This window comes from Kiloniella antarctica (assembly GCF_042682825.1).
GTDB classification, from domain to species: Bacteria; Pseudomonadota; Alphaproteobacteria; order Kiloniellales; family Kiloniellaceae; genus Kiloniella; species Kiloniella antarctica.
In genome coordinates this window covers 524,601-580,766 of sequence record NZ_JBHUII010000004.1, presented here as the reverse complement: position 1 = coordinate 580,766, position 56,166 = coordinate 524,601, and the positions used below count along the sequence as shown (strand labels likewise).

Below are 56,166 nucleotides of genomic sequence, written 5' to 3'. Positions count from 1 at the left end.
ACTGGCCTTGCCGGATCTGGTCGTGGTGCGGTTGGATCGCTCCAAGGCCCTGGAGGCGGTTACTAATATTCTGCTGGAGGAAGCTCACGCACCGCGGTGTGGTGGACAGGCGGTGATTGATCGTCTGTGCGAAATCGTGGTGATCCGGTTATTGCGCCATTTGATCGAAGCTGGAGATGCTGAAGTCGGTCTTTTAGCCGGGTTGGCGCATCCAAATTTGTCTCTGGCGATTGTCGCTATTCACGATAACCCGGCGCGTTCTTTTAGTTTGGAGGAATTGGCTGAGATTAGCGCGATGTCCCGGACACATTTTGCTAACTCATTTCGTAAGTCTGTCGGGGTCACGCCGGGTCAATATCTGTCCAATTGGCGTTTAACCTTGGCCCGAATGGAAATTTCCAAAGGGATTCCGTTGAAGACAATCGCCCGGCGGGTAGGATTTTCCAGCCCCGCTGCGTTGTCCCGAGCCTTTTCTCGGCACTATGGCGTTAGTCCGCGGGTTGAAATGGCGCAGAGATAGTGTCTTTGAAGTTTTGGGTTGCGCGTTCTAGTTTTTGAAAAAACTGGGCAATATGAATTCCATCAACCAAGGCGTGATGGGCCGTTAGGTTAACCGGAGCGCTCCAGATGCCCCCAAGTGTTGCTTGGTGAGCGTCTCTATCCGAATTTGTGTCGAATGAAAGGGAGCTCTGATGTGAACGTTCAGTGTTTTGGGTAAACTTGCCCCAGGCGAGACGAGGGACACAGTCATCTGGTCCTTTTAAGGGATGTTTCATTTCGGTAAAATCAAGCCACGGAAGACAGGACATAAAGATCCAGTGATCGGTGTCGATGGTCTTTTCCGTGAGCTTTGCTTGAGATTTTCCGGCGGTAATAGCGTGTTCACAATTTTTGTTAAACTCAGGCCATGAAGATACAAAATCGATTTCACAAAAGGCAAAACGGTCGTTTTCAATGGGGACTGTAACTGAGGGGTGAACCTGAGCGTGTTCGATTACACTTTGCTCTTCATGATGTTTGCCAAGGTGCTCAGCTAAATGTTCAGTATTATTTTTCCTAAATCGGGTCCGCAGCTCTGGTATGGTATTGATTGCGCTCATTATGCAATAGAGCATGGCATTGAAGGGTGCGACGTCATGGTGTTGTTTGGCTGAAATGATACCAGTGACATCGACGCGGGCACTGATACTGACGTGGGGAGAGGCAAAGTCCTTAAAAAGTGCATATTGGCTGTGCCGGGGCCAGTTTTCCAGATCTATGGTTTTTGAGGTTGGCGCGGATGTCATAATAAGCCTCGTGGAAATAACTTGAAATATATCCAAACTTTTTAATATACCTCAATGTCGATATTGACTGTTTCATGCTTCACGCGAGCATAACAAACACAAACGCAAAGATATAGTGTGGGGATGGATTAGATTAAGTAAGGCTATATCTTCAAATATATAGTGTTGGTCTTAAGCCTTTAAAGTATCAAAAAAAAGAGGGTGCAAAATGCACCCTCAAGTTTATCTTCTTCTAATCTATCTGGGAGACTGATTAGATCATTCCAAATGTGGGGTATGGAATTAGGGTCGTGTGGTCTAAGCGTGATTAACTTTGTGGAACGTTAGACGTCCCATAAAGCCTTTGATCGAACGCACCACAGTATGGAAAAAAGTGCTTACAATTTGGCCTGCATATTCAGAACGTAGGCGGTGCGCTTCGCGGATATGGAATTCAATATCTGCAGCAGCAAAATCAAAATCATCGGCAGTTACGAGTGGTTTCATTTGGCTAATCCTCAAGTTTGTTTGCCCTTGATGACCAATATAAGGACTTTTCGCCATATGATAATGTACTAAAAGTTATAATGATTATCGTTTTATTTTTGATAATGAGGGAGTGTAACTTAAAACAGCGTTGCCGCGGTTCATGTGGTCTATGTTTGAGTTGTTAAAAAAGTGAGGTATTTAGGGGCCTGGCGCTATACGAGCCAGTGTTGCGCGGGTTGTTCGTGAATGCTCACACCACCCCCGAGGAGGTGGTGTTCATTAGAGATGGTTTTTATTTGTAATCCTTGGAATCGGACTTCTGAAGAAAACCGGTGATGATTACTTCAGGAGGTTGTTACTTAAAATTATAGGTTGATACCGATTTTACCAAAATGTGTCCCACTGCCCTGATAATCGATTGCTTCGGCAAGATTAGAAAAATCAAAAATCTTGTGAATGACAGGCTTGGTTTTATGGACTTCCATAGCTTTGAGCATGCGGGCATGCATTGCCTTTGATCCGACTTCGACACCTTTGATATTAACAGCTTTGTACATGATTTCAGCGGTATCAACTGTGCCGTCACAAACGCCTTTGATTGCACCGATCTGGGCAATTGTACCGCCAGAACGAATACATTGCAGGGAGATGTTCAGGTGGCTACCGCCGACGACTTCGGCTATGTGATGGACGCCCGCGCCATCTGTGAGTTTTAGAACTTCATCGACCCAGTTCGGGTTTGTGGCGTAATTTATGGTGTGATGTGCTCCAAGTTTTTTTACGTCTTTAAGCTTCTCATCACTACTTGAAGTAACAATGACTTCACAGCCCATCATCAGCGCAAATTGCATGGCAAAGAGAGACACACCCCCGGTCCCTAAAATAAGAACGCTATTGCCGGGTTTGAGATCTGATTTTTCGACAATGGCATTCCAAGCGGTGAGACCTGCACAAGGAAGAGCGGCGGCCTCTTGATATGAAAGGTAATCAGGTATCTTGATGACACTTGTCTCATGAAACAAAACGTATTCCGCAGCAACACCATCTGCGCCGGGGCCACCGGGGGAGCCTTGAAGTTTGGCGGGGGTCATTTCACCGTCCTGCCAGTTCGGCACGATCAAGCTGCTGACACGATCCCCTAGGGCAAGTTCTGTGACGGCGTCTCCAATGGCAACAATTTCGCCAGCACCATCGGCAACGGGGACCCGACCATCTTCTTTGAGCTTCCAGCGGGTAATACCATTTACGACCAAGTGATCACGGTGATTGAGGGCGAGGGCCTTCATTTTCACCAGTACTTGGTTGGGGCCGCAGGTGGGGATATTTACTTCGACAAGGGATACAGCGTTTTGCTTGATCTGGTAGGTTTTCATTTCTCAGGTCCTTGGTTTGCGTGCCCATAATCTGGAGGGCGTTATCTTTTGTTGATGCTCTGTTCGATCCGTTGCTCTCTATTTAGCACCTTGCCTGAGAATAGATAATAGACGTAAAATCATTTTCTTAATTTCCTGAGGAGAAATAATGGTGGCGCAAATTGATAAAATATATCTCATGCAGCTCTTTGTGCAGATCGTCCATTTGGGAACATTTAGTGCCGCCGCGCAAAAGATGGGGGTGACCCCCTCCAAAGCATCCAAGGATATTCAACAGCTTGAGAAAACGCTGGGCAGTGTTCTCTTAAATCGCTCAACCCGCTCTATCGGGATTACCAGTGCGGGAGAGCTTTATTATGATACAGCGATCGAAGTTCTCGCTTCTTATGACGGTCTTATTGATAACCTGAATTACATCAAGAACCGTTTGACGGGCGAACTCCGGCTTACGGCGCCTGAACTTTGGGGAAACATTGTTTTGTCCCCTCTAATCTTTGAATTTAAAAAAATCTATCCAGATGTTTCGATCCGGGCGAACTATAGCAATGAGGTGATCGATCTCTTTCGTGAAAATACCCACATAGCCTTTCGCAGCACCACGCTGAGGAACGAGCCATACTTGTCGAAAAGAATTTGCAGTGACGATACGGTTCTGTGTGCCAGTCCGGAATATTTACAAAGGACAGCTATTCCAAAAAAATTGGATGACTTGAGCGAGCTGGACTTCATCACCTTCAGCCAGACGGTCAACACCTATAATAGTCTCGAGTTCATGATTAATGGCGTTGAGCAAAGAGTGACGGTAAACGGAAGCCTATCTTTTAACAGTAAGAAATCAATATACGATGCTGTGCTAAATCACCTTGGTGTCGCAAGTTTGCCATCATACTTGGTGAAACAGAATCTCTTAGAAGGACATCTGGTTCAGGTTTTGCCTGAATTTCATATTCAATCGCTGTATTTTTATGCCTTCTACATGCAGCGTAAAAAAGAGAGCATATTAATCACAACCTTTGTCGATTTTATACAAGAATCTATTCAAAAAAACGAAGGTTAGGCAGAATAATATTTTACCCCTCATCCCTTAGGATGATGTTCTTTGATTCTGTCATCAGGAATACTGGTCTCATTGATTTTAATAGATCCTGACGTTTCAGGTTATTTAAGTAAAGGTGAGTTGAATGGTATTTCCGGTTTCTGATATTCGTGCGCTGTTTCCAGCCCTGTCATTATCCGATAAAAGCCAAACACGGGTCTATCTGGACAACCCTGCCGGAACTCAGGTTCCAGCTTCTGTTGCTAAAGCTGTTACTGATTATATGCTGACAAACGCGAGCAATGGTGGTGGGCATTTTACAACCAGCGTAAACACGGATGCAATAACGCTAAAAGCGCATGAGGACGCAGCACTCTTTCTTGGTGCGCGTTCTGCCAAAGAAGTTGTCATAGGCCAAAGCATGACCTCTTTGACGTTCCATCTTTCCCGCAGCATTTGCCGTGATTTCCAGCCCGGTGATGAAATCGTTGTTTCCCGGGTTGAACACGAAGGTAACGTTGGGCCTTGGTTGGAGATTGCCAAGGACAAAGGTCTCACCATTTGCTGGGTGGCGTTTGATCGGGATAGCTGGTTGATTGAACCTGAAAATTTAAAAGCTGTTCTGAGCGACAAAACCAAACTTGTGTGCCTGAATTATGCGAGTAACATGACGGGGTCTATCAACGACATCAAAACCCTAACCCGGATTGCACAGGATGCCGGGGCGCAAGTCTTTGTGGATGCTGTTCAATTGGCGCCGCATCACCTCGTCGATGTACAGGCGCTGGGCTGTGATTTCCTCGCCTGCTCAGCCTACAAATTTTTTGGCCCGCATCTGGGGATTTTATGGGGGAAAGAAGAGACCCTGGCGAGTTTGCATGCTTACAAAGGGCGCTGCGTTACCAATGAACTCCCCGGGCGTTTCGAAGCGGGGACACCACAGTTCGAACTTCTCGCCGGACTATCTGCCACGGTGGATTATTTTGAAGGGCTGGGTCGTGGGACTTCTGCTTCTGAAAATCGCCGGGACCTGATCGCCGCTGCGTACAAAGCTTCGCGGGATTATGAAGAGCCGCTTACCAACACCTTAATTGGTGGCCTGCAACAAATACCCGGTATTTCAATCGTAGGAATTACCAATCCAAACCGCGTCCATCAACGCGTGCCAACGGTATCGATCCGGCACGACTATATCAATCCGACAGATATCGCCAAGTCGCTTTCTGATAAAGGGATTTATGTTTGGCACGGTCACAACTATGCATACGAACCAACCCGGTTTTTGGGCATTCCAGAAGATGAAGGCGTGGTTCGTATTGGCCTTGCGCACTATAACACAGAGGCCGAGGTCAATCGGGTTGTCGAGGCCATAGACACGGCTGTGGCCAAATAGCGAAGAAGTGCTTTTGGTCATTGAGCTTTGGGCATTGGTTTTTTGTCACGGGGTTTTGAATGTTGGTATCGACCAAGTGATTTTGCTAAGTTCGGTTTAGCAAAAACACAAGGTAACAGAACCCAATGAACGAGACTTCTTTTCCTGCATCGGCCAGCGTTGTCGAGAGTGACATCTGTGCGGGTATCGTTGACGCCATTGGGACAGAGACGTTTTTCAATAAAACGGGAAAGCTGCTCGAAGGCTATATGTCCTATGAGGGACTAAACATCGTTTTATACAGCGAAAACAATGCCCCGACCTGTTTGGAAATTTTCAAGAAGACGCTCGATTTGCAGGAGGGCCTGGAGAATTTTTTAAGCTACACCTATATCATTAATCCCGTTTACCGGGCCTTTTTGGGCAAGATTGCCTCTGGAACCTATCTGATTGGGGACCTGTTGCCTGCTGGATATCGCGAACTGATTGCCAATAGCGATTTAGATATATGGATTGATGACAAAGAAACCATCGGCTATCGCACGCCTGGCTGGCCGAAAAACCTAACCGAAGTTCTTGTCCTGATCTGGTTGCCGGACAACAAAATGATAGAGTTTAGTTTCCTGACTACGTTGTCAGGTGATCAAACTGAGAAATGCCACAACCAGCTAAGGCAAATATATCCGGTACTTTCCAGTGCGATTTTAAAACACTTTGAGTTTGCCGCTCAGGATTTCGATGTTTCTGAAGGCAAGCCAAGTCAGGAATACCGCTTTCAGGAATTTGGAAAGGATATTCTCACCCCTCGAGAACAGGATATAACCAAAATGATCCTGACGGGCCATTCGAGTAACTCAATCGGGTTAAATCTGGATATATCCCTGCCAACAGTAAAAACCCATCGTCGAAATATCTACGCCAAACTACAGATCTCATCCCAAGCGGAACTCTTTAATCTATTTGTCAGAAGCTTGATGGTAAACAAATAAGGTAATATGGTCCTATAAGAAACTTAATCTGTCTTGAGACGATTTAAAAGTCGGACTGATTTGTGGGATACCCAGTTTGTTACACGTTTATCGAAACTTAAAAAATGTTCGGATTTCAAGTGAGTATCAAAGGCCGAGGCATCGCAATAGAGCTCGTAAAGGAAGAATTTTTGTGAGCTCAGGGGATCTTGGCAGACATCAAAATAATGACAGCCGGGTTCCTTTTTTAAAGAGGTGTTGGCCTGGTCTTTTATGGCTTCGCTGAAACAGTCTTCAAAGCCTGCTATAATTTCAAAATCTACGAGAACGACAAACATTTTTAGTCCTTGTTTTCTGTGATGAAAGCCTTACCACTTCCATATCCTTTATTGAACTTTGCCAAGGCTTGATCCATTTGGTCTTGGCTTAAAATCACAGGGCCACCCGCCACTAGTGTGCGCCAATAGACATCACAAAGGGTTTCAACTTCCATAGCCATGGACAACGCTTGTTTTAGGTTGCCGCCCACAGCTATTTGACCATGGTTTGCCAGCAGGCAGGCTTTTCTATTCTCTAAAGCTTTCAAAGCTACGGTTGATAGCTCTTGTGTCGCAAATGTCTCATAAGAGGCACATCGAATAGTTGAACCGCCTGTGATCCCGATCATATAGTGAAATGGTGGAATATCTTTTTGCATGCATGCAATTGTCATCACTGCTTTGCCGTGGGTATGAACAATGGCATTTACCTCGGGACGGTTCGCAAAAATATCCTCATGAAAACGCCATTCACTGGATGGTTTTCGCAATCCGTTTGGACTTTCATAACTACCGTCAGGCCGTTTTAGAACAATATCTTCGGCTGTGATATCTTCGTATGCCATGCCAGAGGGCGTTATTAAAAAGCCATCTCTTACTCTCACGGCGGCATTACCAGATGTGCCTTGGTTAATTCCCATGGCGTTCATCTTAAGGACAGTTTGGATTAATTCTGTACGTTCATTGAATGCGCTCATTTCGCCCGCTCCTTTTCGATCTCATCACTTTTTTTAAGCTGGGAAACGGCTTTGAGAAAAAAATCTTCGGTACCAAAGTTTCCTGATTTTAACGCTAAGGCCAACGAAGGGGTTCCATCGCTGATCGTCCAGGGCACACCGGGATCAATTGGTGGACCAATTTCCATGGTTTTAACCCCCAAAGCGTCGATGACAGCCCCGGACGTTTCTCCACCTGCGACGACGAACCTTCGCGCACCGATCTTTTTTAATCCGTGTGCTATTTTACCTATGACGGCTTCAACGCGTGATCCAACCTCAACACGGCCGCGTTCTTTTTGAATGCGTGTAATAATTTCAGGATCTGCTGAAGAATAAAACATAATAGGATCATCGGCTTTCATTGCCTGCTCTGCCCACTCTAACGCTTGTTCTACGACAGGTTTTTTCTCCAGAATATCAAAAGCATCAAGACGGAAGTGAGGGATGCGGGACTTCGCGTATTCCACTTGCGCGCGGGTGGCTTCTGAACAGCTCCCGGATAAAATCACACTCGACCCAAGAGGGGGTGAAAATGAAGCCTTCTTTATAAAATTGGGCAACCACCCGGTTTTGCGGAAATTATCCGGAAGTCCTTGTGCGAGGGCGGATCCTCCTGTGATCAATGCCATTCCCTGACAGGCTTGCCCAATGGATTGGAGATGATTGTCATTGAGCGCATCAATAATATGAATTACGGGGACGGTTTTTTCTTGTGATTTAACTCTAATTTTCATGGCCTGCGAAATAGCTTCTGGACCTTTTTCAACATCCTCAAAAAAGATGTTGGTAATGTGCGATTTACTCTGTGCTGCAAGCACACGCTTTAGATTGGGATCGTTCATCGGTGTCAGAGGGTGATTTCGAAGAGATGATTCTGAAAGCAAACCTTCGTTCACAAACAAATAGCCACGATATACGGTGCGGCCATTTTCTGGAAAAGCAGGGCAGGCGATTGTGTCGGAGCATCCAAGTTTTTCCAGAAGAGCATCTGTTACAGGCCCAATGTTTCCTTCCTTGGTTGAATCAAACGTCGAGCAATACTTAAAGAAGATTTGTTTTGCTCCGGCTTTTTGTAACCAGTCGCAAGCAATCAACGACATTCTGATTGCATCATAGGAATTGGTGGTCCGTGATTTTAACGCGACAACAACAGCTTCTGCATCAGGTACAGGGGTGTTTTCGTCTGGCATGCCAACAATCTGTACGGTTTTCATTCCCGCCTGAACCAGGATCATGGCAAGGTCGGTGGCACCTGTTAAATCATCAGCAATGCAGCCAAGAACGATACTCATAATATTGTTTCCTGCTTTTAATTGGGACGTATGCGGTTAATCACTTCTTTGGCGACCGCTTTTGTGCCCATATCCCCTCCAAATTCCATGGGGCGAATGGTGTTTGCCTCAAAGCCGGCATATACGGCGTCTTCAATAATTTTTGCTGCATCTGCCAACGCTTGGATTCCCGATTTGTCGGCGAGGTAATCCAGCATCAAAGCACCGCTTAAAATGGCCGCAAGCGGATTAGCTTTGTCTTGTCCCATAATGTCTGGTGCACTACCGTGAGCGGGTTGGAAGAGACCGTGGTTGTCACCGATTTCTCCACAAGCGGCCATGCCCATACCGCCGACCAGACCCCCGGCTAGGTCAGAGAGAATATCGCCAAACATGTTTTCCATGACGAGGACATCGAAATCCCAAGGACGGCGAATAAAGTCGAGGGCCTGAGCATCGACATAGCTGTAGGATTTATCAATATCGGGAAAATTGATGCTACGTTCGTCAAAAATTTGGCGGAAAAAGGCCATAGATTTGAAAACATTGGCTTTATCTACGCAGGTAACTTTACCCTTACCCCTGCGATTTTTTCGCTTTTGTGCCAATTTAAAAGTAAAATCATGGAGCTTTTCCGTAGTGGGACGGGTAATTCGCATGATGTCCTGTACTTCGTCATTTGTCTCAATTGGGCAGCGATTATGAACCGCAGCGGAATAGAACAAGCCTTCGGTTGATTCTCGTAATATAACCATATCAATATCGCGCGCGCGGGGATCTGCCAGCCGTTGTGGTGCGTTCGGATAGGCACGTACAGGCCTTACCCCTGCATAAAGCTGAAAGCGGTCCCGAAGACGTAAGTGGGGAGAGATTTCTGTGCCATCTTGATAACGTACAGAGGGCAGTCCGATAGCGCCGAGGAAAATAGCATCTGCGGTACCAGCTGTTTCCTCGCCATTGGTTTCAATGTCTTTTCCGGTATCTTTGAAATAGCCCGCCCCCGCTGAGATATAATTATAGTTCAATGAAAAGCCGCCTACAGAATTTTGAGCAGCATCGACAATTGCCATAGTAGCCTCGGTCACATCAATACCAATGCCATCCCCTTTAATGACGGCTATTTGAAAAGATGATGTCTTCATAATCGATATCCTATTTTGTACTGTTTTCTTAAATTTCAAATGAAGGGGCAGAGCCAATAAATGGCTTTGTTTCCTGATGGGTTAAGGCATTAGACGTGTCGTTATTATGCTGATTTTGTCCTTAACTTGAATTGAACTTCGCACTCTGACTTCGCATCTCGTTCCTATTATCTATCAGGCGATCTATGTATTAGTCAATGTATACATTAAAAAATTTATTGACAAATAAATTAACGAATGTACCGTATTGAAAATTAATTACTGTTGTTAAAAATATGACGGCTCATATCCGTTACCAAGAAAGTAACAGTGTTGATTTCAAATCAAATCAGACGGTAAACGTACCGCACTCTGGGAGGTCAAAGATGTTTAAAAATATAGCCAAAATCACCACGGGAACTCTTACCGCTGTGACATTACTTGGCTCAGCCATGTTCATGGCATCAGATGCCAGCGCAGAAAAAGTTCTTCGCTTTAGTCACACCGATAACCCTGGTGGATCGCGGCAAGCTGCGGCCGAAGTTTTTGCTGAAAAAGTCGCAGAATATACCGAAGGTCGTTATAAAGTACGTGTTTATCCTGCGGGCCAAATTGCGAATGATCCTAAAGCCATCGAACAACTGCAATTAGGTGGTGTTGATTTTACGGTTTCAGCAACAGGCAGTTACGCGACACATATGCCGAGCTTAAATCTAACCGCAATGCCTTTCCTTGTGGATACTTATGAGCAGGGGTGGGATTTTTATGATAATTCAGCGTGGCTGCAAGGTGAGTTTTCGAAGCTTCCAGCAAAAGGCTTTCGTGTGTTGTCCACTTGGGAAGCTGGGTTTAGAAGCTTTACCACAAGCGATCCTCTGACATCTCCGAAAGATGCCGTTGGTAAGAAAATGCGTGTCTATCCGAACGATATGATCCGTTGGACCATGGAAGCGATTGGTTTTCAGACTGTTGTGATGCCGATTACTGATGTTTATCTTTCTATTCAGCAAGGTGTTGTAAACGGACAAGAAAACCCGGTAGATACAATTAAATCATTACGGTTTTACGAAGTTGCACCAAATGTGACCCTTACCCGTCACGTTTATAGTCCTCTGCCTCTAACAATTTCCGAGCAAACATGGCAGAGCTTTTCCGCTGAAGATCAAGCAGCTGTTATGAAAGCTGCAAAAGAATCATCTGATTTCAGTCGTAAGCTGGTACGTGATTCTGTAAATGGTCAAATTGATGAGATGAAAGCAGCCGGTGCATCCGTTAGTGTTCCTGTGATCGGCCCTTTCCGTGATTCAGTTCAATCTGTTTATGAAAAAGCTAAAGGCATTTATGGCGACGAAGTCGAAAAAGTTCTCGCCGATGCTGCTGCTATTCGTGAAAAACTCCCTGCAAAATAAAACCAAAATATGGAAGTACCTGTTCTGAGAGGAACAGGTACTTCTTTTTATTGAAACCGGGAGCAATTATCGTGGACTATCGAAGTCGATATCCGACCTTATTAAAATTTTTAAGCTTTCTAATCGACGCATTTCTTGTTGTGGGTGGCGTTAGCGTTTTACTGCTTATTTTCTCCAATGCTGTCTTGCGTGGCGCAGCCGGATTTGATTTGGCTTGGTCACTGGAAATCACGGCTTTTCTTTTGTTGTGGTTGACATTTTTGGGCTGTGCGGCAGCCACGGCACGTGGTGCGCATATGCGGGTAACAGAAATAGCGGAAAAGATAATACCGAAAAAAATGCAACCGTTCTTGGAGCTGATCATTAATAGCTTGATCGTCGTATTGCTCGTCAGTTTGATATATCATGGCTACAACATATCACTCCATACTTGGGCACAAAAAACGACGGTTCTCTATTGGCCAGTTGGATTGCTTTATGCCTCTTTACCCGCGGGCATGGCTTTAACCCTGATTTTTCACCTTCATAATTTCATGACTGATATCCGTGCGAGTCTGAGTGGTGTGGATGGTGGATCAACGAAATCTGACGATCATAGCTGGGAGGATTTCGAGTGATTTTACTCTTTATCTGTGCGGTATTTCTTATCACGATTATGCTAAGTGTTCCTTTGGTTTGGGCCATTTTGATCACAGCAGTTCTGCCTATTTTTGTCTTTGATTTAGGATATCCGCTTCAAGCTGTGTACCTCAACTTTATAGGGGGCGTCGAACCGAACCACTTTATCGCAATACCGCTGTTTATCTTTGCTGGCGAACTCATGGGGCGGGGTGGTGTTGGACAACGTATTATTGATTTCGCAAAAGAAGCTCTTGGATTTTTACCCGGTGGGCTGGGCTTTGTTGTTGTCGGGGCCTCCATGCTGTTTGGCGGAATTTCCGGGTCGGCGATTGCTGATTCTGCAGCGATTGGATCTGTTATGATCCCCAATATGGCCAAACAAGGTTATTCAAAAGCTTTTGCTGGAGGATTGGTTGCAGCGGCAGGCACGATAGGAATTATTATTCCACCGTCTATTCCGATGTTAATCTACGGCTTTGTTGGTAATGTATCTGTAGCGGATCTATTCCTTGCCGGGGTTGTTCCTGGCCTGATCTTTGGTCTGTTGTTTATGGCAGTTTGTTATCGGGTGGGTAAAAAAACCAACTGTGACCCCGGCGGAAGGCGGACGTCCAGAGCTGCTCTTTGGCGCTCTTTTGTCCGGTCTGGTCCTGCCTTGTTTATGCCCGTTCTTATTTTGGGTGGTATATTTGGTGGTATCGTAACCCCCACGGAAGCGGCTGCCGTTGCTGTTGTTTACGGTTTTTTTGTTACGGTGGTTTTGTATCGGGATTTTACCTTGAAACAAATGCCAAAACTGATCATTGATTCTTTTGTCACAAGTGCGATTGTTATGGTTGTGATCGGGGCAACAACGGTTTTAGGTTGGCTGATTACGCTGGAGCAACTTCCCCAGATGCTTGCTGTGTTTATAAACAGCGTATCAGAAAGTCCTTTTACCTTTTTGCTTTTGGTGAATGTTGTTTTGTTGATGTTGGGTCTGGTGTTAGATCCGTTGCCGGCTATTCTTTTGACGGCACCTTTGTTTATACCAACGGCGATGACTTTTGGTGTCGATCCGGTTCACCTGGGTGTCATCATGACGTGTAATGTCGCAGTGGGATTATTCACCCCACCTGTAGGAGCAACGCTGTATGTTGCATCACGGATATCTGGTGTTGGGGTGTTGTCAATTGCCCGCGCAATGGCACCACTTTATGTCGCGGCGATATCTGCTTTGCTTTTGGTGACCTACGTTCCGGCGATTTCGATGACAATGGTCGAATTGTTTAGATAGGCGGTAAGGGGGAATTTACCTGCAGGTCTATTGGGGAACCCCGTATACTAATGTCTTGGTATACGGGTGTTTTCCTTTTTTGATAAATATTAAGAATGTGCTTTAGGAAAAACAAAATGATAGAACTCAACGCTATAAAAAAAGTCGGATCAAAACTCAACCGACCTGAATGTGTTCTTTCAACATCAAATGGCCGTCTCTATACCGCAGATTGGCGGGGAGGTGTTGGTGTTATCGAAGCTGACGGATCTCAATGGTATTTATTGCCAAAAGAAAAAGATCTTGAGCTAAAACCAAATGGTATCTGTCTGATGCCGGATGGATCTGTTCTTATCGCCCACTTGGGGGCTGAGGATGGTGGCGTGTTCCGGATCGCTGAAGATGGGACAACGACCCCTTTTTGTGTAGAAGTTGATGGCGTGCCTTTACCGCCAAGCAACTATGTTCATCTTGATACCCTTGGGCGGGTATGGATAACGGTGAGTACAAGAAAAATACCGCGTAGCGAAGGGTATCGTCCGGATGTTTCTGACGGGTTTGTTGTCTTGGTTGACCCAAATAGTAATGGAGGAAAGCCTAGAATTGTTGCTGATGATTTAGGCTATACCAATGAATGTCTGGTTCATCCCGATGGCAAGCGTTTGTTTGTAAATGAAACCTTTGCACGTAAACTTGTCAGCTTTGACATTGCCGAAAACGGAGATCTTTCAAACAAGAAAATCGTCACTGAATTTGGGGTTGGAACTTATCCCGATGGGATGACTTTTGATACTGAAGGCGGGGTTTGGATTACATCTATTGTCAGTAATCGGGTGATTAGAATTGCGCCGGATGGCACCCAAGAAGTGATGATTGAAGATTGTAAAGACGAACATCTTGTCTGGGTGGAAGAGGCATTTCAGGCGGGTGAAATGGGGCGTCCACATCTGGATAATGCACAAAGTAAGGCACTGAAAAATATATCCAGTTTGGCATTTGGGGGGACAAATTTGAAGACGGGATATCTCGGCTGTTTGCTGGATGATTGCGTTTATACTTTCAACGCTCCTTTTACAGGGCATGCACCAAGTCACTGGAAATTTAAGGGCCCGCAGCGTCAATCTTAATATGAAAATCCATAATATGATTGACGCTGTAATTCTTAACACAAGGTTTTGATTTTAATATGAATTCTTCGTCTCCAATTCGTGTTGCAACTGTAGGTACAGGCTATTTTAGTCGATTCCAGTATGCGGCTTGGGCCCGTATGCCGGAGGTTAATCTGGTTGGTATCTGCAACCGAAATCAGGAGCCTGCTCTTGAACTGAGTACCCAATACAATATTCCCGGTGTGTATCAGGATTTCGATTTAATGCTGGATGAGGTTAAACCAGACCTCGTTGACATTATTACGCCGCCTGTAACACATACGGGATATATCAAATCCTGCGTTGAGAGAAACATAACAACAATTTGTCAAAAACCATTTACCCCTTCAATGGATGAAGCCCAAAAACTGGTGGCTTTAATTGAGGAAAAGAAAGCAAAGGTTATCATCCACGAAAACTTTCGCTTCCAACCGTGGTATCGCAAAATCAAAGAAGTTCTGGAACAAGAAGCTCTGGGGCAACTATATCAAATCAGTTATGCTCTGCGTCCTGGTGACGGGCAGGGGGAAAATGCCTATCTGGATCGCCAGCCATATTTCCAACAAATGGAACGTCTTCTGGTTCATGAAACCGCGGTTCATCTGATTGATGTGTTTCGGTATCTTTTTGGTGAAGCCAAATCAGTATTTGCAGATTTACGCCGTATTAATCCGGTGATCAAAGGAGAAGATGCGGGGATCATTATCTTTGAGTTTGAAAACGGATCTCGGGGACTTTTTGACGGCAATCGCCTTAGTGACCATAAGGCGGTTAATCGCCGCCGAACGATGGGGGAAATGCGCATTGAGGGAGAAAAAGGCACTTTGATCCTCAATGGCGATGCTGAGTTACATCTTCGCCTTCATGGACAAAACGAAGAAACCAGTTTGAGCTATGATTGGAAGGATTGTGATTTCGGCGGAGACTGTGTTTATAACCTGCAACGACATGTAATTAATCATCTGTGTCATGGAACTGAGTTGATGAACACAGCCAAAGAGTACCTGACGAACGTGGTAATAGCCGAGACTGTTTACGAATCAAATAATACCGGTAGAAAAATCAATTTAGCGATAAAGAAAATGATACCTTGATTTCGTCGGCCTACTTGCTAAAAATTCTATCTAACAAGGAGGGACGCTAATGGCAGCAACAAAGACTGCGACAGGGGTTGTAAAAGCAAAGAAGAAGAGTAACGCACCCAAAGTGTCTTATGCTGATAAAGCTTATGCTGATTTGAAACGTCGTATACTCGAAAACGAGCTGCCAGCAGGCCACCAGCTTATGGAAGGTGAGTTGGCTGAACTCCTTGATATCAGTCGTACTCCCGCACGCGAAGCCATGATGAGACTGGAAGCCGAAGGTCTGGTCGAAGTTCGGCCGCGTCATGGGATGAAAGTTAAACCGATCTCAATTTCGGATATGACGGAAATTTACGCCCTCTTGACAGGCTTGGAATCAACGGCTGCGTGGCAGGCTGCTAAACGCGATCATACAAATGAAGAAATCAAACTTCTTCGAGACAGCGTAAAGAAGATGGATGAAGCCTTGAAGGCTCAAGATCTTAAAGCTTGGGCGAATGCAGACGAACATTTTCACAGATTGTTGGTTTCAATGAGCGGTAATCAGCGTTTGATTGAACTGGTGGACCGATTTATTGATCAGTCTCACCGCGTTCGTATGCTCACCCTGCGTTTACGTCCAATGCCAGCACAGTCCAACCAGGACCATGCCCAAGTTGTCGCGGCTATCGAGGCTAAGGACGCAGATAAGGCCCGGCGCATTCATCGTATTCATCGTGAAAATGCGGGAAAGCTATTGGTGGAACTTTTGGAAAGTCACGGACTGACCCAACTTTGAAAAAATCACTTTGTAACGTTATCACGCAACAAATTCGTTGGTAAATAAAGATAAGAAGCCGCAGGCAGGGCGTCTTTCCTGTGCTGGAAATTATTTCTCTGGGGCCGTGGTGGAACCTCTGATGACGATCTCTCCCTTTAGGGGGTGTTCTTTCATGGGCACTGTTGTGGAGGCATCTTCTGAAAATATATAGGCGAGGGCGGTTTCCGCCAGGCGTTCCGTGGGTTGGCGGATCGTGGTGAGACGAGGCACGATAAGGGATGCCAGGGCGATGTCATCGAACCCTGTAATGGAAAGATCAGCCGGGATGTCCAGTTTTAAATCACGGGCGACGCGCAAAACACCAATAGCGAGCTGATCACTTGCCGCCGCGATCGCTGTTGGACGCCAGTCATCCCATGCGGTTAGTACTTTCCGGCCAATATCTTCACCTGATTTATAATCAAATAAGCCATCGTATGTACGCAGCGTTACGGGGTCATTTTCACTGTGGAGGTCTTGGATGCGTGAGATAAATCCCTGTTTACGACTACGCCCGACCTCTGTGTTTTGAGGTCCAGCGATATAGGCGATATCACGATGCCCGAGTTGATAGAGGTGGTCGGCGATAAGGGCTGAACCGTGGGCATGATCTGTTGATACCAACGGGAAATTTTCAAAGCGCCGATCGAGAGAAACCACCGGGACATCCGTATGGTAACCAAGTTCTGCTGTATCCGCAGCTGCAACGACGACCATGCCGCGTGGTGAACGGTCGAGGAGGGCTGAAATTTGTTTTCGTTCTGTTGCGGCATCGTCGTGAGAATTGGCGAGCATGACCGAGTGACCGCGCTTGGCTGCTTCCGTTTCGATACACTTGGCGAGCTGGGCAAAAAAGGGGTTTGTAATATCGGGAACCACCAGACCAATGACATCAATCCGGTTCGTTCGCAGCGCTCTGGCGGCAAGGTTGGGTTTATACCCAAGCTTTTCAACTGCGTTTAAGACGCGTTCTTTCAAAGGTTGCTTAACGGCTTTGTTTTCAGAGAGAACACGTGAAACCGTTCCGACAGAAACACCAGCCAATTTAGCTACGTCTTTAACCGTTGGCATTGGTGTTTTTTTCCCAGTAATAATCCCAATAGATGTTCAATATTTTGTCCTAATGGCTCTGATTATGCAATCAGGTACACTGTGATCGGGGCGTTGTATAAAGATTTGAGCATTTAAAAAACTACCCCACTGACCAGAATTAAATTTGCATAAGGCGTGGTTTCACCTGTTCGTATGATTGCTTTGGCCTGTTTGGTCCGTTGTTTCATATCGTCGTGTGGGGTTTGAGTAAACGCGATGGGCTGCTCCAGCTCAGCAGACCAGTCGTCCAACACCGACTTTATATCATTGATAAAGTCTATTCCTGCTTCTTCGGCCCGTATCGCGGTCTCTATACAGAGCTCTGATCTCAAGGCTTGGAGAACATCTACTAAACAAGGCAGGCCGGGTACCACGGCAAGGTCGATGACGTTGACACCCTTGGGTGTTGGGAACCCGGCATCGACGATCAGGACTTCATCCATATGACCCAACTGGGCGACAAGGGCGCTGAGGTGGCTGTTTAACAGCTTGGTACGTTTCATTGTTGAATTTACCCGATCTGAGCTGCGTATTTGATCATTTTTTGGCGTATCTGGCGCGGTAATAATCCAGAATCACAGCGACAATAATGACGACACCAGTAATCATTTGGCGCATAAAGTCACTGAGGCCAATCAGGATCAAACCATTGGCGAGCACACCGATAATGAAAGCACCGAGTAATGTGCCGATCACAGAGCCGCGTCCGCCACTGAGGCTGGTGCCGCCGATGATAACAGCTGCAATGGCGTTAAGTTCAAAGCCGATCCCGGCAATCGGGCTGGCAATGTTCAAACGCGCCATATAGACGATGGCTGCAATACCTGCGGTGAGACCACAGATAGTAAAGGCGGCGACCTTGTACCAAAATACTGGATGTCCGGCCAAACGGACGGCTTCTTCGTTGTTACCAATACCATAAAGCAGACGCCCAAAAACAGTTCGGTTCAGGACAAACCAGGCCAAAAGAACCAATGCCAGTGCGACCAGAAATACCACAGGGACCCCGTAGAACTGTGCAGATCCAAACTCTTCAAAGGCGAAGGGGAAGGAGTAAATAGTCTGTGCGTCTGAAACATGTAGCGCTGCACCACGGGCAATGTTGAGCATACCCAGGGTGATGATAAAAGAAGGTAATGCCCAATAGGATGTAATGAGGCCGTTCAACAGGCCACAGGCAAATCCGGCAGTAACCGCAAGGATACAGGCAAGCAGGATGATTTCTGTGGTGCCAAATCCGGGCAGGGTGATGGCTTTCCCGGCAATCACCGCAGCAAAAGCCATGACAGAACCCACCGACAGATCAATGCCGCCAATAAGAATGACAAAGGTCATGCCAACGGCAAGGATGAGATTGATGGTAATCTGGGTCAGGATGTTGGTGATGTTGTTAGGGTTTAAAAAGTGCTCGGTAAAGATTGAGAAGAACAGGATTAACCCTAACAAAGCCAGTCCGATACCAGCATTGTGAATAATGGCGCGCAGTGAGAAATCGCGTCCAGTATGTTCTGGTGTATTCGGCTCAGCTACAGTGTTTGTTTGCTCGGCCATTAACTTCTTCCTTCGGTGTAGGTATTTTGGCTGTTTAGATGTTCTGCGGTGTTGGTGTTTTGACCGTAAGCCAGCTTGAGAATATTTTCTTCAGAGAAATCAGGTCGGTCCAGTTCACCTTTGACCTGATGATCAGAAAGTACGAGGATACGGTCTGACAGGGTCATAAGCTCAGGCATTTCCGATGAAACGATGAGCAGGGCAATTCCTTCACGGACAAGGCTCTTGAGAATGGCGTAAATTTCTGCCTTGGCACCAACATCGACACCGCGTGTAGGTTCATCCAAGATTAAAATTTTGGGATTGAGTGCGAGCCATTTGGCGAGAACAACCTTTTGCTGATTTCCACCGGAAAGACTGGATGCCGGATCGCTGATTTTACCGTATTTCAGTTTTAGACGTTTGCCGCCTTCGCGGGCTTGTTGTTTTTCCTTGAAGAACCGTAGCAGGCCGCTGGCGGAGACATTGCGCATATTGGCCAATGAAATGTTCGCAGCAATAGGCATGTCGAGAATAAGACCTTCGTCCTTACGGTCTTCAGTGACAAAGCCTATCCCGGCGGCAATTGCATCCCTTGGTCCTTTAAATGTTAACGGGGTTGCATCGCGTTCAAGACTGCCGGAGATCACGGGGTCGATACCAAAAATTCCACGTAAAAGCTCTGTACGTCCTGCACCAACCAGTCCTGCAATACCAAGGACTTCGCCATAGTGAAGATCAAAGGAAACGCCGGTATTATGCGGGTTTTGCGCAACACAGAAGTTTTTCAGGCTGAGAGCGATATCGCCTCGGGCGTGGGGCTCCACGCCGTGTTCCATTTCTTCGGCCAGCTTGCGTCCAACCATGTGCCGGACCACGCCAGAAGGGGTGGTATCAACGATATTTTCTGTTGTGATGGTTTTGCCGTTGCGAAAGATCGTCACGCGATCACAGATCGCAAACACTTCGTTGAGGTGGTGCGAAACAAAGACGATGGTGACGCCCTTTGCTTTGATGGATTGAACTATTTCAAAAAGACGTTTGGTTTCGCGCTCGGTTAATGTGGCAGTCGGCTCATCAAGGATGAGGATCGTGCTTTCAGATTGCAGCGCACGGGCGATTTCAATCAATTGTCGGTGAGCGATCCCGAGACTTTGAACCGTGGCGCGTACATCAACATCACTGAGGCCAATGGCATCCAGTGCAACGCGGGCACGTCGGTTCATCTCGGGTCGGTCTAGCAGTCCAAAACGTGTTTTAGGCATGGCTTCGATCGAAATGTTTTCAGCTACACTCAAATGGTCAAGCAGATTAAATTCCTGGTGAACAACCTGAACACCGTGGGCTTTTGCCGTATGCGGATTAGCAGGGCTGTAGGGGGTGCCGTTGAGAACAATGTTCCCGGAATCAAAGGGGAATACCCCTGATAAAAGCTTGATCAGTGTGGATTTTCCCGCACCATTTTCGCCTACCAACGCATGGACTTCGCCTGCTTTGAGCGAGAAGTTGACCCCGTCGAGGGCTTTTACACCGCCAAAATATTTTTTTAAACCTGTAACGGACAGAAGATCCCCTACTTCTGACAGGGTCTCATCACTACTCGGCTGTACTGCAACCATCATTATTACCCAGTTTTGTGTTACCCAGTATTTGTGATAACCGGCTTTATCAAGTGGTTTGGATCAAGCGGTTTGGATCGACTGGTTTTGGATCAGGCGGTTTGGGCGTGAACAATAACGCGTGTCGTCCATCCGGTATATGAGAAATATATGGCGGATAATTGAAATAACATCCTGCTAAAAAACGAACCTACGGACAGGAATTAGGATCGTTTTCTCAGACAGCCTCATTAATAGAGACAAGATTCTGTAAGACATATACTTAACAAGGAGGTTCCGAAAGAGGGGCCCAAAAGGCAATAAGGGCCCCTCAAAAGGACAACACGCGTATGGTTCAGGCGATTATTTGCCTTTAACGAGTTCGATTGGTGTTTTTACCCAACCTTCAAGTTTTGGCCCACCTGCAACAACTTCCAGTGCCATATCGATGGAATTTGCTGCCATATCCTGGCCAAACTGATCGACCGTGGCGAGCAAACGGCCATCTTTGATCATTGGTGTAACGGCTGGAATGTTGTCGAAACCAACAACTGCGATGTCTTTACGGCCCGCAGATTCAAGAGCTTTAACAACGCCAATTGCCATTGAATCGTTAGCAACCATTACACCCTGTGTATCTGGATGAGCGGTTAGAATGTTTGAGAACACGGTATTGGCTTCTTCGGTTTCCCAGTGCGCTGTACGGCTGTCGAGGAGGTCAAGTTTGTATTCTTTTACGGAATCTTCAAAACCAAGACGACGTTCGTTTGCATTGTCCGCACCGGGATTTCCTTCGATGATGACAACTTTGCCACCAGCACCAAGTAACTGACCAAGGGCATCCCCGGCAAGCTTTGCGCCACCACGGTTGTCCGGGCCAACAAAGGCAAGTTCGACGCCTTGCTGTTTTTTGGCTTCGGCATCAAGAGCAACATCAAAATTTACCACAACGATACCTGCTTCCATTGCCCGTTTTAGTGGACGCACCATGGCGCGAGAATCAGCGGGGGCGATAACGATGGCGTCAACACCTTGCGTGATGAAGTTTTCAACCGCATTGATTTGAGATTCAAAATCGGTTTCGTTCTGCATACCCACGGCACGCAGTTCGTAATCACCACGTTTGATTTCGTGTTCTTTTGCCCCTTCGAGCATATTTTGGAAAAACTCGTTGGCGAGTGATTTCATGATCAGGCCAACAACGGGTTTATCAGCTGCTTGTGCCGAACCGGCAAGCAAAGCGATAGAGGTTGCTGCAACAGCAGCGAATTTCGTGAATTTCATTCGTATCTCCCAGAGAATGTCACCAGTAAAATATAACCAGTGAATGGCTATGGTCGCGTTGCAACTTATTATACTCTCGCTTTGCGACTGCCATATTGAACACTCGGGGATGGTTTTTTGTCAATATGAAACGTTTCATTTTTATGAAACCATTCATATTTTTAAAAATAAGTATTTTATATCAGTATGATAAGTGAGAATAAATTTTTGAGAATCTTTTAGAGTGATTTTAGGAGAGAGCACCGATTGTATCTATTTTACCAGAGGGGATATCTGGAATTTATCTGATGCCCTCTCAATTCTATCCAGGGTTAGAGAGCGGACTTAACTCGCTGCAATATCTTTGATTATTTGTAGAAATTTATCGATTTCATCGTGATCGTTGAAATAGTGAACTGATGATCTGATTAAAATAGGAAGGTTGTTATTGGTGGCATCGATCAAGGTGCTGCTGGGGGACGAACCGCTGACATTGACACCCCGAGACAGAATTTCAGTAACAGCGTCCAGCGACTTAATGTCGTCGATAGAGAAGGTGACAATACCACATTGTTGAGGGGCGTTATGGGCTGCACCAAAGGTATGGAGTTTTACCCGTTTGATTTTTGCAAGGTTTTCCCGAAGGTGGCTTGCCAGTTCATCAATGCGCGTCTTGATGTTGTCTAGGCCCACTTCAAGCGCATAATCAACACAGGCCCCCAGGCCGAGTTTGGCGGCGTAGTTGTTTTCCCAGTTTTCAAAGCGCCGGGCATCGGGGCGAAGAACGTATTCGTTTGGACTGGTCCAGCTTGCAGAATAAAGGTCGATCATCGGCGGGTGAAGTTGATCCAATATGGATGAGCGCACATACAAAAATCCAACGCCGCGCGGTCCACGGAGGAATTTTCGCGCTGTTGCTGTGAGGATATCACACTGGATTTTCTCCACATCCAGGGGCATCTGTCCTGCAGACTGACAGGCGTCGACCAGATAGAGAATATTGTGTTTGCGGGCAATGGCACCAATGGCTTCAACAGGGTTTACGAGGCCCGAGTTGGTTGGGACGTGGGTGACGGAAATTAATTTGACCCGATCATCGATTAACTCTTCCAGTGCGCATAGGGATGTCTGACCCTTATCATCGCTTGGGATCACAGTGATCTCGACACCTTTTTGCTTGGCCAATTGTAAGTAAGCCACGTAGTTGGAAGCGTATTCTGCCTCAACAGTGAGGATGCGATCACCTGCTTTGAAGGGGATGGCATAAAAGGCCATTGCCCAACCCACAGTCGCATTTTCAACCACGGCAACTTCATCGCGGTGACAATTAATCAAGCGAGCAACGCTGTCATAAACACCTTCAATCGCGTCCCGACGTTTGTTTGCCGCTTCGTAACCGCCAATGGCAGCTTCGAGTTTGAGGTGGTCAACCTGCGCATCTAATACGGACTGTGGCATGAGAGAAGACCCACAGTTATTCAGGTGAACACAGGTTTTCTTACCCGGGGTGTCGGTGAATATTTTCTGTAAATCGATGTTCATGTGGTTGACCTTTGGGGATGCGATAAAGAGAGGTTGAGTTTCGGATCTCTTTTAAATCATGTTTTCTCAAGGCAGGACAAACGATTTTAGGGCAAGGTTCGCTTTACAAATTGTAATGTCTATGACGAAATAGAAACTCAAATATTCTAATGTTATTTAAGGAAGATATTTAGAACTTATGAAACTTCCGCCGCTTACAGCCGTTCGACACTTTACTGCCGCTGCCACTCACATGAGTTTTAAGCGGGCCGCCAAAGAGCTTCATGTTACCGAAGGCGCGATCAGTCGCCAGATCAAAGTGCTGGAAGAGTATATCGGATCGGCTCTATTTATGCGGGTCCACAGGGGCGTACAGCTTACGGACGCTGGGCAGCGGCTCCACGCCGTGACCGATAATGCCCTGTTGCAGATCAGCCAGATCGCCGAAGAACTTCGCGGTGTGGTGCCACAATTTACCCTGTCGGTGACAACCAGTTTTGCTATTCGCTGGTTGATGCCAAGGCTTTCGCATTACGAAGCCCTGCACCCCAATCATCCGGTCAATCTACAGGCGGTAAGCTATCCGGAATTGTCTCCGGTTAAGCGCTTTGATGCCTCAATTATTTATCTATTGGGCGACCCTTATGAAAATCAGGTGCGGGTGCCCGAGGGGGCCGAGCGCTTTATGGTGGAATGGTTGTTACCCGTGTGTGCCCCAAATTTTTTAAAGTATGGCGCAGCCTTTCGCCCGCAGGATCTGGAGCACAAACGCATTATCTTCAACGAGCCAACCGGGCGCGATTGGCGCAGTTGGGCGGGCAAGCTTGACGATGCCAAAATCAACCTCGATACCGCCCTGCGCTTTGAACACGATGACACCGCCATTCAAGCCGCCGTTGCAGGACACGGTATTGCCTTGGCCAATCTGGCCTATATCCACAACGAATTGGACATGGGAAGCCTGATCCCCGCCGTTGCCTGCGATCCCTTGCCAATTGGCGCGCACTATCTGGTCAGCGAACCTGGCAGGGCCGTTTTACCCCACGTCAAAGCCTTTCGCGACTGGTTGATAAAATCTGCGGCAGAATGTGGTTCTCAACGTTAGCTGAGGTGAAGCATTTTCTGCGGGACTTATCATTCCTGAATGAATTGCGCGATTTCGCAGTTGTTGAGCATGCGGCCGAGCATGGCTTCGAAAAACAGGCCGTGGCCGACGATGGCGAGGGGGCGGGTTGTTGCGGCCTCTAGTATTGGGGTGAATGCACGGACCCGCGCGTGAAAAATATCCAGAGGTTCATGAGGTACGCCGTGCTCGTTTTCCGGCCCTCTGTGCCACCAGTGATCATCCAAATGATCAAAGTTTAGCATTGGAAAGGCTTGGGTAAGAACCCGTGGATGACGCCCGACATCACAACTGTTGCACACCATTTCTCGGTGATGGGCCTCGACCGTGATCGGAACGGTGTCCTCGAAAATGCGCAAGGCGGTTTGAACAGCGCGGGTGAGCGGCGAGCAAATGACCTGCTCAATACCAAGATCCCTTACTTTCTCTCGTGCTTCATCGGCTTGCGCGCGTCCCAACGCGGTCAAGGGCGCATCGTAAATCAGGGGATCAATGCCGTCTTTTGCCACGGCGTTAAATTCAGATTGTCCATGACGGATAAGGTAAATTGGCATCGGGTAACTCACACAAGAGGAGGTCGTAAAATTTATCCCGTAAAATTTAACATTCTGGGGACTAATTTTACAATAATTTTAGGCTCAAGAAGGCGATGGTGAGAACCAACGTGAACTTGATAATGATATCGGAAGTCCGTTCACTTAGTTTGAGCAAGACCTTTTTCCCAAAGATGGTCGAAATGATCATGATGGGAATGAGGTAAAGGATCGGCGTTAAAACTTCCAAAGTTACCTGATCCGTTTGTAATCGTATTATGGTTGATACCGTACCGAGCACAACACTCAAGGTCGAGGTCGTGCCGTGCATTTGTTGCAAGGTGAGGTTCTCAGACAGGAAATATACTTTTCTAAGTGATCCACCGCCGCCAAGCCCGGTGCCCTGCATGAAACCCGACATCGTACTTGTGAGCATAAAACCGGCGCGTTGCTTGTGACCTGATTGTTTTTTTTTGAAAAGAGAAGGTGTGATTTTTTTTAACGCAAAAAACAGTGTCATCAAAAGCATCATCACATAGAGCATTACCTCTGGGACCACGCCGATAACAAAGGTGCCTATCACAGCGGTGGCGGCAGAAAGCGGTAACATTAAAAATACGTACTTCCAAACGATGTCCCGACGGAAAATGGTCGCTTTGATGCTGCTGTTAATTGTAAAGAAAAAAACCGTCAAACTAATAGCGACGTGAGGTTCAATGATTAGAGATAACAAAGGGTTAAGGATAATGCCCCCGGATACAGGGACCAGGACAAAAAAGAAGGAAGACATCCCGATGAGTAAATAGATCAATACTTCCATAAACCACATTCCTGTTGACCTAATGCGCTAAGTGGCGTCGTTAAGAGGTGCTTGTTACGTTTGCAGCAGGTGAAATTGAGAGGGCAGTTGGGATGGAAGTTACTTCTTTAAGTCTTAGGTATTCTAGTGGGGCTCTCGATTTCACTCAATGGTGGGAATTAGTGTTCGTATTTAGGTGTCGATTATATGTAACTGTAGTTGGGTGTGAGATACATAATTATTTAAGATGCGGGAGTTTAGTATATGGCTGTTATCTTGGCTTTAATTATTATCATATAATGGTATGATTGTTCGAGTATTGAGTTTGGTTATTTTTTATCCGATTGGGGACGCCAATTATAGATTTATATCATCCTCGCAGTCAGGCGTTGTTTGACTATTGGTCCAGCCTGCCCAGAGACGGTGTGTTGCCCTTGCGCAGTAGCTTCTTACCAGAAAAAATTCCACAAATTCTCCCTACGTTGATTATCTACGAGGTGATTTCGCCAACCTTTATTAACTTCCGTTTGGCAGGAACGGCTGTGCGCGAGCGTATGGGGCTTGATCCCACCGGGAAAAACTATCTTGATTATGTGTCTGCTGAACGGAAAGTGAAAGCAGGGCAATCCTTTTTTGCTGTGGTTGATCATCCTTGTGGCATGCGGGTGGTTTCTAATCACGGAATGGCATCTGGGCACAAAAAGTTTCTTGAAGTTCTGATGCTACCTATGAAAAATGACATGAGCGAACATCCTATTGCGATGTGTCAGAGCAATGAGATCAAACCGGAAAAAGAAGAGATTTTTCAAGATCCCGATTTACTTGAAAATATAACTGTCATGCGTCGTGATTTTATTGATATTGGCGCGGGAATCTCTGATTTCAAAGATTAAGACTTAAGCGCTTCTCCTTAAGGCGGGGGCCTTAAGCGTGAGCCATTAAACCGGAAACCCGAAAACTGAGAATTAGGCCCGACTTTTGTTCAGTACTTTTGGAGAACAAGCCGGGTATGATGTTTATGAGTTGTCTTTACGCTTAATCTGCGATCGTATTTGCTTAAAGGGCCAAGCCAGTTGGGCGATGAAACCAGCAGGCATTTTCTCCATAATGCCGATGTTGGCAGGGGGACGACGATCCGGGTTGATCCATGTGCGAAAGACCTGATCCCAGATGACAAGATTTTCCCCGTAATTTTTATTACCCTCACTGATTTTCTTACTGTGATGCCAGCGGTGCAGTCCTGGTGTATTGAACACCCACGACAGAACGCCAAAACGCATATCCACATTACAGTGGGTGAGCATACCAATATAGGCGGTGATGGCGCTGAGCCAAGTTATGGCCTCTAGCGGCGCACCAAGAGCCAGTGGCAGGCTGATACCGAGCAAGATAGAAAACACGGAATCAATAAAATGGAACCGCCCGGTATTGACGATCCACAACCGGGTAACTGAGTGATGGATGGCATGGAATTTCCATAATACGGGCCATTCATGCGCTATTCTATGAGCCCAATAAAGTCCAAACTCTGCGATTACTAAGGTCATGATGACCTGTATGAATAGGGGCCATTCCCGGGGCCAGATACCGTAGCCTTCTCCCTGCATTGGTGTGATATAGGCGGTAATGCCAATAACGCCGCTAAAGGTGACAAGGCCTTGTACCAGCCCTTTACTGGTGAGGGTATGAGCGATGTTGGCAAAGGTCTGTCCGTCATTCTCCAGCCATGTGCGTTCAAACGGCATGGTACGTTCGAGATAAAAAAGGACAATGGCAAGGGTGAGATAGGTGAGATTGAAAACCACAACAGGGTGCTCAATAGCAAAGCCATAGGCCGTTGCCATAACACAGAGCAGTAAGAGCATTGGCCATGAAAAACGTGCAATCAAGCGCCTGACGGCACTCTCTTGAGCTGTTCCTAAATCAACTGACATATATCCCCACTTAACCCCATCGTTCTAATTAATTGGTAACGTTTACTTAAAAAAACTGATCAGGTCCATCTTGATAGCGCCTTTGTTAAAGAAACATCGGGCTAACCTGAACAATATGGTATCCGAATAAACCATGAAAAATAAGGATTTTTTACCAAGTTAGTTTCTTCTCGTACATGGAAACATTGATGTTTCTCGGTTACATGGAAACATTGATGTTTCTCGGTTACATGGAAACATTGATGTTTCTCGGTTATATGGAAACATTGATGTTTCTCGGTTATATGGAAACATTGATGTTTCTCGGTGAATTAAAAAAGGCACGTCCTTGAAAACAGTATTGTCATGACAAAAGAAAGGCCCTTTTAAAAGTAAGAGATCTCCGCGCCATAGTTCGCACCATAGAAAGCAGTTATTGGATTCTCTTATTTATGCCTTTTATTCGTAGGTCGAAAAAGGTGTTAAAATGGAAATGTGCAATTAGCGCCGCTCCTTCTTCTAGGCACGACAAAGGCTTTTTGGCTATTTTTGAGCGATCTATTAGCCAACTTGCGACAAAATATTTTTTTTAACCCCAAAATTGAGCCGTTTTATTCTACAAGCGACGCTTTTGGATGAGGGGTGGTGTTTTTGGAATATGTGCATGCAATAATTGCATAGCCAGAATGAGATTTTGGCAATTGTCGATCCGGCAAGGGGCGCGTACCTAAGATTCAACAGAAAATCAACGGCTGTCGGGATCTGCGGGACCGAGCCCTTATTCAGGATTTAAGACCATGGCAAATGTATCTGTCAATGTAGTTCAGCCCGTTTCCTTCCGTACGGAAAAAGCTATTGCTTTCGTAATGAATACTGTTGCTGAACTCGTCAGCTCTTATAAAGCAAAGCGTCATGAACGTCGTGTGGAAAAAATTCTTGAAGGTTTGGATCCACGTATCGTGCGGGACATTCTGCCACAATAAGGACGATATAAACGGTTGAGTTTAGGCTCCCGTGATGTCGTAATAAAATAACCCTCGGCCTCTCCCGGCCGGGGGTTATTTTATTATAACTCTATTATCAACTGTTTGTGCCTGATTTTGGATATACTAGAGATAGTAATGCTTAAGACTGATTACGTTTGGCTTTGGCTTTTGTTTTCTCCGTCGTCTTTTTTACCAAAAGCATACCCAAGCCCCCCAGCGATAATTGTCGCCGCTTCGCTGGTCAGTGCGTCGTTGAGCGCGAGTATGGCGACTATCGGGAAAGCTATGCTGAGAACCGTATAGCGAATAAATTGCCAGCCAATTCCCTTACTGCCTTTACCATCAGCTCTTCTTCTATTGAGGTGCCCGAGCCATAAAACCATAGGGATCGAAGCGGCGAGGATTACGCTTGTTGCTGAAAGCATAATTTCGGAAATGATTTCCATAACGATTACTCCCCTAGTCTATGTGATATTTGGGTCTATGTGATATTTGGGTCTATGTGATATTTTGGAGAAACAAAAGTATCAATGCACCTGTTGATTGTAATGAGCTGGAGCGCAATAGGTCGAGGGTTATTTATTTACATCCACTTTATTCTTAACGAGTTTGCTCATGACATGCCTTTGAGAATAAAGGGCTAATATTATACTGAGTATTGAGAAGGGTATCTTGAGGTGAAATTTTGAACGCCTTTATGCCCCAAACTCAAATTTCTGGGGGCTAAAAGATAAAGCCTTTGTCGTTTAAGAAAAAACGTTCAAGGTTTTTAATATGGGGGCGCGCAGTTTATCGGTCTCTTTATAGCCGTAAAGCTTCAAAAGGTCTTCGGTTGCGGCGAGGTATTTATAGGCGTGGGGGTCTTGATAGATGGTGGTAAAAAAATCCGTTTTTGGTTTCAGATCGCCCATTGCTTCAAAACCCTGCTCGTTAAAGTCTCTCTCAGCATTGGCGAGCATTTTACCATAGAGAGTTTCATGGCGATGCCAAAGCTCAAGGCCCTTTTGGGACCAGTCTGTATAGCCCAACCGCCCCAGTTCCAACGCAGCGTGTAGGTAAGTGAGGATATGGATTTTTGAACCAGAGAAGAACCATGTGCGTTCCCCGCCTTTTGCGTCTTTTAGGGTTGGTACTGCGTTTAATAATGTACGTTTAATCAAGGCATCAGCGGTAAAATTTTCTGGGAGAGCGGTGATCTTTTCTTGGGAGTGATCCGCAATGCCATAGTAGCGTTTGTCGTCGTTAACCAGAGCGGCTTTAAAGAGATCGCCAAGCCCAGATAAAACATCGTGGGTGGCCAGCTCCGGCGCAGAGAAAAATACTCGTGCCGCCCACATGAAGTAGATAGTGCCATGGCCTGAATTGCGCAGTTCTTGAAAGAGAGGTTCAGCCAAATCCCCAAGTAGCCCACGCCACCCCTCGATAATAGGCCCACTGCTTTCCAACCAACTTGTTCGACCATTGGCTTCAATAAATTTTAGCGATTTCTCCCGATAAACATCTAGGGCAGGGGTTAGTTCTTCGATTGTATGGGTTTCTTTAAGGGCGTCCAGTGCCAGTAATCCCGCGCCTACATGGCCAAAGAACCACCCACGCTCTCCTGCTGCTGCAAGTGCAAGAATGCCGAGTTTTTTATCGGATAAAGTGGTTAATTTCGTCATCACAGGTTACCCCCAAAAAAATAATTTTACGCCAATTAGATTTATGGGGCGGTGACCAGATTTCAAGGTAGAGCCGTAGTAGGGGAGTCTCAAGAGAAGATTTCAGCGTTGTTTTTCCAATACATTTCTCTGTGACGATAGAGATAAAGTTGAGCCACCCATGCGGATACACCACTAATAGGAAAGACGAGTAAATACGAATAATAAAAGGAGGGAACATTATAATCTATGAGGACATAGCCGATAAATTCGTAGAGATAGCCTTCGTATATTAAAGGAATGAGAAAGAGCAACGAGCAGAGTTTTATCCCGCCAAGAAATGCTTTCCAAGGTTTATACTCATCTCCGGTTATATAACGGGGTAAAATATAAAAACCACAGATGAAGAAAATTGGTGTTAAATAGAGTGTCTTATTTAATTGAAATAAATATGGCGACCCAGAGCTAAACATTTGCAATATGCCTATTTTGGCAAAAGTTATCAGAAACAGAAATGTAAGACAGCTAAGCATGGTCTTATCCCAACGGGATATTTTAAAATTATTGTGAAATCGTGAAAATACAAATGTTCCAATGATCATTGATATCAAAATTTTGAATAAAAATTCGATTGTGAAGCGGTTCAAATTTATCGAAGTAATGCCAAGTATATCGACCCGGATAAGGTTACGTATATAAAAGCCAACTTCCCACTGTATGATAAAAGCATGCGACCCGATAAACACGGTAAAGAGAGCAAGCAAAAGCCGGAGCTTTAAGGTCGGTTTAATATCCATTTGGCGATTAAGAAGTGATACTCCTGATAAATCAAGGTAAATAGGCGTGGTATTTACTGTTTCATAACGACGTGAATAAGGGGATTGCCTTCACTTTATTTTTTAATACGCTCGATCTCCTATACTCTTTTTTCTTTAGGTTTTTTCTAGCTCAGCTCTTTTCGGTCTCAACCCTTTTCAAGGTAGGGGATCGTCCCGGCGAGATCTACTGCATCGAGTATGTGCAGGCGGCTTACTGACCCGTCTTGTCGGGCTTTTGCGTAAGGGGCGTATTCATCACTGCCGGCGAAATTTTGTACGGATGTGATGTCGGGGAATTCAAGTAAGGCAACCAACGTTGTGTCCATAGGTTCACCCTCAACAGTGGTGATGTTGCCCGTACGGGTAAGGTACTTGCCACCAAACTTGTGGACAATATTGTGTACATTGGCAGCGTAGTCCGGGATCCAGCTGTTGTCTGTTACTTTGATATCGGCGATGACGTAAATACTCACGAGTTATTCCTCCATAAATCTAATATAAAAAGCACGTGGGGCGCAGTGCTTTTGGATAGGCATGTTTAAATATAATAGATATCTCGATGATACGGAACGATCCACGTGAACACATGGTACTCTGTTTTGATGGAAATAGCTTTTGCTAAGTGATGGCAGTTTCGAGAGAACGGTTCATATTTTCTGCATTTTCTCTTATAGGATTGTTAGTGCATAACTTCTGCTGCTATTAATTCTGCTTGGTAAGGAGGTAGCTGTATGCAAAAGGTGGTGCCTTTTCCTTCCTGGCTTTTAACCGTAATTTGTCCATTGAGCTTTTCAGTGAGGTCTTTGCAAAGGTGAAGTCCTAGCCCTGTACTTTTTTCACCACAAGTTCCTCTTGCGGATATGTTTATCCAAAGTTTCCTCCGTATCGTCTAGAGTTTAAGACAAACCGTTAATAATTTTATTAAGAACTTGATCTTTTATCTTTAAATTGGATTTCACAGTCATCGATTGTGAGGAAAATTGAATAGGCTTGGATGTAAAACAGAAAAGTACAATATTTATCGCTATCCTCAATAGAGCGTTACTTTCGAATTAAGTAATTTTAGTGTAATTTGAACGCATATGATATAGTATTATTGTGTTTAATGCGAGTTTACCAAGTAAAGGTTGATTATTATTGTGGTATCGCTAGCATTGATTGTAAAGTGAGAGGCGCTGTATGACTAGATTATTCAGTTTAGTGATGTTGTCGCGAGCCTTTGTAAGCAATTGCCTCTCTGTTCTTCTTGTTCTTTCTTTCACATTATCAAATGCCAGGGCTGAAACCTATGAAGTGGCAACCACAACGGTGTCTGATTACGCGACGGCGGCTTTTAAGCATTTGGAATATTTCTATAATCAATTGGGTCATGAATTGAACATGGTGCTAGAGCCGAATGCTCGTAGTTTAAAAAGTGTCAATGCTGGTAAGTATGACAGTGAACTTGCCCGGGTTGCCGGGATGGAGATAACACTGCCAAACCTGATCCCACTTGGAGAACCTTATATGGTTCAAAATTTAATTATTGCCTATCATCGGGATGAAACCGAAATTCCCCAAACTCTAGAGCATTTGATTGAGTTGATGGAAAAAGGGGCGTCCGTGGCCTTTCCTCTCGGTAATAAGTTTTTGACAAAATCTCTTGGCCCAAAGGGTGGTTATGCTGTCAGTGATAACACGACCCTTTTAAAGCTGATCAGCCGAAAACGGGTCCGTTATAGTGCAAGTTTCCTAGGGGTTATGGAGCAGCATGCTGATATGTTTACGGACGTTATTGTTGGATTAGACCAGCCTTTGCTTGTGATCCCGATGTATCATTACTTGCATATACGAAATACGAATTTACGTCTGCCTCTGACGCTTGCAATCAAACAGTACAATGTGGGTAACGGCCATGTGCCATCAATGCTTGAACTAAAACGTCGTTACAACAGCGAGTAGTCCACGTTGTTTTGAACAAATTTTAAGCTTATGCACATATTTATAAAATTACTTAAATGTAACGTAGGCCAGAGTTTCTGATACCTTGCCTTCACGTTCAAGAGGAATGATAACGGCGTTGAGAAACTGAAAATCTTTATCAAGCCAGTGAATGTTGGTGTGGATATATAAGGGTTTGAGATTGGTCATGACATCCATATGGGCTTGCCAAAAGGTATCTTCTGTTTGTTTGAACTCTCCGCGCAGGATGTATTTTCCTGTTAGATCCATATCGTAGACGGTGGTAAGTTTTGTTCCCCAAAAACTGTAAATGAAATCGTTTTTGTCCTGATGCCATCTATTAAGGACGAGGTGAGGCCAGTAGCTAACAAAAGGGCGGGATTGTATAAGAGGGATGGTCATATACCCCTCTCCACGCGCAGTGTCGCAGAGCTTTAAAAATCTAACGATATCTGGATGTTTTATGCTCTCATCCAGGTTTATTAAAATTCCAGACACAGTCTTACCAATCTCGATTAAAGATGTTTATCAATCAGATGCAAAGGCCAGATGTAGAAGTGTTCAATACCCGGTCACGCAATTCTTTTATACCCCTCGTCGTTGATAATGACCACAGGCTAACTTGCATGGTTGTTTTTTTTAAAGGTAACTTTTATTTTTACAATCTATTTTGAGCGTGAATAATCGTTCACTTGTAAATAAGGTCTATGTGAATCGTTATTTTAATAACTAAATCATAGATTGTTGATTTGTTACTATTTTGTGATAACAAAAATTCCAATTAATGTGGTCTCGGTGTTAAGTGTTTTAAATTGTTATCTAAAATAATATCTCAGGGGATGTTCTCGATTATCTGCCAATGGGCTGACTAAAAAAATATAATTAATATGCGTTTGCCATAAATTTTACGGCTTGTTTTTGTACTTTCTTCGAGGCATCCTTGAAGAGATTTAACAGTGATATTGTGTGAACAATTTTACACATTGTTTAGTCTTAGTACCTATAATTCGTGATTAAATTGCGTTGTGAACAACCGTTACAGAATAGGTTTATGCTTTGCATTCATTTTCCACGAAGCTTGGATACATTGCTATAAAACACTTGATTGATTGGCTGAGCTACGGGGGTAACAGTATGCCGAGAAAGGTAGCGTTTAACGCAAAATCGTTCGTTATTTTTAAATTTTTCAAGCTTTTCAAATTTATCGGAATTTTAAAATTCTTTGCAGTTTTTGGGTTACTAACTGCGTCTCTTCTGTTTTTTAGTAATACATCTTATGCAAGTGAATCATGTGGTCGTCTGACGGTGGGATGGATCGATTGGCCCCCCTATCAAATGGTAAACCCGGCTTTTCCGGTCGGTCCTGTTGCGGATGCGAACCCAATGGGAATAGATATCGACGCTGCTGAGAAATATCTTGGTGCGTTGGGCTGCGAACTGGTCTTTGTTAAAAAACCTTGGGCACGGCTGTTGAAACAGTTGGAAGAGGGAGATCTTGATGTTCTGTTGGGGATGTCTGATACAAAGAAGCGTCGCCAATATGCTAATTTCAGCAAAGCCTATCGTGAAGAAACGATTTGGCTTTTTATAAACGCAGGTCGTACAAAGTATGATCATTTTACGAAGCTCGAAGATATTATCGGGACTAACTTTCGCCTTGGCATTTCCCGGAATGCGTATATGGGGGAAGAGTTCGACAAATTGTCAGAAAATCCCAAATTTCGCGAACGCTTGTTCAAAACCGTTGGAGGTGAAAATTTCCAGTTGTTGATTGGCGGTCGTGTTGACGGGTTTATGGTTGATAAAGAGACAGGAAAGGCCCGGATTCAAATTGAGGGTCTGGAGGGTCTGATTGTTCCTCACAAAAATGTTCAAATCGAGCTTGGTCCAGTTCATATTATGGTTGGGCATAAATCGTTATCTGATGAGCTTTTGACCAAACTTGACGAGATTATCGAACAGGATCTTGTTTGGAGCGAACAAAATGCTCAGATTAAACCAAACTTTGTCGCGAGCCGTTAGGTCGAAGATCTAACGATTAATTATAGAGAAATGAAAAGCTCTCAAGGTATAGGTTTATGAGGGTTTCAAATTTTCAGATCCTCTTAATCTTTCTCGGGCATGATCTTTATATAAAGAAAGTCCCAATCTTGAGAGAGCCCCGTTTGGTGGCGCTCTTGGATTTTGGTAGGGAATAAGGAGATTATAATGAAAAAGTATGAACTGGTGCTCGAGCATAGTCGAGAAGATCTCAACGACAAAGTAACTTCCATGCTCAACGAGGGATGGGATGTTTCAGGAAGTCTGACAATAAGTAAAGATGATGAAGGTTTCCCCTATTTTTATCAACCTATGATTAGACACGATTCTGGTTCTTCTAACTAATCGTTCTTCAATAACAGACTATAATTTTCTTAACAAATGGCCTCGGATTTATTTCATCCGGGGTTTTTTTTGTTCATTTTTTTGTTTAGTTTTTTTCGTTCGAAGAGGTGTGAAGTTCAGATTATAAGGTTTCAAAATTTTGTATTGTTTATCTTAGTTTCAGCTGCAATCTATTTTTTAGGGCCGATTAACGCAAAAGCGTCGGAATCCTATTTGCCGCGCAGAGGGCCTCATCCATAAATTGAGAAATGATTTGTTGGACGGGCGCGATTTCATTGGCAAAACACGCACTTTGTCCATAGTCCAACAACCCTTGGTCAGTATCACCAGAGACATAGGCTTTGTACGCCAAAGAACCACTGAGCAGATGGGAGAAACTCTCGTAGTCTTTGATACCTTGGCGTTCTAATTCCAACACTGCTTCAGATGTTTCGTTATGCAGGACGCGGTGATGATTTTTTACGGTTGTTTGCACCACTACGCTGTCCAGCCCTGTGCCCTCGACGATGCGTTGTTTGTAATCCCTGTGCGCCCAGATCTCTTCAGATATCAGCATGCGCGTTCCCATCAAAACCCCCTCACATCCCATCGTCAATGCCGCAGTCAGTTGGCTGCCGTGTCCGATACCACCGCCAAGTATGACGGGGGTCGACAGTTTTTGAGGTCCTTCAGCGCCTTGTACCATAGACCCCACCATCATATAGCCGGGGTGGCCACCACATTCAGCACCGACCAAAATGATTGCATCAACGCCTGCTCGTTCTGCTGAGAGGGCAAAACGAACAGCGGGGACCTTGTGAATGACTTTGATGCCCGCTTCTTTCATTAAGGGGACGATAAAGCCGGGATTACCGCCGGCAGTTTCAACAACGGCAACATTTTCATCGCGTACAACTGACAACAGATTATCCAGCCTGGAGTTGGCATCATCGCGGGGAGAAATATAGAGGTTTACGCCAAAGGTTTTGTTGCCTGCGAGATCGCGACATTTCTGTATTTCGTCTTTAAGCTGTTTGGGGTCAGGGAAGGTGAGGGCAGATATGAACCCCATGGCCCCGGCATTGGCCACCGCAGCAACATATTTCGCATCTGACAGGTGCATCATACCGCCACAAAGAACAGGGTGTTCAATACCAAGAAGATCAGTTATTCGGGTTTTAAATTTTATGGTCATTTTTGATCTCAAGGCTATTGTCTGAAGGTGGTTTTCTCAAATCAACGTTGCTATTCTACGAACAACTTTCTCACACCCTGATAAAAGTAATATTAGTGATTAAACCTAATGGGGGAGTTCTTACTGCGCAAAATGAATCTGGTATAATTCAGAGAATACAAAGCCTGTTTTATCGTGATGGTTTTTCTTACTTATTATTAGATGTCTGTCGATGATGGCGCCAAGGTATCAAGTGCTTCTTGCAGGTTTAGCAATGCTTTTGTGTAAGCTTCCAGTTTCTCAGTGCCCAGTTCCCTCTCTAATTTTTTGGCAAAGTCTGCGTGCTGTGGGTTAATTTTTTTTATGGCGCTGTAACCGATCTCTGTCGGTTGCAGCAATTGGGCGGTGCGATGTGAAGGGTTGGGAATGAAGCAGGCCATCTTATCATCTACAAGCTGAGCACTTGTTCTGCGGACACTTTGCCGGGTTATACCCATCCTGCGGGCTATTTCTGCTTGGGTCAGGGGTTCATTCAGCACGGCCCCTAGCACCTGCCAGCGGGTTGCTGTTAGTCCGGCAGGTTGGGAAAGTTTTTCGGCGATTTTCAGGAACTGACCGTTCAGAGCAAAAATGGTCAGTGCGATAGAGCTGAGTTGATCTTGTGATTGTTCTCTCATGCGGCGTGCTCCGCCATAAGTTCATAGAACCCATTTGGGTCTTGGTTTTGATAGAGCTTTATCCATGCCGCCAGCGTTGGGCCGGAGTAAAGATCGAGTTCGCGAAATATTTCCACAGCAAAGGCAACAGGGGCTATTCCGCTTGCTGTAATAAGTGTTCCTGAAGTAGAGGTTGGTCCAGAAGTGATGGCTTGTACGTCTTGATAATAGTCCGTGCCTTTGTAGTTGGTCATCATCTCAAGGAATGCTCGTGCATTACTTGTGTGCGGCACAGCGTCCAATAACCCTATTTTTGCAAGGGCTGCAGTTGCACCACAAATGGCGGCCACGGTAACATAAGCTTTGAGAAAGTGGGCGGCCATTTTTGCGAAAGCATCAATACCGCCTTCTGCTACGGTATCAGCGCCCGGCAAGATCAGCATCCGACTGTTATCTGGAATGAGCATATCAAGACTAAGGTCGGGTAAAATACGCAATCCGCCCTTTGTTGTAATCGGTTCGAGCGTCTCGCCTACCGTCTTGACTTCATATCGGTTCGGCACCTTTTGAAATTCCGGTGAGTTGATGTAGGCCATGACATAGCCAACCTCCCAATCGGCCATGGTGTTATAGACGGCAAGGTGAATGGTATGGTTGGGCATGTGATTTTGTCTCTATCTAATATTTGACAGCAAGCTGACATGTTGTGAGCTTGCTGTCAAATTGAAGAGTTTTATGCTTAGGTTATCTAGCATAGAGCTTCGTAAAGATGGGTTAAAATAAAAGCCCGCCAAAAATGACGGGCTTTAAAACATTACTGAGAAGACAGATGTCTCCTCAGTAATGTTATGTCTAACGACTAAGAAGTAAAATCTTGTCGTCTTGATAAAGGTCTTGAGTAAATTATTTCTTACGCACGCCTTCAAAGAAAACCAGGATCTCAACTTCCTGAGCGGCTGGACCCATGTTGAGCATACCGTAATCAGCTACGGGGATAACAGTTGAACCTTCAAAACCCTGACGGACATTGCCCCAAGGGTCATCACCGCCGCCAATCCAGTTTACGTCCATAGTAATAGGTTTGGTTACACCTTTAATGGTTAGGTCACCACTTAACGTCGCTGTTTTTTCGCCTGTGGATTTTAGGCCTGTACTGACGAACGTTGCTGTTGGGAATTTTGAAACATCAAAGAAATCATCACTGCGCAAGTGTTTGTCACGCTCCGCATGATTTGAATCCAAGCTTGCTGTATCAACCGTAATATTAACGGAAGAAGCTTCTGGCTTACTTGCGTCAAATTCCATCTGCCCTTCAAATTTATTGAAGCGGGCCAGTACCCAGGAATAGCCGAGGTGACTGATTTTAAATTGGATGGAGGCATGTGCACCTTTGGTGTCCAAAGTATAGCTCTCTGCGGATGCAGTTGTGATGTTACCTGCGATACCACCTGTAATACCCAGCGATAATATCGAGGCGATTACTACTTTTTTAAATTTTGACTTAAACATAATGTTTTTCCTGTTTGTTGAATTAGGACGTATTTACGAAAGAGAGCTTACTGCTTAGTTGGCCCCTTTGATCATGCGAAGTAGTGTGCGGTCTTTATCTATAAAGTGGTGCTTGAGGGCGGCTAGTGCGTGTAGAACAACGAAACTTGCCAAAGACCATGCGACGATTTCATGTATGAGACCTGCGATGTCTTCCATTCCTTTAACGGAGGGGAAAAGAGCTGGAACTTCGAAAAGATCAAAAACGGAAATCGATCTGCCGTCTGCCGTTGATATCAGATAACCTGAAATAATGAGGGCAAAGGGCAGTGCATAGAGAATAAAATGAACCAGTGATGCGACTTTATGTTCCCACGGTTTACCCCCTGCGACGGGATCAGGGGTGATCGTGAACAGGCGCCACATTAAACGAGTAATCATTATCATTGCGACGATAATGCCAATCGACTTATGCCAATGGGGGAAGGTTTGGTAGTTGGCATCATAATAAGTGAGTTCAACCATATATAAGCCAAGCCCAAAAAGGCCAGTAGCAGCCAAGGCAACAAGCCAATGCAGGGATCGGGAAGCCCAACCGTAATTATCCTGTGTATTGCGCATCATGTTATTTCTCTGGTCTCTTTATGTTTTGGTGTTTCGTTCTCTACAGCATCAAATATCGGGTTGAACATGATTAAAAAAAGTATAATTATTTTATAGAATTGATATAAAATTTAGATCGAGTTGAAAGATGACCTTGGATCAGTTGAAGGCCCTTTGCGCAGTAGTTGATTGTGGTGGATTTCGTGCCGCTTCTGAATCCCTGCATAAAAGCCAGTCTGCAATCAGTATAGCCATTAAAAATTTAGAACAGGAACTGCAAATTTGTTTGTTCGAACGCGACGGTTATCGCCCTCTGTTAACGACAAGAGGTAAAGTCATCGCCCAAAAAGCGCGTGCTGTTTTATCTCAGACAAGGGGGATTTCTGATCTCGCGCATCATTATGCGCAAGGCATAGAACCTGAGCTGCGTATTGTGGTAAGTGAATTGATTGACATGCAAATGGTCCTTGATGCCTTAAGTACTGTTAGAGAGCGTTTTTCCGGTACACGTTTGACCTTGCTTGTGGAAAATTTTAACGCCCCGTTGGAATTGATAGAAGATAATTTGGCGGATATTGCAATAGGTGGAGATGCGCTTCGGGATCGCATAGATCCAACTTTATTTACCAAACTACCAACCGTTTCTTTGATGCCAGTTGTGTCCAATACTTCAGAGTACGCACAAAATGCGATCAAAATCACGACCGTGGATATGGATGGAAGTACGCAGGTCGTGGTCAGTGATCGCAGCCGTAATCGGGATGAAAAAAATTATGGTGTTTTGGAAACGACTGTCCCCTGGCGGGTGAATGATTTCCTGACTAAGAAACAAATCATCCTCTCTGGTCTTGGTTGGGGGCGACTTCCAATGCATATGATATGCGAAGAACTGAAAACCGGGCGCCTTGTGGCCCTCAGCTCATCCGACTTTGGCCCGGTCGAGGTTGAAACCTTTATGGCCCGTACCCGCAGCCATCCCTTTGGCCCTGTTGCCGAAGCCTTTTGGGAGCTTATGGTAAAGAAAGTGTAATGCGAGTTTTGGCTTTTTATCTTATGGACAGTTGATTATTTTGGGGAGCTAGACATTGTAACCATTTGGTCTGAAATTTGAATATCTGGTATTCCTGCACCGATATCAATGTAGTGAATAGATACATCGGTAATAACAAGACGGTCGAGTTTCTGGTCGGCATAGTAGTCTGGGTTGGTTGTGACTGTACAGTAATAAACCAGGCAGGAAATACCTTCGTTGTTGCGCATTGGAAGAGCAACTGATTCCCGGTTTAAAATCGTTCCTTTTTTCGTTGTTGATTTAGTGTGAAAAACCATGCCCGCAGGGTGTGTGCAGGCCGTATGGATTATTTGGGAAGTTTTAATTTTTCCCGATGGTGCTATAAAATCGAGATAATTTTTCCCAGTCATATGCTGATCATATATTTTCTCAATATCCGTACCGATCAAGCGTAACCGGATGTAATCTGGTCTGAGGTATTCGTGGATTGAGATACTGGGGAGCAGTCTAGAAATTTTCTCAGGATGGAAGTCTTGCCGATGAGGGATCATCTTGTCTTTAGGCAATTCTGACCAATACGCAGCAAACTCTCTTAACCGTGGATCAAGGCCAGAAAGGTCAAAAAGGGGATGAGCTGGTTTGCTAGAAGTCATATCCGTTACGAAATTGTGTCGTCAGGAATTAATTTCATCAACATACATCATTAGTAACACATGACGCGTATAAAATTACGCGGTAAATATTTATTACTGAATAAAATAAGGGTTATGGGAGCCATACAGCTTGCCTGTTCTAATGTGTTTATTTTCATGTATGGGGGCGTAGTCAGCTATTGAAAGGGGGCTCTTCAACAAAGCCATCCATTGCTTTTCGAACAATACCGCGGACATAACCTGCGGCTTTGGTTGTAGTGGCAACAAATAAATATTCTTCACCATCAAGATAGACCCGGACACAATGTGTGTAGCTTTTTGAATTTCTGTATTTGAGGCAGAGTTTGTTATCAAAAATCTTCCAATGACCATTTAATTTTGCGGAACAGTTCCATCTCGTATTTGTGTTGAGGCTCTCACATGAACGGTATTTGCTGGTCCCATCTGCAAGGTAGTATTCCATCCAACGGGTGGCGCGATCATCGATGGGTATTGTAGGTGTGCTGATATACTCTCCAACGATGGTTTTGTTGGTGATGAGATTTGTAATAACTTCTCCAGACAAGGGTTCGAGGCCTTTTTCCAAAAGGCTTTCCTCTGGCGTATCCCAGAGACTATCGGCTGTCACAACATAATTTTGATCACCAGGGTTCTGCTCACTTGCGACACATCCGGGTAAAATCAAAAAACAGGAAATCAAGAGTGTTCTTAATAGCATTATCGGTCCTTAATGTCAGTTTGTCGTGACAAAATATGATCTGGAGAAAGGGGGGGGGCGAGAAAAATCAAAAAATTAAAGGGTAAGTTTATTCTCAGACCCAGAAAGCAGCCTTTGAATATTCTCCCGATGTTTGAAAATAACCATAAAGGCCATCAGGCTCGCTACGATATAAAAATATAGGGTATTTCCAAACGCTGGTATAAATGAAATTGCCACAAAAAACACGGTGGCAGATATTGTGCCTAAAGAAACATAACGGGTTAGCGCAACGATTGTTACGAAAAATCCAAGGCTTATCAGGGCCATGACCCAGTTAAACATAAACATGACTGCGGCGGCTGTCAGGGCACCTTTACCACCTTTAAAGCCGAAATAAATCGGCCAGTTATGTCCCATAACCGCGCCTGCGCCTGCAGCCAAAAGACCTAAGTTACTTGTGGTTTCCCCGGCATAAACATAAACGCCGAGCTGGATACCGATCAGACAGGCAATGATCCCTTTTAAGATATCCCCGGCAAGAACAAGCCCGGCAGCGGGTTTTCCAAGGACCCGTAATGTATTGGTAAGCCCTGCGGATTTGCTGCCATGGTTTCTGATGTCGGTGCCGTATATTCTCCCGACAATCACCGCGGTATTCAGGCTGCCCAAAAGGTAGCCGGAAGACAAAGCAGTTAAAATCTTTAGAATATCAATCATTAGTGTTCCCCCATGGCAAGGTACTCTAGTGTTCTTTTGTCGTGCTATCAATACAGAGGGCATCTGTTTGGGAGCCACGGACTAAGGGGACGAGATTGTGGCAAGGACAAACCGGGTTGCCCGATCATGAATATCGCGTCGATTTACGCCTTCCGGATCACGGAAAATATCTGGTTCATTCACCAAATCCAGTGGTGTTGCTTCTGGCAAAAACACATAGTGTCCGACGTTCTTTTCAAGTAGTTCCAGTGTCATCCTCGGGTTTTGTTCTTTTAACCAGACAGCGCAGTCTTGATGGGCGGCTTCTTTATCATCCTGTCCCACCATGATCCCCACAGAGACTGAGATTGATTTGAGCGAGGCAGGTTCAAAGGCCCGGATGGTCGGAGCAGGTGCTAAAGCAACCGCCGATTTTATACGATGATCTCTATAAGATACCCCTTGCCGTTCCATGGATTGGCGGAATTTTTTCGACTGTTCCATTAATTCTGGGATGGCTTGGGACAGGTTGGGAAATTCTTTGGGGCCGGTATCTTTTAGCTGCTTGCTTGCGAGCCAATCTTTAAAGAGATCGTAATTCGTCAAAGCGCCGAGCAGGGATAGGACGGTATAGCCACCAAGCGAAAACCCAACTGCGGAAATGGCTGATGTATCAAGGCGATCAACAAAGGGTTCCCGACAGGTCAGCAGGTCGATAACGGTACTCAGATCCCGAGCGCGTTCCCACCAGCATAGGAAGCCTTCTGCTAAATAGGGTTCCGTACAATTGTTTCCATGATGTGATACGGCAATAGATATAAACCCCTGTTCTGCGAGCCGGGTGCCAAGCCAGCTCAATCCTTGCGCGCGACCTCCGGTGCCATGAGATAATAGAACGACGGGAAACTTAACCTGCTGAGTACTTAGCTGGGCGTCTTTGGTAATTGTAGGTTGCGGAGAAGGCGTTTCCTTGTCACGGCCATCGGCTGGATACCATGATGCCCATGCCAGAGGGCGTGGCCTGTTCTCGCGCCAATGCTCTCTCGAGATGTCGACGTCGTTACCTTCAGCATATCCAACGGAATACATGTGCTTCCCTTAAAGGTTGTAGTCATTGGGTTACGCTATATAAATGTTTTTTCTTTTCAAGTAGAAAGAAGGTGTTCTCCCCTTCATATTACAGGGGGGAGATAATGACTTCCTCTTGTGACTTGCTTCTATTTGCCCTTCCAAACCGGATCGCGTTTTTGGGCAAAGGCGGTGATGCCTTCGATGGCGTCTTGGGAAGTAATCATTTTTTGGTATATCGGGCAATCGGCATCGCCGCCGGGTTTGACCTGAGCCATTGATTGTTTCACGGTTAACCCATCCATGTAGCCAAGGACTTCCTTAAGCGCTTGCAAGGCAAGGGGCGCACCTTTGGCGATTTCCTGTGCCATGTTCATGGCTTGGGTTTCAAGATCGGCAACAGGAACTGCCTTGTGAACCAAGCCCCAACGTGTGGCTTCAGCGGCGTCCATTACGCGCCCGGTGAGGAACATTTCCTTGGCGACGTTGGGCGGAATCATATGCGGGAGCTTTTGCACTGCGCCACCATCGGGCAGGATACCGCGCTGCATTTCAGGCAGGCTAAAAAAGGCATGATCAGCCATGAGCACAACATCGCAGGCAAGCACAATCTCAAACCCGCCGCCGACCGCTGCGCCATTGACCGCCGCGATCACAGGCTTGGTCAGGTCGTGAAACTCTGTGATACCTGCAAAACCACCGGGGCCGTGACCGTGCACGGGATCGTTTTCAAGGTCGAGATCAATACCACCTTCGCCGGCCGTTTCCTTGAGATCCCATCCCGCACAGAAAATCCGCTCGCCCGTGCCGCGGATAATACCAACGGAATAGTCAGGGTTGTCTTGTAACTCGCGCAATGCCGCATAGATTGCCCGGCTCATGGCGCGGTTGATCGCATTTGCCGGGGGGCGGTTGAGGATGATCTCAAGCACACGCCCATGTGCTTTGGTTTGGACCCATTCTTCAGTATTATTTTTCATGGTTGTTTCCCCCTCAGGCAGCAGAATTTATGGGTTGGTACATCAGGTCACGATAGCGTTTTAAGTGATAGCGCGGATCGCCAAAGGTGGCGTTAATCATAGTGATGCGTTTGTAATAATGGCCGATGGGAAGCTCTGTCATCATCCCCATACCACCGTGAAATTGGATGCCTTCCTGCCCGACAGATCGTGCATCCATGCCGACATGATATTTTGCGGCGGATACTTTTTGGGATACCTTTTGCGCCAATGTCTTATTCGCGCATGTTTTTGTGACGCCGTCTGCGTTTTTTAAAAAATCATTTTGGCCTTTAGGGAGGTCTTGATCATCCAGGGCACAGACGGCGTCATATACCAGTGATTGACTGAGCTGGCATTTCATATAAACATCAACAAGGCGGTGTTGCAGCGCTTGAAACGACCCGAGATTCTGCCCGAACTGTTCTCTGGTTTTAAAATAAGCCCCAGACTGTTCGCATATTGCCCACATTGCGCCAGAGGCTTCGGCGCAGAGCGCGACAGCGGCCTGATCGACGACCCTTTGCAGGTGCGGGTATGCCATGCCGATGTCACCGAGCAGGGCTTTGTCTGGTAAAAACAGATCATCCAGTATGATGTCACTGGCACAACCGCCATCGTGGGTGCGATAGTTTTTGAGGTTTAAGCCATCCATGGTGGGATCAAGCAGAAACAGGCTTAGGCCTTCTTGGGCATTGGCATGGCCAGAAGTGCGGGCCACCACGATAATGATATCGGCGGATTGCGCGTTAAAGACCACGCATTTGGCCCCGTTTAGGCGATAGCCGTTGCCTTCTTTTGTGGCAGAGGTCGCAACTTGAGCAAGATCATAACCCGCGTCAGGTTCGGCAAAGGCGAGCGCCAGCTTTAGCTTACCCGCGCCAATTTGAGGGATCAGATCGTATTTTTGACTTTCAGTTCCTGCATTGGCAATTAGTTGCCCGCTGAGCAGAACGGTTGAGAGAATAGGGCTGACCAAAAGTGCGCGCCCGATTTCCTCCATCACGATCATGCTGTCAATCGCACTGCCACCAAGGCCGTCGTATTCTTCGGCAAAGGGCAGGGCGAGCCAGCCAAGCTCGGCAAGGCTCTGCCAAAGCTCTTCTGAATAACCATTGGGGTGTTGCAAAGTTTTGGCGCGGTTTTCAAAGGGATAGGTTTCTTCCAGATAACGGCGGATGGAATCCCGGAACAGGTTTTGCTCTTCGCTAAAGGTAAAGTTCATGTCCTATAATCCCAATACGGCTTTGGCGATGATGGTTTTCTGGATCTCGTTGGACCCGGCATAGATCGAGGTCTTGCGGAAATTGTAATGGGCCTTTGCTATGGCTTTTGGAGCAATCGCAGCAGGATTGTACGCGCTTTCTGTCGAGATCACATCTATCTGCGCATGGGCGTGGTAGCCCAGCGCCTGATGGGCCAGTTCCAGAATATCCTGTTGGATTTCCGTGCCCCGAACTTTCAACATAGAGGCCTCGGCCCCCATTGATTGCGATCCACCGGGGCCAAACAGGAACCGTTGTTCCGTAACTTCCAGCGCGCGCAAGGCGATCTCTGCCCGTGCGACTTCGTTCATGAAATCACTATCATCAAGCAGGGATCCAGATCCGACAGACACTGTCTGTGCCAGGGTTTTGAGGCGTCCAAGACTGGCGAGGGAGCGCCCGACTTCGGCGGTGCCAAAACGCTCTAACCCCAACAGGTACTTGGCAACCCCCCATCCTTCGTTCTCGATGCCAACCCGGTTGTCCACAGGTACGCGGACATTATCAAAAAAGACCTGATTAACCTCGTGGGTGCCTTCATAGTTTTCTAGCGGGCTGATGGTGACGCCTTCGGATTTCATGTCGATCATCAAGAAGGTAATGCCCTGTTGCTTGCGTCCCGAACTGTCGGTGCGAAACAGGCCAAACATCCAATCGGCCACATGGGCGTCGCTGGTCCAGGTCTTGGACCCGTTGATGACGTAGTGATCACCACTATCATCTGTGGCAAGCTCGGCTTTGCATTTGAGCGAGGCAAGGTCTGATCCTGCATTGGGTTCAGAAAAACCCTGACACCAAAGCTGTTCCCCGGTGAGGATGCCGGGCAGGAACTTTTCCTGTTGCGCCTTGCTGCCATATTCAATCAAACAGGGCGCGAGCATGACAACGCCATAGGGAATAGGTCGCGGCGCATCGCAGAGGGCGATTTCGCGCTCAAACAGATAATGTTGCTCGTCACTCCAGCCCGCGCCGCCATGTTCTTTCGGCCAAGAGGGACAGCCCCATCCTTGTTTATAAAGCGCGTGGTGCCAGCGTTGCATCATCTCGCGCGGCAGGATCATTTCTTCTTCGGATACTTTCATCCGGATATCGTCAGGTAAATTGTCCTGGACAAAGAGCCGAACCTTCGCCCGAAACTCTTCGGCCTGAGCGTTAAATTTCATATCCATCGCACGTATCCCATTTCCTGCTCAGTCCTCGTCGTAATCCCTCTCTTGGGGAGTGTTCGATCATCGTCGCTTATGCTTATCTAATTCAAAAAGACAACCATATATTTACAGTCGTAATTGTACGTTATTCGACAAAAACAGTACAAAAAATACTACCAATATTGTGGGTAAGATGCGTGTTAAGGCTGCGCATGGGGGTAATTATTCGTGTTTGGGTCTCAATTTTATTCTTTTCCTTTCGCATAAGGCGTCTAATTAATCGCCAGAGGCCTCGTCATCGTATCTCGTCGTAGTATCAAGCTTTACTGGTTTCAGTTAATAGTAACCTTTTGTGCGTTATGGTATGCTGGTCTTCTTATGTGCCCACTTTAGATGAGGTGTGGAAATGGAAAAAAGGTCCCATGTGTTTATTGTGATGCTCTTTTTCCTATGGCCGATTTCCGGGGCCGCGCAAGAACAGCTTGTCTTTACGGGAATTGAAAACTCTTCTTATGCAACTATTAGCGAACGCGTAATGCGAGAAGCTTATGGACGTTTGGGCATCGACGCTAAATTTCCCCGTTTACCTGCCGCCAGAGCGTTAGCTGTCGCAAATTCAGGAAGAGTTGATGGCGAATTATATCGAATTAAAAACATTCAATTGAAATACAAAAAACTCATTATGCTTCCCGTGCCGATCGGGATCATGGAAGGGGTTGCCATTACAACAAATTCAAAAATATCTTTGGACGGGTGGCAAAGTTTGGAGCCATACCGCGTTTGTATTCGCAACGGTGTGAAATTTGCTGAAGCAGGCACAAAAAAAATGAAGGTTGATGTCGCCAATTCGAACGAACAGCTTTTCATGAATCTGGGTATGAATAGATGCGACGTTATTGTTTTGGCTCGTCTTACAAGTATAGAACTTGCACAGAACTTCGAGAAGGAAATGAAAATACCCCTTCAGTATCATGTGGTTCAGACATACCCATTATTTCATTACCTGCATAAAAAGAATAAGCATTTGGTTCCAAAATTGACAGAGATCCTGGAAGCAATGGAAGCGGATGGGACCATTGCCAAGATACGTGCTCAATATATTGACGAAATATCTGCAGCACGACAGGATTAATGGCAGACCTTCAAGGCTAAACGTTATGAAGAAGATGTTCCAGTATTTGGAGTTTTAATATCTGGCGTGATTGGGCATTTGTTTCGTCCCATAGATTTTGTATGCTTTCCGTAAAGTACCATGTTTGATAAATCTTCAATGAACAGCACGTTGAACTGCTTTAAAGGAGGTCAACATTTCACGCGCCGAACGACTTTTAAGCTTGGTAGAAGAATTCAGACGCCATCGCCGTCCGGTTTCCGGTAAGGATCTTGCGCAAGCGCAGGGTATTTCAATTCGAACACTCTATCGCGATATTGATTCGTTACGGGCGCTTGGGGCTGGTATCGAGGGGGAAGCCGGTGTTGGGTATCTTATGCGTCCAGGGTTCCTTTTGCCTCCGGTTATGTTTACCGCAGAGGAAGTGGACGCGCTTGTTCTTGGCTCGCTCTGGGTGGCCGATAAGGCGGACAAGCCTCTTGGTGAAGCTGCACGTAAAGCGATGGCAAAATTAACAGCCGTGATGCCAATTGAACTTGTTGATCGCGTTGAAGCACAATATGCCGTTGTTGGACGAAGCGCGCAGTCCCCCACTGAAATGGTTGATATGGTGATTGTAAGGGGGGCCATTCAAAATGAGCGCAAGTTGCTCATTCATTATCGTGATGGCACAGGCAAAAGCTCTGAACGTGTCATATGGCCATTTTTTCTGATCTATTTTAATGGCGGACGCCTTATTTCGGCATGGTGTGAGCTAAGAGATGACATCCGGCATTTTCGCACCGACCGTATTGGAATGCTTTCGGAAATGCCAACGCGATATCCACGTCGTCGCCATGAACTTATCAAACTTTGGCGCGAAGCTGAGGCTTGTGAGACGACTTATAAATGACTACTGCCACTTTCTGACACGTTAGCCGTTTAGGTTTCTTCTGTAACCAGAGGACAACCAATGAAATCAAAAACATTTCCAAGACTAACGTGCCTTGCGGTTTTACTGCTTTGTACACAATCAATTCACGCTTACGCGCAAAGTAATCAGGCCCCAAATAATCAGAAAGCTTTATCAATGGAACATGACGAAATTCACGCAACAATCAATATGAATAATTCAGCAGTTGGCGCTGGTGATATGGAGGAGGTTCTTGCTACCTTTGAACCAAACGGAGTTTTGGTGGGGCAACCCGGAATGCCCGCCATGGGAACACCGGCGTTGCGTGAGGCCTTTGCGCAGTTCATGGCGATTAATCCCAAAATTACTGTAACAAATCATGACGTTATTCAGACAGGCGATATTGCCCTTCATTCTTCTACTTGGACAATGTCTGGCAAAACCCCGGACGGATCACTGATTGAGCAGAACGGGTTTTCCGTGGTTGTGCTCCGCAAACAGCCAGACGGACGTTGGTTGATGGTGATTGATAATCCATTCGGCGATCACCTTGTTCATAAAAAGTGATATCTGTGTTGCGCGATTGGCCCCGTACTCAGGATCGTGACCAAGGGCGGCACTGAAATTTTTGCTTTAGAAAGTCAACGAATACCCTGACTCTTGGTAATGAAAGCCTGCCTGGAGGGGTGATGGCCCAGATGGGAACGGTTTCTGGAATGTGATGTTGTTCAAGCAGGATCTCCAATGCGCCTGTCTGCAGAGCGTTACCGCAAACCGTTTCCAGCAAGCGCACGATGCCCTTGCCTGCCAGAGCAAGATCAAGCAGCAGGTCCGTGTTATCGCATTTGATATTGCCTGTAACATCAATGGAAAAAGGTTCTTTGTCGACGACAAATTTCCAACGGGAAAGCATGGGAAACCCAGATGTGGTCAGGCAATTGTGCTCTTTAAGGTCAAGAGGAGTTAAGGGCTTACCATGGCGGGCAATATAGCCCGGACTGGCACAGATATGACGATCTGCTTCGGCCAACTTTGTACCAATTAAATTACTGTCGATCAGATTGCCGGGACGAATAGCAATGTCGTAGTTTTCTTTGATGATATCAACGTGCTGTTCTGTAATGTTGAGATCAATTTCAATAGCGGGAAAATGTTCAAGAAACTCTGGAAGTAAGGGAGTGATTTGATGTTTGGCGAGGGCAGCGGCTATGGTCAGACGCAAAGGACCAGATGGGTTTTTTCTTGATGAAGCTGTTTCTGCTTCTGCGCGTTCTATTGCCGCGGCGATATTTCGGGCGTGTTTGAGATAGATGCTCCCTTCACTGGTCAGGTTGAGGTTCCGTGTTGTTCTGGCCAACAAGCGCACGCCTAATCGATCTTCCAGTCTTGATATCGCCTTTGATACCGCAGAGGGGGTCAAACCGAGATCTGCGGCAGCCCGCACAAAATTCCCGCGCTCTATGACCCGCAGGAAAATCGCCATGTCGATCGGTATGCCTGCTAATTGATGAATATTTTTCACTTAAGTGTTCCAGTATTAGTGATTTATCATCTTTAAATTCACTTGTAGTCTATTTGGTAATCAAAGGGAATGATTAAGAGTTCTTTCAAACCTGAGCGAATGCTCAAGAGTTGAGCGAGATATCGTTCAACCGATTTTAAGATATAAGGAAATGAAACGTGGCCATAGAATTTGGAAAACCGAATGACAATCCTTCCATGTTGCAGATGTTCACCCGTTACAAAGCCTGGGCCAATAACATTTCCTTTGAGGCAATGTCTGAAATTCCACCAGCGGAACTGGTGAAACTCCACAAGGCAACGTTTGGGTCGATCATCCATACCATGAACCACACTTATGTGGTCGATGATATCTTTAAGGCGCATTTAGAGGGGGGCAAACATACCTATAGCGCACGAAATACAGAGACATCGCCCCCGCTTAATGATCTGCGGCAGATGTGTGAAGAGATGGATCGCTGGTATATCGCACAAGCTGACCAGTTTGATGATAGACAACTTGCTGAGATTATCGAGTTTGAATTTGTCGGTGGCGGGAAGGGGACCATGTCCCGCATGGAAATTTTCTTACATATCGTCAACCACGGTACCTATCACCGGGGTATGATCAGTAGCATGATGCAACAAATTCCGGTCTTCACAGCGGCAAATGATTTACCCGTATTTTTGAGGGATGTATGGCACGCAGGATAATGTGAGTATAGTTTTCCACAGATAAGACCACAGATAAGACCACAGATAAAACCACAGATAAAATAAGAATATATAGCGAGATAAAAACAGGAGATAACAGATGTTTAGCCATATAACCGTGGGGTCAAATGATCTAAACCGTGCGGAAGTTTTTTATAATGCGGTCTTAACGCCTTTGGGGCTGCGTCAACGTAAGGTTATTTTTGATTCTGGGCCGCGTTCTCTTTGTTGGGTCGGAAGCAAACATCCTTTACCGCGGTTTTATGTATATCAACCTTTCGATGGTGCGCCAGCATCCGTGGGAAATGGTGGCATGGTTGCTTTTTTAGCAGCAACAATTTCTGCCGTTGATGAGGCTTACTATGCTGGGATAGCGGCAAAAGGTGTTGACGATGGTGCACCGGGACCACGCGATCACTATGGTGTGGGATATTACGGCGCCTATCTTCGTGACCCCGATGGAAATAAGATCCATATTGCTTATCGGGAAGATATTTTGGGGTAAATCAAAGTCAATAATTGCGCTCGGAAGTTTCAGAAAATCGAATGAGAATTTCACTAATTCTCAAAGAATTTACTAATTTTAAAGGACCCACTGATTTTCAAAAAATTTACTGATTTTCAAAATTTTAGGGACTTTTCAAATAACCACTTTTTAAAAATACAAAATTTGACTGTTTATTAAAATCAGTTGGCGTGATGTTACATTACATCAGCAATGTTATTGCTTAACCTGTGGTTCAGTTTTCGTTGTGGTTCGGGATTTTGATCTGTGTATTATGTACGCGGATAGGTGGAATAAGCTATATCCCTTGATTTTAATGCGATATTTTTCACTCGAGCCATGGCAGACCCCGAATTTAATTTAATCAAACGCTTACATCTCATACATAATGCTGTTGTTTTTGAAGAACTCATGATTGTCATATATTCCTAAATCTATATGGTAGGTGTCAATATTTAGTAATTCCCCTTGGGTTGCCCTGGCCAGAAGCCGCGACAACCCTTTTTGATAAGAAAACGGAATGGAGTTCATACATGACTGATGGTCTGACACAGGGTGGAACTGAGATGGTTTCTGGCGAAGTAGCAAATGAAACTCTCGTTGGTCAGGCAGCTTCGGCTGTAGAAATTGCTGCACCAGCAGCAGGCGAAACAACAAACGTTGTTCTTAGCAAAGGACAAACCGCAACATTAAATTTCGATGCGACGGCAGCAACCCCGGTAATTGAAGGCAATGACTTTGTTCTGACCTTTGATAGTAACGGTGATGGTAGCGCCGATAGTCGTATCGTATTCCAGAATTTAGTTGCAGAATCCCAAGGCGCGGATGCTCCTGTTCTGGTTATCGGTGGTGTTGAACTTTCCGCAGGTCTTTTGATTGGTCAGGCACAAGCCTTGGTCGAAGGGCAAACCCTTGAAACCGCAGCTGGTGCAGGCGCTGGCCCACAAGGTGGTGGCGGTAGCACTTATAGTGATGATTTCGGTGAATCCATTGATGGCTTGAACGCACAGGGCGTGCTTGATGGAACACTTGCCGAACTCGTTGGTGCGGCCCTTGCGAATGATAATCCTGATCCTGCCGAAGGTACCTTTAGCTTTACTTTTGCAACAACGGTTGTTGATGGTGCGGATGTAAGCGGTGCTTTTGTTGGTGGCTTTGAAGACTGGCAGGCAAACCAGCATCTTGGGGATGACACAGAATCTCCGATGCAAATCGCCTTTACTTTTGTACCTGCAGACAATGAGGTCGTTGATTCTATCGACATCACGTCCTTGCCTGTTGGAGTGACGTTGTATGTTGGTGGTTTTGCCCCTGAAAATATCGTTTTCAGCAGTGTGCCGGGCGAAGAAGTCGGTACTTTACCGATCAATATTCTTGGATCAGACCTTGATGAAGTTTATTTGCAAGGCGATGAACACAGCGACGCAGATATTCCGGTTACAATCACCGCAAACATTTCCGATCCTGACAGCGGCGAAACTGCCTCTATTACAGCATCTGGAACCGCCATTATTGATGCGGCTGCAGATAAGCCTGATGTTGAGGTTCTGGCCAAAGAAGGCACTGTCATTGAAAACGCTTTTTCCGATCTATCTGACTGGACGGTTCTAACGTCAGCTGGAAAGTTGGTTGAAGTCAATGGTGGCAATGATGCACTTTTTGCATTTGGTGGGAACCCTGGTGGAGTAAACGTTTCTGATATTGAAACGTCTTTGGGACTTGAAGATGGTACTTTTGAAGGCCTGCGCACGGTGCAAGGCGATAATAACGAAGGTTTCTTCGACGGCGTTGCCATGTCTGGTACTTTCCAGGTTGCTGCCGGCCAGACCCTGACACTTGATTATGAGTTTTTGGTCAACGAAATTGGCGACAATTTTAATGATGCTCTGTTCATTGTGATCAATGGCACAGCTTTTAAACTGAGCGAAAATCTGGAAGCACCAAACGGCGCAACCCAAAGCTTTGACGGCGAAAACTGGGACGAAAGTTCTGGCGCGAAGGTCTTTACCCATACCTTTGATCAAACAGGTGACGTGACCATCAGCTTTGTTCTCTTTAACGAAGGCGACAGCATCAATGGGATCTTTGATCCTGCTGTCATTTTGGATAACCTTTCCACCGAAGGAAAGATCATCACTCAGGACGAGGAAACACCTGAATTGACGACTATTCCTGTATCCTTGACCTTTGATGATTTCGCGGATGGTTCTGAAACCCATCAGGTTGAGCTTAAAGGCGTTCCCGCTGACTGGGTTCTTGATCTTGAAGAAACCTTTGGTGAGCACGCAGGTCTGGTCAATGTGACATCTGTCGAATCAGGTGGTTTTGTGACCTATACCTTCGATATCACGGACTATGTCGACAGGCTGAACGGTATTGATCCGGTTACGGATACACCGGACGGTGTTGTTGGTGATGGAAGTGTGACCATTGACTTTACCTTTGATCCGCAAGATTGGACGTCACAGCGTTTGAACGACGGTTCCGAGAACGAAGACGGTCCTGCTGAGATTACTGTTACGGCCACAGCAAGTGAAACAGACCTGAGCGGTAGTGATCTGACTGACTTGAACGATGTCTCTACAACTGTGGATACAGTAACCGTTGATATTCAAGAAGACGTTCCTGAAGTTCAGGACGCAACATTGGTTCACGATGAAAGTCCGTTGCCTCAGGGTGACGCGAATGATGTCTGGTGGATTGGAAGTTCTGCAGGTCTTGCGATTGCTTCAAGTGGCTTGCACTTTGATGAAGTTGATTCCGTTTCAGATTTACTTGGCTTTGCGCAGAGTGAGATTGCTGTCAATTTCTTCTCTGATGGTCCAAACACTGGTGATGCTGCAACTGATTCTACTGTTGATGATAATGATATCGGCAATGAAAGTTTCGAATTCAAACTTTATGACGGGACGCTCAGCGTACTACAAACGACTGCTGGTGGTGCAATCTACCTGCATACGGATCCAGCGAACACAAATATCGTTTGGGGTCTGACAGATGACGGGGAAGCTGTTTTTGCTGTACATCTGGAGCAACCATCTGCGGGTGAAAGCAGCAGCCTGACATCATCATTTGTTCAATTCCAGTCTGTTAAAAACCCGACACCGGGAACCCGTGATGAAGGCAATCATGACGAAGTTACTGCAGCTCTTAATCTGCAAATTCGTGTCATTGATGACGAAGGCGATGCCAGCGAATACGCAAATCTGGCTGTGACTATTCAGGATGACGGCCCAAGCATTGGCTATATCCGTAACAACAATGATGATCTTGAAGAATCTGATCTGACACGAGGCGATCACAAAGATACTGTCTCTGGCCGCATTTTTGCTGATTTCGGTGTTGATGGTGGCAAGTTCACAGGTCTTGAGCTGAAATCTGTGACTGACCCAGATGGTACATGGGGTGATGCGGTTGCACCTGGCTTTGATGGTAACTTGACGTCAAATGGCGTGGCTGTTGTTTTTGGGCCTGCTGTTGTGATTGGTGGCAAGCTGACATTGATCGGTAAAGCGGGGGATGATGAAGTCATCAAGGTGACACTGGATGAAGATTCTGGATCATTCAAAGCAACGCTGCTTGGCCCAATTGATCACCCCGATCAGAATGGTGACCAACAGGTTGGATCTCGTGATCAGCTCAAACTAACCTTCACCGCGACAGTAACAGACGGTGATGGCGACACGGCATCGAAAGATTTCTCTGTCCGTGTGAAAGATGATGGTCCGGATGCTGACAATGAGTACAGAACGCATAAAAGCTCTTGGGTTTCAGAACACGATATGTTGCACGGTGGTGCGGCTGTCGCGGGTACACTGGATGTTGATTTCGGTGCTGATGGTGGTGCGATCACAGGTGTTGAATTCATTCGTTGGTCAGATACGGAAGACAACAACCCCAATGGCACAACACTGACATCGGGTGGTGAGAACGTTACCTTTGGTCCTGCTGAAATGATTGGTGGCCAGTTGGTTATGGTTGGTACTGTTCCTGATGGCAATGGTGGCACAACACCTGTTGTTACCGTGACGATCAACCCGACATCCGGTGCGTATACAGTGGAAGTATCCAAGGGCATTGATCACCCTGATCTAAGCCTAGAAGACGATGCGAATGACAAAGATCCGCTAAGCTTACAGTTCAAATATACGATCACTGACAATGATGGTGATACAGATACCGCAAACCTTGTTGTTGTTATCGAAGATGACGAAGCGGATGCGCATGATACCTATGCGTCTGAAGATATCAGTGAAGCAAACCTACTGGATAACGACGATACAAATGATGTCGTGTCTGGTACGCTTGATATTGATCACAATGCGGATGGTATTGCCGTTGTTGATCTCTGGTTTGAAGGCTGGGAAGACAGCGAAGATGGCAACCCGGATGGGGCGGTTCTGAAATCAGGTGGCAAGGATGTTGATTTTGGTACCGTTGGTACTGATATCGATGGCAATCTTGTTCTTGTGGGAACAATCGACGGTGGCGCAACTGATATCGTGACGCTCAAGGTTGATCCTGAAACTGGCAAATACACTGTTACCCTGCACGGGCCAGTAGATCACCCTGACCAGTCAACAGACGGTAGCAACCCAACCGACCCACTCACGCTTG

The 56,166-nt window shown here is 45.8% G+C and carries 58 protein-coding genes (2 of these 58 running past the window's edge); 24 read left to right on the top strand and 34 right to left on the bottom strand.

Translation table 11 applies throughout. The features are described 5' to 3' along the window. Positions 1 to 520 carry the 3' portion of a helix-turn-helix transcriptional regulator gene (locus ACFSKO_RS09775; RefSeq protein WP_380250957.1) on the top strand. 614 nt of this gene lie to the left of the window's left edge, so the window shows 520 of its 1,134 coding nt (coding positions 615–1,134); its start codon lies off the left edge, out of view; the stop codon is at positions 518 to 520. On the opposite strand, the gene ACFSKO_RS09770 is transcribed toward ACFSKO_RS09775, so the two are convergent. From ACFSKO_RS09770 to ACFSKO_RS09760, 3 genes are all read right to left on the bottom strand, one after another. Then, positions 489 to 1,286 carry a CatA-like O-acetyltransferase gene (locus tag ACFSKO_RS09770; RefSeq protein ID WP_380250955.1) on the bottom strand — a complete coding sequence of 266 codons (798 nt, stop codon included), beginning with the start codon at positions 1,284 to 1,286 and terminating at the stop codon, positions 489 to 491. The genes ACFSKO_RS09775 and ACFSKO_RS09770 overlap by 32 nt on opposite strands. 297 nt (positions 1,287 to 1,583) lie before the next feature. Next, positions 1,584 to 1,772 (bottom strand): RSP_7527 family protein, encoded by a 189-nt coding sequence (locus ACFSKO_RS09765; protein ID WP_380250953.1) that lies wholly within the window; start codon positions 1,770 to 1,772, stop codon positions 1,584 to 1,586. A gap of 347 nt (positions 1,773 to 2,119) precedes the next feature. Beyond that, positions 2,120 to 3,127 carry a zinc-dependent alcohol dehydrogenase family protein gene (locus tag ACFSKO_RS09760; RefSeq protein WP_380250951.1) on the bottom strand — a complete coding sequence of 336 codons (1,008 nt, stop codon included), beginning with the start codon at positions 3,125 to 3,127 and terminating at the stop codon, positions 2,120 to 2,122. A 148-nt stretch (positions 3,128 to 3,275) separates the two neighbouring features. On the opposite strand from ACFSKO_RS09760, the gene ACFSKO_RS09755 reads away from it, so the two are divergent. The 3 genes from ACFSKO_RS09755 (at position 3,276) to ACFSKO_RS09745 (ending at position 6,524) form a co-directional block, all read left to right on the top strand. Then, positions 3,276 to 4,184: a LysR family transcriptional regulator gene (locus ACFSKO_RS09755; RefSeq protein ID WP_380250949.1), complete on the top strand. Its 909-nt coding sequence runs from the start codon at positions 3,276 to 3,278 to the stop codon at positions 4,182 to 4,184. Between the two features lie 124 nt (positions 4,185 to 4,308). Continuing rightward, positions 4,309 to 5,556: a cysteine desulfurase-like protein gene (locus ACFSKO_RS09750; protein WP_380250947.1), complete on the top strand. Its 1,248-nt coding sequence runs from the start codon at positions 4,309 to 4,311 to the stop codon at positions 5,554 to 5,556. 125 nt (positions 5,557 to 5,681) lie between these two features. Next, positions 5,682 to 6,524, top strand: coding sequence for a response regulator transcription factor (locus tag ACFSKO_RS09745; protein ID WP_380250945.1), 843 nt, complete (start codon positions 5,682 to 5,684; stop codon positions 6,522 to 6,524). A 23-nt stretch (positions 6,525 to 6,547) separates the two neighbouring features. On the opposite strand, the gene ACFSKO_RS09740 is transcribed toward ACFSKO_RS09745, so the two are convergent. Genes ACFSKO_RS09740 through ACFSKO_RS09725 form a run of 4 tightly spaced genes read right to left on the bottom strand, consistent with a single transcriptional unit; the run spans position 6,548 to position 9,952 of the window. After that, positions 6,548 to 6,841 (bottom strand): putative quinol monooxygenase, encoded by a 294-nt coding sequence (locus tag ACFSKO_RS09740; protein WP_380250943.1) that lies wholly within the window; start codon positions 6,839 to 6,841, stop codon positions 6,548 to 6,550. 2 nt (positions 6,842 to 6,843) lie between these two features. Next, positions 6,844 to 7,518, bottom strand: a complete 675-nt coding sequence (locus ACFSKO_RS09735; protein ID WP_380250941.1) for a class II aldolase/adducin family protein — start codon at positions 7,516 to 7,518, stop codon at positions 6,844 to 6,846. Next, positions 7,515 to 8,831 carry a 3-oxo-tetronate kinase gene (otnK, locus tag ACFSKO_RS09730; protein ID WP_380250939.1) on the bottom strand — a complete coding sequence of 439 codons (1,317 nt, stop codon included), beginning with the start codon at positions 8,829 to 8,831 and terminating at the stop codon, positions 7,515 to 7,517. The genes ACFSKO_RS09735 and otnK overlap by 4 nt, the downstream gene beginning before the upstream one ends. 17 nt (positions 8,832 to 8,848) lie before the next feature. Further along, positions 8,849 to 9,952, bottom strand: coding sequence for an isocitrate/isopropylmalate dehydrogenase family protein (locus tag ACFSKO_RS09725; protein WP_380250937.1), 1,104 nt, complete (start codon positions 9,950 to 9,952; stop codon positions 8,849 to 8,851). A 365-nt stretch (positions 9,953 to 10,317) separates the two neighbouring features. On the opposite strand from ACFSKO_RS09725, the gene ACFSKO_RS09720 reads away from it, so the two are divergent. The 6 genes from ACFSKO_RS09720 to ACFSKO_RS09695 all read left to right on the top strand — a co-directional run bounded on the left by ACFSKO_RS09720 (position 10,318) and on the right by ACFSKO_RS09695 (position 16,224). Next, a complete protein-coding gene (locus tag ACFSKO_RS09720; protein WP_380250935.1) occupies positions 10,318 to 11,340 on the top strand; it encodes a TRAP transporter substrate-binding protein in 1,023 nt (340 codons plus the stop codon). Between the two features lie 71 nt (positions 11,341 to 11,411). Then, complete coding sequence (locus tag ACFSKO_RS09715) at positions 11,412 to 11,957, top strand: TRAP transporter small permease (protein ID WP_380250933.1); 546 nt, start codon at positions 11,412 to 11,414, stop codon at positions 11,955 to 11,957. Further along, positions 11,954 to 13,237, top strand: coding sequence for a TRAP transporter large permease (locus ACFSKO_RS09710; protein WP_380250931.1), 1,284 nt, complete (start codon positions 11,954 to 11,956; stop codon positions 13,235 to 13,237). The genes ACFSKO_RS09715 and ACFSKO_RS09710 overlap by 4 nt, the downstream gene beginning before the upstream one ends. Positions 13,238 to 13,353: 116 nt before the next feature. Then, positions 13,354 to 14,343, top strand: a complete 990-nt coding sequence (locus ACFSKO_RS09705) for an SMP-30/gluconolactonase/LRE family protein (RefSeq protein WP_380250929.1) — start codon at positions 13,354 to 13,356, stop codon at positions 14,341 to 14,343. Positions 14,344 to 14,402: 59 nt separating this feature from the next. Beyond that, entirely contained in the window at positions 14,403 to 15,458 is a 1,056-nt protein-coding gene (locus ACFSKO_RS09700) for a Gfo/Idh/MocA family protein (protein ID WP_380250927.1), read from the top strand. 49 nt (positions 15,459 to 15,507) lie between these two features. Continuing rightward, a complete protein-coding gene (locus tag ACFSKO_RS09695; RefSeq protein WP_380250925.1) occupies positions 15,508 to 16,224 on the top strand; it encodes a GntR family transcriptional regulator in 717 nt (238 codons plus the stop codon). Between the two features lie 90 nt (positions 16,225 to 16,314). Here ACFSKO_RS09695 and ACFSKO_RS09690 read toward each other — a convergent pair whose 3' ends face one another. The 6 genes from ACFSKO_RS09690 to ACFSKO_RS09665 form a co-directional block, all read right to left on the bottom strand. Next, the gene (locus ACFSKO_RS09690; RefSeq protein WP_380250923.1) at positions 16,315 to 17,316 is read right to left on the bottom strand and encodes a LacI family DNA-binding transcriptional regulator; all 1,002 of its coding nucleotides are present in this window, start codon (positions 17,314 to 17,316) and stop codon (positions 16,315 to 16,317) included. 113 nt (positions 17,317 to 17,429) lie between these two features. Beyond that, positions 17,430 to 17,840: a D-ribose pyranase gene (gene rbsD, locus ACFSKO_RS09685; protein WP_380250921.1), complete on the bottom strand. Its 411-nt coding sequence runs from the start codon at positions 17,838 to 17,840 to the stop codon at positions 17,430 to 17,432. A gap of 34 nt (positions 17,841 to 17,874) precedes the next feature. Continuing rightward, positions 17,875 to 18,888, bottom strand: a complete 1,014-nt coding sequence (locus tag ACFSKO_RS09680; protein ID WP_380250919.1) for an ABC transporter permease — start codon at positions 18,886 to 18,888, stop codon at positions 17,875 to 17,877. Beyond that, positions 18,888 to 20,486, bottom strand: coding sequence for a sugar ABC transporter ATP-binding protein (locus tag ACFSKO_RS09675; protein ID WP_380250917.1), 1,599 nt, complete (start codon positions 20,484 to 20,486; stop codon positions 18,888 to 18,890). The genes ACFSKO_RS09680 and ACFSKO_RS09675 overlap by 1 nt, the downstream gene beginning before the upstream one ends. A 342-nt stretch (positions 20,487 to 20,828) precedes the next feature. Continuing rightward, on the bottom strand, positions 20,829 to 21,749 hold the full coding sequence (locus tag ACFSKO_RS09670; protein ID WP_380250915.1) for a sugar ABC transporter substrate-binding protein: 921 nt from the start codon (positions 21,747 to 21,749) through the stop codon (positions 20,829 to 20,831). A 324-nt stretch (positions 21,750 to 22,073) separates the two neighbouring features. Next, on the bottom strand, positions 22,074 to 23,270 hold the full coding sequence (locus tag ACFSKO_RS09665; protein ID WP_380250913.1) for an aminotransferase class V-fold PLP-dependent enzyme: 1,197 nt from the start codon (positions 23,268 to 23,270) through the stop codon (positions 22,074 to 22,076). A gap of 178 nt (positions 23,271 to 23,448) precedes the next feature. Here ACFSKO_RS09665 and ACFSKO_RS09660 point away from each other — a divergent pair, with 178 nt between their 5' ends. Then, positions 23,449 to 24,354, top strand: a complete 906-nt coding sequence (locus ACFSKO_RS09660) for a LysR substrate-binding domain-containing protein (protein ID WP_380250911.1) — start codon at positions 23,449 to 23,451, stop codon at positions 24,352 to 24,354. Positions 24,355 to 24,383: 29 nt separating this feature from the next. Here the strand turns inward: ACFSKO_RS09660 and ACFSKO_RS09655 are convergent, their stop codons facing one another. Together ACFSKO_RS09655 and ACFSKO_RS09650 are read right to left on the bottom strand one after the other, a co-directional pair. Continuing rightward, entirely contained in the window at positions 24,384 to 24,926 is a 543-nt protein-coding gene (locus ACFSKO_RS09655) for a histidine phosphatase family protein (protein ID WP_380250909.1), read from the bottom strand. Positions 24,927 to 24,993: 67 nt separating this feature from the next. Next, positions 24,994 to 25,725 (bottom strand): TSUP family transporter, encoded by a 732-nt coding sequence (locus tag ACFSKO_RS09650; protein WP_380250907.1) that lies wholly within the window; start codon positions 25,723 to 25,725, stop codon positions 24,994 to 24,996. A gap of 323 nt (positions 25,726 to 26,048) precedes the next feature. Between ACFSKO_RS09650 and ACFSKO_RS09645 the strand changes: the two genes are divergently transcribed. Further along, positions 26,049 to 26,597: a PAS domain-containing protein gene (locus ACFSKO_RS09645; protein WP_380250905.1), complete on the top strand. Its 549-nt coding sequence runs from the start codon at positions 26,049 to 26,051 to the stop codon at positions 26,595 to 26,597. A 123-nt stretch (positions 26,598 to 26,720) separates the two neighbouring features. On the opposite strand, the gene ACFSKO_RS09640 is transcribed toward ACFSKO_RS09645, so the two are convergent. After that, on the bottom strand, positions 26,721 to 27,638 hold the full coding sequence (locus ACFSKO_RS09640) for a sterol desaturase family protein (protein ID WP_380250903.1): 918 nt from the start codon (positions 27,636 to 27,638) through the stop codon (positions 26,721 to 26,723). A gap of 188 nt (positions 27,639 to 27,826) precedes the next feature. Between ACFSKO_RS09640 and ACFSKO_RS09635 the strand changes: the two genes are divergently transcribed. Both ACFSKO_RS09635 and ACFSKO_RS09630 read left to right on the top strand, forming a co-directional pair. Then, on the top strand, positions 27,827 to 27,970 hold the full coding sequence (locus tag ACFSKO_RS09635) for a hypothetical protein (protein ID WP_380250901.1): 144 nt from the start codon (positions 27,827 to 27,829) through the stop codon (positions 27,968 to 27,970). A gap of 444 nt (positions 27,971 to 28,414) precedes the next feature. Next, positions 28,415 to 28,600: a hypothetical protein gene (locus tag ACFSKO_RS09630; protein ID WP_380250899.1), complete on the top strand. Its 186-nt coding sequence runs from the start codon at positions 28,415 to 28,417 to the stop codon at positions 28,598 to 28,600. A 152-nt stretch (positions 28,601 to 28,752) separates the two neighbouring features. On the opposite strand, the gene ACFSKO_RS09625 is transcribed toward ACFSKO_RS09630, so the two are convergent. The 4 genes from ACFSKO_RS09625 to ACFSKO_RS09610 form a co-directional block, all read right to left on the bottom strand. Beyond that, positions 28,753 to 29,049, bottom strand: coding sequence for a hypothetical protein (locus tag ACFSKO_RS09625; RefSeq protein ID WP_380250897.1), 297 nt, complete (start codon positions 29,047 to 29,049; stop codon positions 28,753 to 28,755). 300 nt (positions 29,050 to 29,349) lie between these two features. After that, entirely contained in the window at positions 29,350 to 30,264 is a 915-nt protein-coding gene (locus tag ACFSKO_RS09620; protein ID WP_380250895.1) for a hypothetical protein, read from the bottom strand. A gap of 943 nt (positions 30,265 to 31,207) precedes the next feature. Continuing rightward, the gene (locus tag ACFSKO_RS09615; protein ID WP_380250893.1) at positions 31,208 to 31,534 is read right to left on the bottom strand and encodes a DUF1330 domain-containing protein; all 327 of its coding nucleotides are present in this window, start codon (positions 31,532 to 31,534) and stop codon (positions 31,208 to 31,210) included. Positions 31,535 to 31,740: 206 nt separating this feature from the next. Further along, positions 31,741 to 31,923, bottom strand: coding sequence for a sensor histidine kinase (locus ACFSKO_RS09610; protein WP_380252253.1), 183 nt, complete (start codon positions 31,921 to 31,923; stop codon positions 31,741 to 31,743). Between the two features lie 317 nt (positions 31,924 to 32,240). On the opposite strand from ACFSKO_RS09610, the gene ACFSKO_RS09605 reads away from it, so the two are divergent. After that, positions 32,241 to 33,002: a hypothetical protein gene (locus tag ACFSKO_RS09605; RefSeq protein WP_380250891.1), complete on the top strand. Its 762-nt coding sequence runs from the start codon at positions 32,241 to 32,243 to the stop codon at positions 33,000 to 33,002. Positions 33,003 to 33,050: 48 nt separating this feature from the next. Here ACFSKO_RS09605 and ACFSKO_RS09600 read toward each other — a convergent pair whose 3' ends face one another. Continuing rightward, positions 33,051 to 33,404, bottom strand: a complete 354-nt coding sequence (locus ACFSKO_RS09600) for a PAS domain-containing protein (RefSeq protein WP_380250889.1) — start codon at positions 33,402 to 33,404, stop codon at positions 33,051 to 33,053. Between the two features lie 732 nt (positions 33,405 to 34,136). Between ACFSKO_RS09600 and ACFSKO_RS09595 the strand changes: the two genes are divergently transcribed. Continuing rightward, the gene (locus tag ACFSKO_RS09595; RefSeq protein WP_380250887.1) at positions 34,137 to 35,024 is read left to right on the top strand and encodes a substrate-binding periplasmic protein; all 888 of its coding nucleotides are present in this window, start codon (positions 34,137 to 34,139) and stop codon (positions 35,022 to 35,024) included. A 186-nt stretch (positions 35,025 to 35,210) separates the two neighbouring features. Continuing rightward, complete coding sequence (locus tag ACFSKO_RS09590) at positions 35,211 to 35,387, top strand: DUF1737 domain-containing protein (protein ID WP_380250885.1); 177 nt, start codon at positions 35,211 to 35,213, stop codon at positions 35,385 to 35,387. A gap of 187 nt (positions 35,388 to 35,574) precedes the next feature. Here the strand turns inward: ACFSKO_RS09590 and ACFSKO_RS09585 are convergent, their stop codons facing one another. From ACFSKO_RS09585 to ACFSKO_RS09565, 5 genes are all read right to left on the bottom strand, one after another. After that, positions 35,575 to 36,561, bottom strand: a complete 987-nt coding sequence (locus ACFSKO_RS09585) for an NAD(P)H-dependent flavin oxidoreductase (protein WP_380250883.1) — start codon at positions 36,559 to 36,561, stop codon at positions 35,575 to 35,577. Between the two features lie 197 nt (positions 36,562 to 36,758). Further along, a complete protein-coding gene (locus ACFSKO_RS09580) occupies positions 36,759 to 37,217 on the bottom strand; it encodes a MarR family winged helix-turn-helix transcriptional regulator (RefSeq protein ID WP_380250881.1) in 459 nt (152 codons plus the stop codon). Then, complete coding sequence (locus tag ACFSKO_RS09575; RefSeq protein ID WP_380250879.1) at positions 37,214 to 37,858, bottom strand: DJ-1/PfpI family protein; 645 nt, start codon at positions 37,856 to 37,858, stop codon at positions 37,214 to 37,216. Before ACFSKO_RS09575 ends, ACFSKO_RS09580 begins: the two co-directional genes overlap by 4 nt. A gap of 241 nt (positions 37,859 to 38,099) precedes the next feature. Next, complete coding sequence (locus tag ACFSKO_RS09570; RefSeq protein WP_380250877.1) at positions 38,100 to 38,705, bottom strand: YceI family protein; 606 nt, start codon at positions 38,703 to 38,705, stop codon at positions 38,100 to 38,102. Positions 38,706 to 38,759: 54 nt separating this feature from the next. After that, positions 38,760 to 39,308, bottom strand: a complete 549-nt coding sequence (locus ACFSKO_RS09565; RefSeq protein WP_380250875.1) for a cytochrome b — start codon at positions 39,306 to 39,308, stop codon at positions 38,760 to 38,762. 127 nt (positions 39,309 to 39,435) lie between these two features. Between ACFSKO_RS09565 and ACFSKO_RS09560 the strand changes: the two genes are divergently transcribed. Further along, positions 39,436 to 40,317 carry a LysR family transcriptional regulator gene (locus ACFSKO_RS09560; RefSeq protein WP_380250873.1) on the top strand — a complete coding sequence of 294 codons (882 nt, stop codon included), beginning with the start codon at positions 39,436 to 39,438 and terminating at the stop codon, positions 40,315 to 40,317. Positions 40,318 to 40,352: 35 nt separating this feature from the next. Here ACFSKO_RS09560 and ACFSKO_RS09555 read toward each other — a convergent pair whose 3' ends face one another. From ACFSKO_RS09555 to ACFSKO_RS09525, 7 genes are all read right to left on the bottom strand, one after another. Further along, positions 40,353 to 40,952 (bottom strand): PAS domain-containing protein, encoded by a 600-nt coding sequence (locus ACFSKO_RS09555; protein WP_380250871.1) that lies wholly within the window; start codon positions 40,950 to 40,952, stop codon positions 40,353 to 40,355. Positions 40,953 to 41,124: 172 nt separating this feature from the next. Continuing rightward, a complete protein-coding gene (locus ACFSKO_RS09550; protein WP_380250869.1) occupies positions 41,125 to 41,670 on the bottom strand; it encodes a hypothetical protein in 546 nt (181 codons plus the stop codon). Between the two features lie 75 nt (positions 41,671 to 41,745). After that, entirely contained in the window at positions 41,746 to 42,369 is a 624-nt protein-coding gene (gene plsY, locus ACFSKO_RS09545) for a glycerol-3-phosphate 1-O-acyltransferase PlsY (protein ID WP_380250867.1), read from the bottom strand. A gap of 81 nt (positions 42,370 to 42,450) precedes the next feature. Then, entirely contained in the window at positions 42,451 to 43,437 is a 987-nt protein-coding gene (locus ACFSKO_RS09540) for an alpha/beta hydrolase family protein (protein ID WP_380250865.1), read from the bottom strand. 128 nt (positions 43,438 to 43,565) lie between these two features. Continuing rightward, on the bottom strand, positions 43,566 to 44,396 hold the full coding sequence (locus ACFSKO_RS09535; protein WP_380250863.1) for an enoyl-CoA hydratase-related protein: 831 nt from the start codon (positions 44,394 to 44,396) through the stop codon (positions 43,566 to 43,568). A 13-nt stretch (positions 44,397 to 44,409) separates the two neighbouring features. Further along, positions 44,410 to 45,639 carry an acyl-CoA dehydrogenase family protein gene (locus ACFSKO_RS09530; protein ID WP_380250861.1) on the bottom strand — a complete coding sequence of 410 codons (1,230 nt, stop codon included), beginning with the start codon at positions 45,637 to 45,639 and terminating at the stop codon, positions 44,410 to 44,412. Positions 45,640 to 45,642: 3 nt separating this feature from the next. Beyond that, the gene (locus ACFSKO_RS09525) at positions 45,643 to 46,848 is read right to left on the bottom strand and encodes an acyl-CoA dehydrogenase family protein (protein ID WP_380250859.1); all 1,206 of its coding nucleotides are present in this window, start codon (positions 46,846 to 46,848) and stop codon (positions 45,643 to 45,645) included. A gap of 385 nt (positions 46,849 to 47,233) precedes the next feature. Between ACFSKO_RS09525 and ACFSKO_RS09520 the strand changes: the two genes are divergently transcribed. The 3 genes from ACFSKO_RS09520 to ACFSKO_RS09510 all read left to right on the top strand — a co-directional run bounded on the left by ACFSKO_RS09520 (position 47,234) and on the right by ACFSKO_RS09510 (position 49,397). Beyond that, a complete protein-coding gene (locus ACFSKO_RS09520) occupies positions 47,234 to 47,959 on the top strand; it encodes a substrate-binding periplasmic protein (protein ID WP_380250857.1) in 726 nt (241 codons plus the stop codon). 202 nt (positions 47,960 to 48,161) lie between these two features. Beyond that, a complete protein-coding gene (locus ACFSKO_RS09515) occupies positions 48,162 to 48,830 on the top strand; it encodes a helix-turn-helix transcriptional regulator (protein ID WP_380250856.1) in 669 nt (222 codons plus the stop codon). Between the two features lie 60 nt (positions 48,831 to 48,890). Next, positions 48,891 to 49,397: a YybH family protein gene (locus tag ACFSKO_RS09510; protein WP_380250854.1), complete on the top strand. Its 507-nt coding sequence runs from the start codon at positions 48,891 to 48,893 to the stop codon at positions 49,395 to 49,397. A 28-nt stretch (positions 49,398 to 49,425) separates the two neighbouring features. Here the strand turns inward: ACFSKO_RS09510 and ACFSKO_RS09505 are convergent, their stop codons facing one another. Continuing rightward, positions 49,426 to 50,352 (bottom strand): LysR family transcriptional regulator, encoded by a 927-nt coding sequence (locus ACFSKO_RS09505; RefSeq protein WP_380250852.1) that lies wholly within the window; start codon positions 50,350 to 50,352, stop codon positions 49,426 to 49,428. Positions 50,353 to 50,510: 158 nt separating this feature from the next. Between ACFSKO_RS09505 and ACFSKO_RS09500 the strand changes: the two genes are divergently transcribed. From ACFSKO_RS09500 to ACFSKO_RS09490, 3 genes are all read left to right on the top strand, one after another. Continuing rightward, positions 50,511 to 51,044 (top strand): DinB family protein, encoded by a 534-nt coding sequence (locus ACFSKO_RS09500; RefSeq protein ID WP_380250850.1) that lies wholly within the window; start codon positions 50,511 to 50,513, stop codon positions 51,042 to 51,044. A gap of 100 nt (positions 51,045 to 51,144) precedes the next feature. Beyond that, positions 51,145 to 51,549, top strand: coding sequence for a VOC family protein (locus ACFSKO_RS09495; RefSeq protein WP_380250848.1), 405 nt, complete (start codon positions 51,145 to 51,147; stop codon positions 51,547 to 51,549). A 533-nt stretch (positions 51,550 to 52,082) separates the two neighbouring features. Further along, positions 52,083 to 56,166, top strand: the 5' portion of a protein-coding gene (locus ACFSKO_RS09490; RefSeq protein ID WP_380250846.1) for a DUF5801 repeats-in-toxin domain-containing protein. It continues 2,177 nt past the right edge of the window; 4,084 of the gene's 6,261 nt are visible here — the first part of the coding sequence; it begins with the start codon at positions 52,083 to 52,085; its stop codon lies off the right edge, out of view.

What these genes read in the sequence shown, in the direction of transcription:
- ACFSKO_RS09770 (WP_380250955.1), bottom strand. Translation starts at nt 1,286, where the DNA reads ATGACATCCGCGCCAACCTCAAAAACCATAGATCTGGAAAACTGGCCC.
- ACFSKO_RS09765 (WP_380250953.1), bottom strand. Translation starts at nt 1,772, where the DNA reads ATGAAACCACTCGTAACTGCCGATGATTTTGATTTTGCTGCTGCAGAT.
- ACFSKO_RS09760 (WP_380250951.1), bottom strand. Translation starts at nt 3,127, where the DNA reads ATGAAAACCTACCAGATCAAGCAAAACGCTGTATCCCTTGTCGAAGTA.
- ACFSKO_RS09755 (WP_380250949.1), top strand. Translation starts at nt 3,276, where the DNA reads ATGGTGGCGCAAATTGATAAAATATATCTCATGCAGCTCTTTGTGCAG.
- ACFSKO_RS09750 (WP_380250947.1), top strand. Translation starts at nt 4,309, where the DNA reads ATGGTATTTCCGGTTTCTGATATTCGTGCGCTGTTTCCAGCCCTGTCA.
- ACFSKO_RS09745 (WP_380250945.1), top strand. Translation starts at nt 5,682, where the DNA reads ATGAACGAGACTTCTTTTCCTGCATCGGCCAGCGTTGTCGAGAGTGAC.
- ACFSKO_RS09740 (WP_380250943.1), bottom strand. Translation starts at nt 6,841, where the DNA reads ATGTTTGTCGTTCTCGTAGATTTTGAAATTATAGCAGGCTTTGAAGAC.
- ACFSKO_RS09735 (WP_380250941.1), bottom strand. Translation starts at nt 7,518, where the DNA reads ATGAGCGCATTCAATGAACGTACAGAATTAATCCAAACTGTCCTTAAG.
- otnK (WP_380250939.1), bottom strand. Translation starts at nt 8,831, where the DNA reads ATGAGTATCGTTCTTGGCTGCATTGCTGATGATTTAACAGGTGCCACC.
- ACFSKO_RS09725 (WP_380250937.1), bottom strand. Translation starts at nt 9,952, where the DNA reads ATGAAGACATCATCTTTTCAAATAGCCGTCATTAAAGGGGATGGCATT.
- ACFSKO_RS09720 (WP_380250935.1), top strand. Translation starts at nt 10,318, where the DNA reads ATGTTTAAAAATATAGCCAAAATCACCACGGGAACTCTTACCGCTGTG.
- ACFSKO_RS09705 (WP_380250929.1), top strand. Translation starts at nt 13,354, where the DNA reads ATGATAGAACTCAACGCTATAAAAAAAGTCGGATCAAAACTCAACCGA.
- ACFSKO_RS09700 (WP_380250927.1), top strand. Translation starts at nt 14,403, where the DNA reads ATGAATTCTTCGTCTCCAATTCGTGTTGCAACTGTAGGTACAGGCTAT.
- ACFSKO_RS09695 (WP_380250925.1), top strand. Translation starts at nt 15,508, where the DNA reads ATGGCAGCAACAAAGACTGCGACAGGGGTTGTAAAAGCAAAGAAGAAG.
- ACFSKO_RS09690 (WP_380250923.1), bottom strand. Translation starts at nt 17,316, where the DNA reads ATGCCAACGGTTAAAGACGTAGCTAAATTGGCTGGTGTTTCTGTCGGA.
- rbsD (WP_380250921.1), bottom strand. Translation starts at nt 17,840, where the DNA reads ATGAAACGTACCAAGCTGTTAAACAGCCACCTCAGCGCCCTTGTCGCC.
- ACFSKO_RS09680 (WP_380250919.1), bottom strand. Translation starts at nt 18,888, where the DNA reads ATGGCCGAGCAAACAAACACTGTAGCTGAGCCGAATACACCAGAACAT.
- ACFSKO_RS09675 (WP_380250917.1), bottom strand. Translation starts at nt 20,486, where the DNA reads ATGGTTGCAGTACAGCCGAGTAGTGATGAGACCCTGTCAGAAGTAGGG.
- ACFSKO_RS09670 (WP_380250915.1), bottom strand. Translation starts at nt 21,749, where the DNA reads ATGAAATTCACGAAATTCGCTGCTGTTGCAGCAACCTCTATCGCTTTG.
- ACFSKO_RS09665 (WP_380250913.1), bottom strand. Translation starts at nt 23,270, where the DNA reads ATGAACATCGATTTACAGAAAATATTCACCGACACCCCGGGTAAGAAA.
- ACFSKO_RS09660 (WP_380250911.1), top strand. Translation starts at nt 23,449, where the DNA reads ATGAAACTTCCGCCGCTTACAGCCGTTCGACACTTTACTGCCGCTGCC.
- ACFSKO_RS09655 (WP_380250909.1), bottom strand. Translation starts at nt 24,926, where the DNA reads ATGCCAATTTACCTTATCCGTCATGGACAATCTGAATTTAACGCCGTG.
- ACFSKO_RS09650 (WP_380250907.1), bottom strand. Translation starts at nt 25,725, where the DNA reads ATGGAAGTATTGATCTATTTACTCATCGGGATGTCTTCCTTCTTTTTT.
- ACFSKO_RS09640 (WP_380250903.1), bottom strand. Translation starts at nt 27,638, where the DNA reads ATGTCAGTTGATTTAGGAACAGCTCAAGAGAGTGCCGTCAGGCGCTTG.
- ACFSKO_RS09635 (WP_380250901.1), top strand. Translation starts at nt 27,827, where the DNA reads ATGTTTCTCGGTTACATGGAAACATTGATGTTTCTCGGTTACATGGAA.
- ACFSKO_RS09630 (WP_380250899.1), top strand. Translation starts at nt 28,415, where the DNA reads ATGGCAAATGTATCTGTCAATGTAGTTCAGCCCGTTTCCTTCCGTACG.
- ACFSKO_RS09625 (WP_380250897.1), bottom strand. Translation starts at nt 29,049, where the DNA reads ATGGAAATCATTTCCGAAATTATGCTTTCAGCAACAAGCGTAATCCTC.
- ACFSKO_RS09620 (WP_380250895.1), bottom strand. Translation starts at nt 30,264, where the DNA reads ATGACGAAATTAACCACTTTATCCGATAAAAAACTCGGCATTCTTGCA.
- ACFSKO_RS09605 (WP_380250891.1), top strand. Translation starts at nt 32,241, where the DNA reads ATGACTAGATTATTCAGTTTAGTGATGTTGTCGCGAGCCTTTGTAAGC.
- ACFSKO_RS09600 (WP_380250889.1), bottom strand. Translation starts at nt 33,404, where the DNA reads ATGACCATCCCTCTTATACAATCCCGCCCTTTTGTTAGCTACTGGCCT.
- ACFSKO_RS09595 (WP_380250887.1), top strand. Translation starts at nt 34,137, where the DNA reads ATGCCGAGAAAGGTAGCGTTTAACGCAAAATCGTTCGTTATTTTTAAA.
- ACFSKO_RS09590 (WP_380250885.1), top strand. Translation starts at nt 35,211, where the DNA reads ATGAAAAAGTATGAACTGGTGCTCGAGCATAGTCGAGAAGATCTCAAC.
- ACFSKO_RS09585 (WP_380250883.1), bottom strand. Translation starts at nt 36,561, where the DNA reads ATGACCATAAAATTTAAAACCCGAATAACTGATCTTCTTGGTATTGAA.
- ACFSKO_RS09580 (WP_380250881.1), bottom strand. Translation starts at nt 37,217, where the DNA reads ATGAGAGAACAATCACAAGATCAACTCAGCTCTATCGCACTGACCATT.
- ACFSKO_RS09575 (WP_380250879.1), bottom strand. Translation starts at nt 37,858, where the DNA reads ATGCCCAACCATACCATTCACCTTGCCGTCTATAACACCATGGCCGAT.
- ACFSKO_RS09570 (WP_380250877.1), bottom strand. Translation starts at nt 38,705, where the DNA reads ATGTTTAAGTCAAAATTTAAAAAAGTAGTAATCGCCTCGATATTATCG.
- ACFSKO_RS09565 (WP_380250875.1), bottom strand. Translation starts at nt 39,308, where the DNA reads ATGATGCGCAATACACAGGATAATTACGGTTGGGCTTCCCGATCCCTG.
- ACFSKO_RS09560 (WP_380250873.1), top strand. Translation starts at nt 39,436, where the DNA reads ATGACCTTGGATCAGTTGAAGGCCCTTTGCGCAGTAGTTGATTGTGGT.
- ACFSKO_RS09555 (WP_380250871.1), bottom strand. Translation starts at nt 40,952, where the DNA reads ATGACTTCTAGCAAACCAGCTCATCCCCTTTTTGACCTTTCTGGCCTT.
- ACFSKO_RS09550 (WP_380250869.1), bottom strand. Translation starts at nt 41,670, where the DNA reads ATGCTATTAAGAACACTCTTGATTTCCTGTTTTTTGATTTTACCCGGA.
- plsY (WP_380250867.1), bottom strand. Translation starts at nt 42,369, where the DNA reads ATGATTGATATTCTAAAGATTTTAACTGCTTTGTCTTCCGGCTACCTT.
- ACFSKO_RS09540 (WP_380250865.1), bottom strand. Translation starts at nt 43,437, where the DNA reads ATGTATTCCGTTGGATATGCTGAAGGTAACGACGTCGACATCTCGAGA.
- ACFSKO_RS09535 (WP_380250863.1), bottom strand. Translation starts at nt 44,396, where the DNA reads ATGAAAAATAATACTGAAGAATGGGTCCAAACCAAAGCACATGGGCGT.
- ACFSKO_RS09530 (WP_380250861.1), bottom strand. Translation starts at nt 45,639, where the DNA reads ATGAACTTTACCTTTAGCGAAGAGCAAAACCTGTTCCGGGATTCCATC.
- ACFSKO_RS09525 (WP_380250859.1), bottom strand. Translation starts at nt 46,848, where the DNA reads ATGGATATGAAATTTAACGCTCAGGCCGAAGAGTTTCGGGCGAAGGTT.
- ACFSKO_RS09520 (WP_380250857.1), top strand. Translation starts at nt 47,234, where the DNA reads ATGGAAAAAAGGTCCCATGTGTTTATTGTGATGCTCTTTTTCCTATGG.
- ACFSKO_RS09510 (WP_380250854.1), top strand. Translation starts at nt 48,891, where the DNA reads ATGAAATCAAAAACATTTCCAAGACTAACGTGCCTTGCGGTTTTACTG.
- ACFSKO_RS09495 (WP_380250848.1), top strand. Translation starts at nt 51,145, where the DNA reads ATGTTTAGCCATATAACCGTGGGGTCAAATGATCTAAACCGTGCGGAA.